The 51,732-nt window shown below is 38.4% G+C and carries 38 protein-coding genes and 2 pseudogenes; 16 read left to right on the top strand and 24 right to left on the bottom strand.

Annotation, left to right across the window (positions count from 1 at the left end; genetic code table 11):
• Window positions 1–10 precede the first annotated feature (10 nt).
• The 7 genes from A9Y75_RS24390 to dnaX all read right to left on the bottom strand — a co-directional run bounded on the left by A9Y75_RS24390 (window position 11) and on the right by dnaX (window position 6,291).
• Window positions 11–355 carry a hypothetical protein gene (locus A9Y75_RS24390; RefSeq protein ID WP_071192252.1) on the bottom strand — a complete coding sequence of 115 codons (345 nt, stop codon included), beginning with the start codon at window positions 353–355 and terminating at the stop codon, window positions 11–13.
• Between the two features lie 87 nt (window positions 356–442).
• Window positions 443–1,765, bottom strand: a complete 1,323-nt coding sequence (locus tag A9Y75_RS24385) for an AAA family ATPase (protein ID WP_083389739.1) — start codon at window positions 1,763–1,765, stop codon at window positions 443–445.
• A gap of 270 nt (window positions 1,766–2,035) precedes the next feature.
• On the bottom strand, window positions 2,036–2,365 hold the full coding sequence (locus tag A9Y75_RS24380) for a hypothetical protein (protein WP_071192248.1): 330 nt from the start codon (window positions 2,363–2,365) through the stop codon (window positions 2,036–2,038).
• A 55-nt stretch (window positions 2,366–2,420) separates the two neighbouring features.
• Window positions 2,421–2,873: a hypothetical protein gene (locus tag A9Y75_RS24375; RefSeq protein ID WP_071192246.1), complete on the bottom strand. Its 453-nt coding sequence runs from the start codon at window positions 2,871–2,873 to the stop codon at window positions 2,421–2,423.
• A gap of 17 nt (window positions 2,874–2,890) precedes the next feature.
• Window positions 2,891–3,346: a hypothetical protein gene (locus A9Y75_RS24370; protein WP_071192244.1), complete on the bottom strand. Its 456-nt coding sequence runs from the start codon at window positions 3,344–3,346 to the stop codon at window positions 2,891–2,893.
• Between the two features lie 435 nt (window positions 3,347–3,781).
• Window positions 3,782–4,777 carry a DNA polymerase III subunit delta gene (holA, locus tag A9Y75_RS24365; protein ID WP_071192242.1) on the bottom strand — a complete coding sequence of 332 codons (996 nt, stop codon included), beginning with the start codon at window positions 4,775–4,777 and terminating at the stop codon, window positions 3,782–3,784.
• The gene (dnaX, locus tag A9Y75_RS24360; protein WP_071192240.1) at window positions 4,774–6,291 is read right to left on the bottom strand and encodes a DNA polymerase III subunit gamma/tau; all 1,518 of its coding nucleotides are present in this window, start codon (window positions 6,289–6,291) and stop codon (window positions 4,774–4,776) included. Before dnaX ends, holA begins: the two co-directional genes overlap by 4 nt.
• A 569-nt stretch (window positions 6,292–6,860) precedes the next feature.
• On the opposite strand from dnaX, the gene A9Y75_RS24355 reads away from it, so the two are divergent.
• Together A9Y75_RS24355 and A9Y75_RS24345 are read left to right on the top strand one after the other, a co-directional pair.
• Window positions 6,861–7,085 carry a helix-turn-helix transcriptional regulator gene (locus A9Y75_RS24355; RefSeq protein WP_071192238.1) on the top strand — a complete coding sequence of 75 codons (225 nt, stop codon included), beginning with the start codon at window positions 6,861–6,863 and terminating at the stop codon, window positions 7,083–7,085.
• Between the two features lie 248 nt (window positions 7,086–7,333).
• Window positions 7,334–8,203 carry a hypothetical protein gene (locus A9Y75_RS24345; RefSeq protein WP_071192234.1) on the top strand — a complete coding sequence of 290 codons (870 nt, stop codon included), beginning with the start codon at window positions 7,334–7,336 and terminating at the stop codon, window positions 8,201–8,203.
• A gap of 17 nt (window positions 8,204–8,220) precedes the next feature.
• Here the strand turns inward: A9Y75_RS24345 and dnaN are convergent, their stop codons facing one another.
• The gene (dnaN, locus tag A9Y75_RS24340; protein WP_236721519.1) at window positions 8,221–9,726 is read right to left on the bottom strand and encodes a DNA polymerase III subunit beta; all 1,506 of its coding nucleotides are present in this window, start codon (window positions 9,724–9,726) and stop codon (window positions 8,221–8,223) included.
• 431 nt (window positions 9,727–10,157) lie between these two features.
• Complete coding sequence (locus A9Y75_RS24335; protein ID WP_236721518.1) at window positions 10,158–11,624, bottom strand: AAA family ATPase; 1,467 nt, start codon at window positions 11,622–11,624, stop codon at window positions 10,158–10,160.
• A gap of 86 nt (window positions 11,625–11,710) precedes the next feature.
• Between A9Y75_RS24335 and A9Y75_RS24330 the strand changes: the two genes are divergently transcribed.
• Both A9Y75_RS24330 and A9Y75_RS24325 read left to right on the top strand, forming a co-directional pair.
• The gene (locus A9Y75_RS24330; RefSeq protein ID WP_071192227.1) at window positions 11,711–12,001 is read left to right on the top strand and encodes an HNH endonuclease; all 291 of its coding nucleotides are present in this window, start codon (window positions 11,711–11,713) and stop codon (window positions 11,999–12,001) included.
• Between the two features lie 417 nt (window positions 12,002–12,418).
• A complete protein-coding gene (locus A9Y75_RS24325; protein WP_071192225.1) occupies window positions 12,419–13,285 on the top strand; it encodes a tyrosine-type recombinase/integrase in 867 nt (288 codons plus the stop codon).
• 133 nt (window positions 13,286–13,418) lie between these two features.
• On the opposite strand, the gene A9Y75_RS24320 is transcribed toward A9Y75_RS24325, so the two are convergent.
• Window positions 13,419–13,697: a hypothetical protein gene (locus tag A9Y75_RS24320; RefSeq protein WP_071192223.1), complete on the bottom strand. Its 279-nt coding sequence runs from the start codon at window positions 13,695–13,697 to the stop codon at window positions 13,419–13,421.
• Between the two features lie 665 nt (window positions 13,698–14,362).
• Here A9Y75_RS24320 and A9Y75_RS29930 point away from each other — a divergent pair.
• The 4 genes from A9Y75_RS29930 to A9Y75_RS24300 all read left to right on the top strand — a co-directional run bounded on the left by A9Y75_RS29930 (window position 14,363) and on the right by A9Y75_RS24300 (window position 28,612).
• Entirely contained in the window at window positions 14,363–18,571 is a 4,209-nt protein-coding gene (locus A9Y75_RS29930) for a hypothetical protein (RefSeq protein WP_071192221.1), read from the top strand.
• A gap of 14 nt (window positions 18,572–18,585) precedes the next feature.
• Window positions 18,586–22,104 carry a caspase family protein gene (locus A9Y75_RS24310; protein WP_071192219.1) on the top strand — a complete coding sequence of 1,173 codons (3,519 nt, stop codon included), beginning with the start codon at window positions 18,586–18,588 and terminating at the stop codon, window positions 22,102–22,104.
• Window positions 22,105–22,555: 451 nt separating this feature from the next.
• Window positions 22,556–24,169 carry an AAA-like domain-containing protein gene (locus A9Y75_RS24305; protein ID WP_236721517.1) on the top strand — a complete coding sequence of 538 codons (1,614 nt, stop codon included), beginning with the start codon at window positions 22,556–22,558 and terminating at the stop codon, window positions 24,167–24,169.
• A 3-nt stretch (window positions 24,170–24,172) separates the two neighbouring features.
• Window positions 24,173–28,612, top strand: a complete 4,440-nt coding sequence (locus A9Y75_RS24300) for an AAA-like domain-containing protein (RefSeq protein ID WP_071192214.1) — start codon at window positions 24,173–24,175, stop codon at window positions 28,610–28,612.
• Between the two features lie 644 nt (window positions 28,613–29,256).
• Here A9Y75_RS24300 and A9Y75_RS28000 read toward each other — a convergent pair.
• On the bottom strand, window positions 29,257–30,441 hold the full coding sequence (locus A9Y75_RS28000; protein WP_143046498.1) for a CHAT domain-containing protein: 1,185 nt from the start codon (window positions 30,439–30,441) through the stop codon (window positions 29,257–29,259).
• A 335-nt stretch (window positions 30,442–30,776) separates the two neighbouring features.
• On the opposite strand from A9Y75_RS28000, the gene A9Y75_RS30430 reads away from it, so the two are divergent.
• On the top strand, window positions 30,777–31,415 hold the full coding sequence (locus A9Y75_RS30430) for a hypothetical protein (protein WP_071192212.1): 639 nt from the start codon (window positions 30,777–30,779) through the stop codon (window positions 31,413–31,415).
• 575 nt (window positions 31,416–31,990) lie between these two features.
• Here A9Y75_RS30430 and A9Y75_RS24285 read toward each other — a convergent pair.
• Both A9Y75_RS24285 and A9Y75_RS24280 read right to left on the bottom strand, forming a co-directional pair.
• The gene (locus tag A9Y75_RS24285) at window positions 31,991–32,641 is read right to left on the bottom strand and encodes a site-specific integrase (RefSeq protein WP_071192210.1); all 651 of its coding nucleotides are present in this window, start codon (window positions 32,639–32,641) and stop codon (window positions 31,991–31,993) included.
• 49 nt (window positions 32,642–32,690) lie between these two features.
• Entirely contained in the window at window positions 32,691–33,245 is a 555-nt protein-coding gene (locus A9Y75_RS24280) for a hypothetical protein (protein WP_071192208.1), read from the bottom strand.
• Between the two features lie 493 nt (window positions 33,246–33,738).
• Between A9Y75_RS24280 and A9Y75_RS24275 the strand changes: the two genes are divergently transcribed.
• Both A9Y75_RS24275 and A9Y75_RS24270 read left to right on the top strand, forming a co-directional pair.
• Window positions 33,739–34,965, top strand: coding sequence for an FAD-dependent monooxygenase (locus A9Y75_RS24275; protein WP_071192367.1), 1,227 nt, complete (start codon window positions 33,739–33,741; stop codon window positions 34,963–34,965).
• Between the two features lie 121 nt (window positions 34,966–35,086).
• Window positions 35,087–35,545, top strand: a complete 459-nt coding sequence (locus A9Y75_RS24270; RefSeq protein WP_071192206.1) for a DUF6636 domain-containing protein — start codon at window positions 35,087–35,089, stop codon at window positions 35,543–35,545.
• A 57-nt stretch (window positions 35,546–35,602) separates the two neighbouring features.
• On the opposite strand, the gene A9Y75_RS24265 is transcribed toward A9Y75_RS24270, so the two are convergent.
• Both A9Y75_RS24265 and A9Y75_RS24260 read right to left on the bottom strand, forming a co-directional pair.
• A complete protein-coding gene (locus A9Y75_RS24265) occupies window positions 35,603–36,088 on the bottom strand; it encodes a hypothetical protein (protein WP_071192204.1) in 486 nt (161 codons plus the stop codon).
• Between the two features lie 474 nt (window positions 36,089–36,562).
• Window positions 36,563–38,140 carry a hypothetical protein gene (locus tag A9Y75_RS24260; protein WP_177176287.1) on the bottom strand — a complete coding sequence of 526 codons (1,578 nt, stop codon included), beginning with the start codon at window positions 38,138–38,140 and terminating at the stop codon, window positions 36,563–36,565.
• Here A9Y75_RS24260 and A9Y75_RS24255 point away from each other — a divergent pair.
• From A9Y75_RS24255 to A9Y75_RS24245, 3 genes and pseudogenes are all read left to right on the top strand, one after another.
• Window positions 38,056–38,485, top strand: a pseudogene (locus A9Y75_RS24255) (chaperonin family protein RbcX). The gene A9Y75_RS24260 and the pseudogene A9Y75_RS24255 overlap by 85 nt on opposite strands.
• A 46-nt stretch (window positions 38,486–38,531) precedes the next feature.
• Window positions 38,532–38,771 (top strand): annotated as a pseudogene (locus A9Y75_RS24250) (ribulose bisphosphate carboxylase small subunit); the annotation flags it as partial.
• Between the two features lie 321 nt (window positions 38,772–39,092).
• On the top strand, window positions 39,093–40,064 hold the full coding sequence (locus A9Y75_RS24245; RefSeq protein ID WP_236721516.1) for an ISAs1 family transposase: 972 nt from the start codon (window positions 39,093–39,095) through the stop codon (window positions 40,062–40,064).
• 122 nt (window positions 40,065–40,186) lie between these two features.
• Here A9Y75_RS24245 and A9Y75_RS24240 read toward each other — a convergent pair whose 3' ends face one another.
• Together A9Y75_RS24240 and A9Y75_RS24235 are read right to left on the bottom strand one after the other, a co-directional pair.
• The gene (locus A9Y75_RS24240) at window positions 40,187–40,717 is read right to left on the bottom strand and encodes a restriction endonuclease (protein WP_071192200.1); all 531 of its coding nucleotides are present in this window, start codon (window positions 40,715–40,717) and stop codon (window positions 40,187–40,189) included.
• Window positions 40,718–40,762: 45 nt separating this feature from the next.
• Window positions 40,763–41,125 carry a hypothetical protein gene (locus A9Y75_RS24235; protein WP_071192198.1) on the bottom strand — a complete coding sequence of 121 codons (363 nt, stop codon included), beginning with the start codon at window positions 41,123–41,125 and terminating at the stop codon, window positions 40,763–40,765.
• 174 nt (window positions 41,126–41,299) lie between these two features.
• On the opposite strand from A9Y75_RS24235, the gene A9Y75_RS24230 reads away from it, so the two are divergent.
• A complete protein-coding gene (locus tag A9Y75_RS24230) occupies window positions 41,300–41,566 on the top strand; it encodes a hypothetical protein (RefSeq protein ID WP_071192196.1) in 267 nt (88 codons plus the stop codon).
• On the top strand, window positions 41,559–41,981 hold the full coding sequence (locus tag A9Y75_RS24225; RefSeq protein ID WP_053540963.1) for a PIN domain-containing protein: 423 nt from the start codon (window positions 41,559–41,561) through the stop codon (window positions 41,979–41,981). Before A9Y75_RS24230 ends, A9Y75_RS24225 begins: the two co-directional genes overlap by 8 nt.
• Before the next feature lie 124 nt (window positions 41,982–42,105).
• Here A9Y75_RS24225 and A9Y75_RS24220 read toward each other — a convergent pair whose 3' ends face one another.
• From A9Y75_RS24220 to A9Y75_RS24190, 7 genes are all read right to left on the bottom strand, one after another.
• Window positions 42,106–42,639, bottom strand: a complete 534-nt coding sequence (locus A9Y75_RS24220; RefSeq protein ID WP_071192194.1) for a hypothetical protein — start codon at window positions 42,637–42,639, stop codon at window positions 42,106–42,108.
• Complete coding sequence (locus A9Y75_RS24215; RefSeq protein WP_071192192.1) at window positions 42,639–43,208, bottom strand: GNAT family N-acetyltransferase; 570 nt, start codon at window positions 43,206–43,208, stop codon at window positions 42,639–42,641. Before A9Y75_RS24215 ends, A9Y75_RS24220 begins: the two co-directional genes overlap by 1 nt.
• A 124-nt stretch (window positions 43,209–43,332) precedes the next feature.
• A complete protein-coding gene (locus A9Y75_RS24210; protein WP_071192190.1) occupies window positions 43,333–46,704 on the bottom strand; it encodes a hypothetical protein in 3,372 nt (1,123 codons plus the stop codon).
• A gap of 517 nt (window positions 46,705–47,221) precedes the next feature.
• Window positions 47,222–48,448, bottom strand: a complete 1,227-nt coding sequence (locus tag A9Y75_RS24205; RefSeq protein WP_071192189.1) for a PQQ-dependent sugar dehydrogenase — start codon at window positions 48,446–48,448, stop codon at window positions 47,222–47,224.
• 48 nt (window positions 48,449–48,496) lie between these two features.
• Window positions 48,497–48,877: a hypothetical protein gene (locus tag A9Y75_RS24200; protein ID WP_071192187.1), complete on the bottom strand. Its 381-nt coding sequence runs from the start codon at window positions 48,875–48,877 to the stop codon at window positions 48,497–48,499.
• Between the two features lie 137 nt (window positions 48,878–49,014).
• On the bottom strand, window positions 49,015–49,455 hold the full coding sequence (locus A9Y75_RS24195) for a hypothetical protein (RefSeq protein ID WP_236721515.1): 441 nt from the start codon (window positions 49,453–49,455) through the stop codon (window positions 49,015–49,017).
• A gap of 336 nt (window positions 49,456–49,791) precedes the next feature.
• Window positions 49,792–51,432 carry a reverse transcriptase domain-containing protein gene (locus tag A9Y75_RS24190; protein WP_071192183.1) on the bottom strand — a complete coding sequence of 547 codons (1,641 nt, stop codon included), beginning with the start codon at window positions 51,430–51,432 and terminating at the stop codon, window positions 49,792–49,794.
• Window positions 51,433–51,732: the final 300 nt, after the last annotated feature.

Raw genomic sequence — 51,732 nt, 5'->3', positions numbered from 1 at the left:
AATTCCCCTGTCAACAGGATTTGAGACGCGCTAACCCTGTGGCTGTAGGGGAGGTGAGGATGAAACTTTTACCTTTTCTAATTGCTTGTAAGGCTTTGATTTGATGGGAGTAAAGTTGGGTGATACCTAATGATTGTAGGGCGTTGATTAATTGTTTTGGTAGGTCTTGGGGGATGGTTTTGAGGTTGGGTTCGGTGGCGGGAATTGTTTGTTGATAGAGTATTTCTTCTGCTAGAAATTCGGCGATTTCTGTTGGTTCTGGGGGATGGTGATTTGAGGGGGAATTTTCGGCAATGGGTGTGGTAGGTGGTGTCCAAAGGCTTTGTAGTAATAAGCTGTAGTTGGGCGTGTTCATGGTGGTGTTTTTTGAACTTTGCCCTCATAAATCCCCCATTGGGGGAAGATGTTAAATTATAATAAAATCTGAGAGTGACTATAAAATTTAAACTCCATTGCTGACAGTTAGGTTTGACTTGATTTTTTCTTCTAGAAATCGCTTTCTTTCTGGATCTAAGGAGTTTTTATTTTCATACTGTTGCTGCAATTCTTGTTTTTGCTCTTTCAATCGTCTAAAAGATGTGTCAAAGTCTGAGAACTTTACAAAATCTCTATTTTCAGAAATAGCATGGATTAGCGAATACAAAATAGCATTTTTTATCTCTCTTCCTGAGAAACCATCTGAAATTTCCACTAAGGTTTGAATATCTTCATTCTGAAGAGGGATACTATTTTTAAAAGGTACATTCAATGGGATTGATTTTAAAAGAATTTTTGTTCTATTTTCAGAATTAGGAAGATCAAATTTTAAGTGTTTAAATATACGCGATTCAAAAGCACGATCATAGTTTTTTATTAAATTTGTGGCAAAAATAACAACTCCTTCAAAATTATCTAATAGGATTAGCATTTGACTTCGTAAGGAGTTAATAGCTTGATCTGAACCAGAAGATACATTAGTAATTCTTTTACCCAAAAAAGAGTCAGCCTCATCAAAGAAAAGTAACGCTTTTTCTTTTGATGCTGTTTCAAAAGCCCGAACAAGATTTTTGGGAGCATCGCCAACAAATTTTGATTCTACTTCAGCATAATTTAAGGCTAATATTTTGCAATTCAACTCATTGGCTATAGCATGAGCCGTCATAGTTTTACCTGTTCCAGGTTCACCATAAAAGTTTATGATGGCTCTCGGCTCTGGATCAATCTTATTAAAGCCCCATTGTTCATAAATTAGGTGTTTGTGTTTTAGTATGAGCAGAGTTGTATTGATTTCAGATAACAAATCTTCATTCAGAATTACTTGTTCCATTCTATATTTAGGCTCGATAGGATAAAAAAAGGCTAAACCCTCTTCATTTTTTTCTTCTTTCAAACCTTTAATATCTATTTCGTCAATACTTTTGTTATAAACAATAACAAAATTTAATCTCTCTATGCCACTTTGTGGAAAAAACTTATATTTTTTTAGTAATAAATCTAGATTAGCCCGAAAAACAGAATTTTTTAAATCCTGCTGTTCTGAAACAAGCTTTGGATAATAGGTAAAGCAATATAGTTTGTCATTATAAACTATAGGATTAGAGATTGTAAGTTTTTTATTATAAATCAATGCAACTGCAATATTTTCTATTCCACCATTTGGAATAAAATCATAGCTTTGAAGTAATGACTCCAACTCAGAAATAAACTTTTCATTTTCTTGCTGTTGCTCGCTAGAAACAAGTTTGGGGAAATTAAAAAGCTTCATATCCAATTTTTTGCTCTTCATAAGTTATATTATTTGTTAGTAAAAACAGTTCTTTCTTACTGGTTATGCCAAACTATTAAATATCAGAAGTTCTTTGAAAGATAAAGTCAAAAAACAAAACCATTGAGCCTAAAATATGAATAAATAACTCAGTTTTTTATTGTGTGTGAAGAGTTTAATATTTCAGTATTTCACTTCTGATGAACAATATTTAGCATAACAAGTAACGGACAAACAGCTTTCGCTTGTCTTGATTTACTTCATCTGATGAAAGCAAGCTATCACAAAATTTTATGTGAGTTTTATCATGTCTTTATCATTAAATTGTTGTTTAGTATTCGCATCTAGTTCCTCAGTTTCAATAATTAGAGTCTCATTTTCAATGATAGAATCACTATCTTGATCATAGAGACAATTAATAACATTGAAATTTCCATTTTCTAAGTTTTCTTTTATAGCAACAGCTATTATGGAATTATTCTCTTCTATCTTTTTAAGACGTTCTGGTTCTTGAAACCACGATCTTATGTTTCTAATAAAATTTAAGATTTTCACGAAAATTCGCTTAATAAAATCCCATACTTCTTTTAAAGCTTGTTTAATCGAATCAATTAAGTTCATTTATCTACCTCCAATGATAAACTGTTTACTTTTTTTGAGCTATTGCTACCAGCTTTTAACGAGAAAAAGGCAAAATAAGCATACCTTTAGCATCAAATTTGTTTTCTAAATCTTGAGACACCCTAACTGTTTTAACAATTAGCTGAGGATAATCACTGTTTAATAATGGTTGGTTATTAGCATCAAGAAAACAATGTGTTAATTTTAATCTGCTATCAGATAATTCTTCCTTTAGTAAACATCCCTTAACCTTTTCAAAAGATTTTTTGGAAGTGGATTTTTTGGATTGGAACCATTTGATTGATTCTTCCAAAGAGTAAATTTCATAATCCCTTTCCTCCGTTGCTGCAATCACCTTTTTTTTATTCTTGATGAAAGCAAAAACTGTCAAGAATATAATTATAATTACCGTTCCCAATAAAAAATTAAGGAACATTGGAGATGCAAAGATTTCTTTCATCGTGGTAACTGCTTGTGTATCATTTTTAGCAGTATTAGCAAGTAACATTTTTTACCATCCTTGTTTTATCTAAAAACTAACATACTCTTATTAGCAAACTGGTCTTGTAAAGCTTTGTCCATTTTTAAAGTATAAACAATTCGGTGTGGATAATTACCATCTAACAGTGGAGTATTATCCTGACGAGCAATAAAGCACTGGTGTAATACATAAGCATTTCCTTGATGTTGTTTTAATAAACATCCTTCCGCAATAATTTGATTTGGAAGATTTATTTTAAACCATTTAATGGCCTCTTCAAGAGAATATTCTGCACAGTGTTTTTCCTCATAATTCCAGGCATATTTAATTGCTGTCCGAATGTTCTCAGGTTCACTATAAATAGCCATCCTATTATTCACATAACTGATTATTTCTTCTAAATTAATCTCCGCAACATCTTTTGTTCCCTTAATAATACTGTCTATAATCTCTTTAAGATAGGGTTTAATTTGTTCTATGGTGCTTTCTATATCGTTCATGATTGACAGCCTCCTTATTTTTGATTGATTAAATAAACGTTTATACACATTCAAATTCTAATTACGTCTATACTAACTACCATGACTATCTGATACAAGTCAAGCAAAAATTATATAATTTTTTCTTATATATACAATAGAAGTTACAAACTGTACAAATATACCATGATGTGAATGAATGAAATTCCGTTTTTTCAGGCTTTTGGTGATAAACTGGAGTTTAGTATATAGTTAGGTATATTTTATACTCAAACTTTAGTAACTTTAAATAAAATAGTGACCGTCAAAACATCCTTAAAAAATCATGTTTGAATGCCTAAAACCCAGAAGTGTTTAATGTTAAAATTTTCACAAATTAACCAACTGAATTTGGATTTTAGACAGACATTAAACATCCAATCCAAAATCCAAAATTCTCCCTCAACTTCCTCCTAATTAAACCACCTGAAACAACCTACAAACACCAAGAATCACCACCAATAAATCCCTACCATCAGCACCCCTCTTAATAGACATCTCTACATCCAAAATCATAGTCACCGCTTGAGCCAAAGCATTGATACTTGTATTCGCTACCTCCTGACGCAAATAGTAAATACGATGAGGATTACTGATATTACAAAGTTGAGCTAATTCACTATCCTTCTTCACCCCAGAAACCATCGCAGATTTCACCCATAACCAAGTTCTAAACTGCGTTAAAAGAGTGCTGACAATCACCATTAAAGGTTGAGAACGAGACAGTAAATCATCCAACAACTGCAAAACTTGATGGCTTTTTCCTTCACGCATAGCCGCAGCCAATTGTAGGCTATTCTGAGTTTGACATGGAACTAACTCCTGTACCTCCGCAAGCTCTAACTTTCTCCCCTGAGCATAGATATCCAGTTTGCGTAACTCAGAAGCAGCACGGGTCATATCATTACCAATAGCCTGTGCTAAATATGCCACCGCCTCCTCTGACAGCAGCAGTTTAATTTTCTTAGCTGTAACAGCATTATCTGTAGTGTTCGTGTAGAGTTTTGCAGCCAGCGAAACTATCGCCTGTTCAATCAAATCATACCGCCAAGGTGGTATCAACGAAAACTCAAACAACTTGCCATACTTGACCAGATGCTTGTAAACCTTTAACCGCTTATCTACATTATTAGCCACAAACACCAAAATAGTCGAATTAGGCACTTGCACCAACTGTTGCAAAGTCTCCAACTCCGTATCACCCCACTGCTTGAGGTGGCAATTTTCCACAATTACCAGTTTTTTACCACCAGTCAGGGAACGAGTACGAGCCACACTCAAAGCTTTGTCAAGCTGAACAGCCGGAAATCGGTGATAGCATAGAGTCAGCCATTGAGCATCAATCTCTGCCTTGTACTGGTTTAGCTGTTCTTGAATCGCGTATTCATCATCCCCCGTGAGCAAGACAATCATCCTCTTACCCTCCCATTATTACTGAGATTGGCAGTTTTAATCAACACAGTTAGGGGTTTTGGACTTTGGGTAGCTCGTTGCAGCATTTTAGCGATCGCCTCCTTGCTATTCTCAAACTTTTGCAGGTAAGCTGGTGTTACCTCTAAAATTGCCTTCGACCCTTGCAATTTCACCAGATTTGCATGAGCCAATAGCTTTTGATGGTTGGGTTTCGCCTTATCCATCACCTGCTGCCAAATTTGCGCTAAATTAGCAGTATTAGAAGCATTAGCGGTATTGGTTGCAACTGCTGGTAACAAGCTATCTTTACCTGGATCATCCACAGGTTTATCAGTTACCTTGTTGATGGTGTACGTGCCATAATTTGGTAACAATTTGCCATCATGCCCAGGTTTCACATTTATCGTCTTCGTTGCACCCCCAGGCAATAAAGCAGGCAGCAAATTGAGTAAACAAACCTCTAGCCACACCGCCGCATTGACCGTATATCGCAGATAATTTTCAGCTTTTTGTAACTCTGCTAAAGACAAATTCAGTGTCTCGAAATTCCAGTGTTTGGCAAAAGCTTTGAGTTGAGTATAACTAACACAACCAGTTAGTAAAGCTTGTTCCTGCGGTGCAGACTTGATAATCAGCAAATCTCGGTATGTTTGCAGTAAATTTGAGATAATCAATTTGGGCGTTTTCCCAGAGTCTACCAAAACTCTAGCGACTTGCAGCAAATTAAAAGTGTTGTTGGTAGAGATAGCCTGTAAAATAGCGATTAGCTCTGCTTCTGTGACACCACCAACGATTTCCATGACATGATGGGCAGTGATATCTACATCTAAAAGACTGGCTTGACCGAGTAATTGTAGCGCATCCCGTAAACCACCATCACTCAGTCGAGCGATCGCACTTAATCCCTCATCATCAACAGAAATAGATTCCGCATCTGCTATAATACGGAGATGCTGCACAATTGTTTGAATTGATAAAGTACGGAAATTAAACACCTGACAACGACTGACAATCGTAGGTAAAACCTTGTGCTGTTCTGTGGTGCAGAGAATGAAAACCACATGAGGTGGTGGTTCTTCAATACACTTGAGTAAAGCATTGAAGGCATTGCCGGTTAAACAGTGACATTCATCAAGAATAAAAATTCGATAACGTCCGGCTATTGGTGCTAAAGTACAGCGTTCAATTAAAGCACGGGCATCATCCACACCATTATTAGAAGCAGCATCAATTTCACTCACATCTAAACTATTGCTACTTTCAATTGAACGACAAGATTGACAAATTCCACAAGGTTTATCAGTTGGTTTTTTAGTATTGAGGCAATTCAGAGATTTTGCAAATATGCGTGCAGTTGAAGTTTTACCTGTACCTCTAGAACCTGTTAATAAATAAGCTGGGGCAATTTGCAGGTGTTTGATAGCATTAGTTAGAGCAGTTTTAATGTACGGTTGTCCAACCAATTCGGCTAAAGTTTGGGGGCGATATTTTTGATGTAGAGCGACTGTAGACATAGGATTTATTCATCTTAATTCGTCGCTCTTGCCCCTGTTAAGGGGGTGAAATTTTAGTTAAAATTTATAGATTATTTTAGATTGATGAGGTACAGCAAAAAAAAGTTACAAAGTTGTTTTGTCAACTAATATAATTTAACATATTTTTGTTATAAATCAACAAACATTCAAATCTTACATAAGATTTTAGCTGACAGAATAGTAAAAATAACTTGTACAAAATTGATACGATCAGAAACAGATAACTATTAACATAAAACAGATTAAATGTCTTTTACCATAAATCTTTGTTAATAAAATTTGTTCCTCATTTACCTCAAATATGCTGTATTATTTAAACCTTATTAAACTTAGTCAACTGTACTGATGAAGAAGTTTAACAAAGAATTTGACAATTTAATTTAGTTTTCTCTTTTCAACTTTCTTTATCCCCTATAGCCTTAATATACAGTCCTTCTTACTCCTAACATGATAGTAAGGTGTTTATGGCTGCTTCTTGTATCCTGCTTGGTGGTGTTAACTATCTAGCGTTAAAAAATTCCTGCTATACTAATAACATCAATTAATTCATGCAAAAAATTTACATTTCAAAAGTCGCTCAACTGCGAAAACAAAAAAATCTGACTCAGCGCCAACTAGCTGATTTAGTTGGTGTTGACCCCTCAACTGTTCGTAACTGGGAGCGAGATCGAGGAGGGATAGAAACCTTCGTGAAACTAGCCAAACTATGTAAAACACTAGATTGCACTATTGAAGATTTGTTTGAAGCGCAAAGGGTCAAGGAGGATGATTAACTTTTTACCTGTTAATTTTATTACTTGTATCATTGCTTATCAACTAGAGCGATTGTCCTTCCTACAGTTCTGGAGGCGATGCTTGCGGCGTACCCCTTCGGGGAAGCAAGCTACGCGGAGCGTCTCGTTCGCGAAGCGTCTCGAAGAGAATAGAGCGAAGCTATCGCTTGTGATCACCTTTAAAAGAGTTCCGGGGGGAATCGCCAAACCCCTGAATATGCACAGGTTATGGCATTTTACTAGGGTATATGAAAGATAACCCTAGTAAAAATAGGGAACAGTTAGAGATATCCCCTAGTAAAAATCGCCGACGAAAGGGCGATGGCAATGGGTTTATTTATTGGCGCACCATCACCAAAAAAGGTAAAGATTACCAACAGGCTTATTATCACTGGAAAGAAAACGGTCAAAAAAAGACTAGATACATACCCAAAAAATTACTGGGGGATATTCAAGAAGCTGAGGCTGCTAAACTTCCAGTCCAAGAAATTCTGCTTCTTTTAGGCATTTCTGTAACTCCTAGTAATCAAAGCCCTAGCAATTTACTAGGGGATATCCAGTTAAGCCCTAGTAATTCCGATATCTCCCCTAGTAATAACAGCCCTAGTAATTTACTAGGGGATATCCAGTTAAGCCCTAGTAATTCTGGTATCTCCCCTAGTAATAACAGCCCTAGTAATTTACTAGGGGATATCCAGTTAAGCCCTAGTAATTCTGGTATCTCCCCTAGTAATAACAGCCCTAGTAATTTACTAGGGGATATCCCATTAAGCTCTAGTAATTCTGATATCTCCCCTAGTAATAACAGCCCTAGTAATTTACTAGGGGATATCCAGTTAAGCCCTAGTAATTCTGGTATCTCCCCTAGTAATAACAGCCCTAGTAAAATGCGACGGCATAAAGGAGAAGGTAGCGGTAACATCCACTGGCGCACAATTACCAAAAAAGGCAAGGATTATCCACAGGCTTATTATCATTTTGAGTTTTGGACTCAAGGCGATCGCTTAGTAAAATCTTCCAAGTACATTCCTAAGCGGTTAATACATCGAGTTGAACAGTTAGAGCAAGAAAAAGCACCCGTTAAAGAAATTTTGCAAGTCTTGGGTGTAGAATTGTAAGCATTCAGCCGTTAACCTTAACCATTTGGAATATAAAGTGGCAGCAAGACATGACGCATGGACATTTCCACTTCTAGATTTGCTCTATCTCCATCAGGAACTAACATAGCCGGATGATCCGATTGCTGTAAGTGCATTTTGATACTTGAACTAGGAATAGCTTTAGCAGCTTCTATCAAATACTTGAGATTAAACTGGATATTCAACATCATTTCTGTTGGTAAATTAGCAACAATCACCTGATCACCTTTGCCAAATTCTCGTTCAATAGATAACCGTAACTGCTGTAAACTGCCATCAAACTGCAAATAAATTCCTTTCTCTTTCTTATCTGTTAACACAGATAACCGTTCCAGTGCTTTAACTAACGGTGCTTTTTCTAAAATTACTTCTTTCTCAAAGCTGAATTTAGTTAATAACTGCTCACAATCAGGATAAATTCCTTCCAGAACTTGACAGCTAAGAACGACATCTTGCCAAGCAAAACCCAAGCGATTACTTTGGGCATCATACAGCAGATTAATAGATTCCACATTATCATTTAAATTACGGGCTATTTCTCTCACCACACGACCAGGCAGAGTAAATTGCATAATTTCCGCAGATGGCACTTGTTGAGATTGAACTTGTTGACATGAAACTTGTTGACGAGGTTTTCTGCCAATTCGGTGAGTGAAAAGTTCAGTAATAGCAACTCGATGACCATCAGTACCAATAAACTTTAATTTCTCCTGTGCCAGTTGGAGATGAACTCCAGTCAAGATATATTTATTTTCATCAGTGCTGACTGCATAAATCACACCTTTCAAACCATCTTTGAAAATTGTTGTTGCTAAAGACACAGGAGTAGCATCAATTATGTTAGTAGGTGGGAATTCTTCAGCACTAATGCCTCTAATTTCATACTTACCATCAGCATCAGATAAGCATAGAGAGCAGATTTTTGTTTGTTGCTTATCATCATCACTAGATTGAGTAATTTGAGTAATTTGAGTAATTTGAGTTTGACTATTCAGAGAAATAGTACCATTAGGGCAATGCTTAACTATCTCCAATAAAATTTGCACTGGTACAGTAATTTCACCCTTTAATAACACTTGGGCTGCAAAACTTGCTTGAATTGTTAATGCTATATCTGTGACAGTTAGATGTATCTGTTGTGTTTCCACATCTGCAATTATGAGAACATTGGCAAGAATAGGATGACTAGGTTTAGCTGGGGTAGCACAATTCACTAAAAAGAGGGCATCGTAAAATTTAGCTTGTTCACATATTACCTCCATGCCTAATTCTCTGGGTATTGGAGGGTTTAACTTTGATTTAGACTTTTTTTGCTTATTCCGCTTCTTTTCGATGGGTTCAGTTGGAGTATCAGGGTTTGCAGATGTAGATTTCTTATTTTTAACTTCAGGTATTTTTGTGATATTTGTTGATACTTCATTGTCTATTTCAGGATTAGCAACACTTGTTTGTTTTGTCTGCTTTGCAGTCTTTATCTTTTGTCTTGGTGCTGTTTGAGTCATAATCATTTATCTCTGTTTGCGTCATTACTAAAAAGGTGACTGCGGTAGCAGAAATAAAAGTTGTGAATGTGTGAATCAATTTTATTGTTGAACCCCTTTATTGTTGAACCCCTTGATTTATCCTTGAAAATAGGAAAAGTGTAAACACTTACTAATGATAAAAAAATGGATATAGCGGTAGTTGCTCATTGAAAAATTGATGCTGCTTATGCAACAAGACTTTTAGAGGATATTTTTGTACCTGATGGCATACCGCTATAATATTTTTATTGTCTGATTGAAAAATGCAGACAATTATCATCCAGTTTCAAGGATTTCCGGTTCTACCGTTCCCCTGGAGATCAAACATCCTTTTGATATATCCAAAACCATTGGTTTACATGAGTTTAATCTAAATTCTATTTAAGTTGAGCTAATTAGCCGCTTATAGATTACCGGATTACCAAAATTCTTTGTCTAGCCCGTGAACTAGACACATAATACAACCGATTAAACTCCTTAATTTTAGCTAGGACTGCTTTACTATCATCTCCGCGTTCTCGATTCAGTCGCTTACTCAAATCTTGACCATCAATACCCGCTTCCAAGAAAGTGCTACCTTGACTATTGTGAACAGTTAATGCAAAACAGTTTCTGATATTAGCAAACTGCTCTAAATGTTTATAGTATTGCTTCCAGAGAAAGGGATTACGCTTGGCACTTTTAAGTAAACGTTGCGTTTCTTGTTTAAATCGTTTCTCTTCATCTTTGTGTAAAACGTAGATTTGACGCACAATTCCCTCATCTGTTTCTACCTTTAACCTCCAAGTATCATAGTTGTTATAACGGTCTCCAAACACATCTAAAACAGTAAATTCTGTAGATGTGGAAAGAATGGCAGTTTTCCCATCAGGAGCCATGATTGGGTCTTTAGTAATTAATCGTTCTCCAGAGACAAATCTATTGGCATTTCCACCATATAAACATCTACGAATCTGCTGATTATAAAAATCAACTTGAGCATTCGTCCAAGACAAAATGCGGAAACTATCTGGATTATGAGCAAATTGTTGAGATATCTTTTTGTAGGCATAGCGCAGTAAAGTTTGCCGTTTAACCATCAGCGCACCGTTACTTTTATCAGGTAGATATTTAGAAAATGGTGCAAATGGCAGTTTACTTTTAGTCACTGCATAACGAGAAGCCGTGACAAACTCCAGCAACGGACTATCAATTCCTTGGCGGACAACTTGAGTTAATACTGCTTTATTTGCTACTTGAAAACTAGGGGATTTTCCTTCATTAACTGGATTTAATTGGGCAGGATCGCCCATGAGAATAATTTTGATTTTTGTCCAGGTAGATGATTGATTAGCCACATTTTCAATCCAGCACCACAGTTGTTTACCAATCATGGAACATTCATCAATAAAGACAACATCAAATAAGTTGATGTAACAGGGTCCTATTTGGTCAAGTATTTTCTCTTTACCTCTAGTCACCATTCCTAGTCCTAGTAATTGGTGAATTGTAAAGAACTCTACGCCAGTTACTCCGTTTTCTGCCGCCATTCGTTGCAGGACACCTACAGCTTTATTCGTAGGTGCAGTCAAGACAACTCGTTTACCTGTAGCCACGAGAACTTTAACGAGTTGGAAAACTATTGTTGATTTACCGGTGCCGGCATATCCTACTAACAGAAATAAAGCAGCCGTGACAGTTGGTTGTACAAAAGTCCACATTTTATCTAAGGCTTTTTGCTGCTGTTGGGTAAATTGAAATGGAAAAGGATTTGTGGTCAGAAAAGTAGGAAGAGTTTGGAGCATAATCGCGGCATTAATTCCATTAATTGATCCATTCAATGCAGCGGTAGCTGTTGGTTTTGGTTCACCACAAAACCACACTCCTTTTAGTATCAAAAACCTGTGGAAGCGGTGGAAAATAATTATTTGTCAAAATTCATGATTTTCTGAGATAATATTATCGTCCGGCTTCAATAGTTATCATGAGTGACTACCCCAAGCATTGGAAAGAACTAGCCAAAACCATCAAGGAAAAATCCGGTTGGTGTTGTCAAAAATGCGGTCGTGTTTGCTTACGTCCTGGTGAGAAACCTCACACTACTAAACCACGGGCATATAATTTACAGGTTCACCACTGGAATAGAGACCCTGCTGATAATAGACCTGAAAACTTGATACCTTTATGTACTGCGTGTCACCTTAGTTACCATAGAGGTGGCAAGGGTAATGTTTCTGTGGGGCAGTTGACGTTGTTTGATATTTCCAAATTTTAGCGATGATCAAACGTTGTAGGTAGGTAGATGTTTGATAAAACCTGACTGAGCTTGCTTATGCCGCTCATAAGCGAAATGTAAAATTACACTTACGTAACTATTGTTAAAATTAAATGTGCTGTATCAAGACTAATAACATTATATATATTTTATACAGCATCATATACTTTTATTCGGCAATGTTGCATGACACATAGCGTATATACTAAAATTAAAGCAGTTTAATAAAACATTTACTCTATAGCTAACATATATAAATCCTATTTAACAGGATATATACATAATTAGACATTTATCAAATTTGTCAATACTAGACAAGACGCTAGAAAAAGATTATGCTGAAAATCCGCCAGTTTGACATAACGTCAATTATGTCAATCTCAAATTCCTAGGAAATAGAACAAAGGTACTAGCAAGATGGACGCTTTAACTGTTGCACAACCAAATGAAATTAACCAGTATGCAAATAAATCTATTGATGTATTACTTAATATGTGGCTACATGGCAAGAGTCAAGCTACTCAGGACAGTTATAAGCGTATTGCTAACAAATTTTTAATAGCGATAGATAAGCCACTGGTTAATGTTGGCTTAGATGATTTACAGCAGTGGGTAGATTCTTTAAGTTCTAATGACAATACTAAAAAAACTTATAGCCATATTATTAAGAGTTTAATTAGCTTTATATATGAGTTAGGGTTGATTAAGTATAACGTTGGTAAACCCCTAAAAACTCCTAAACCTAAAGACGCTTTAACAGAACGGATACTAACGGAACAGGAAATTACTATCCTGATTCACAGTGAGAACAATACCAGGAATAAACTGATATTAAAGATGTTGTACTACTGCGGGTTACGTGCTACTGAGTTAAGCGGGTTAACTTGGGGGGATTTATCAGAACGTGGTGATGAGAACGGTCAAGCCACTATATATGGTAAAGGTTCTAAAACCCGTGTGGTGATTATTCCCAGTAACTTATATAAGGAATTGGAACAGTTACGGGGTGATGCTGGTAAAGCCGAGCCAGTGTTTAAAAGTAGACAGGGTAACGGTTTTTTGACCCGTGCTATGGTGTGGGAGATAGTCAAAAAAGCTGCTAAGAGGATTGGACTTGACAATCCTAGTCCCCACTGGTTACGTCACGGACACGCTTCACACTCATTAGATAGAGGCGCACCTATTCACCTGGTTTCACAAAGCTTAGGTCACGCTTCTGTTGCTACTACTTCACGGTATTTACACGCTAAACCTAGTGATTGTAGTAGTTTGTATTTGGGGTAAGCTTTGAGAGGCAATAGTTGTAAAGTTTTGTAAACGTAACCTCTACAACTATTGCCCCATTTTGCACATACCCTGGTTGCACCCCTTGTATTCGCACTAAACATTTATCTCTATCTCTCTAGAAAATTAAAACTCATCGAAAGAGTTTATGTGCCAATTCCCTTAGAAACCTTGGAGTATCTCCATAGCCTTTGCCGCAGGTTTCTTTACCTTTTCTGTATTCCCAAACAACACCAGGAAAATTTGTTTGGGGATTGTCGTTGTAATCTCCAAAATAATATTTCTTGTCAGTACCAGGCACTCGAAAGAATATCCCAGAAGGTTGCATACAATCAAGAAGACTCAAACCTCCAGTAATAAAAGATGCTTCTTCAGGTGATATATCCGCTAAGAGTGGTTTTAAATCTTTCATAACCTTATCCTTGATTTATTTAAGTTATAAAATTACATATTAAATACAGAAATTTATATAATCTCTATCAGGAGTTATATTTAAGCAAATAAAATATTTTGGTATGGATGTAAATCTAGCCAGTTGTATTTGAAGCGGTGAAAGAGTGTTGATAATTAGCTTTTTAGGGGGGGTATGCTATAGCACTCTATTGGCAACTGGCGAGGGAGTGGGAAAATTATCGTTGAAGTTCTGTCCCGTTATCCCTGTTGATGTTTTTATTAAACCGTTAATAGTAAAAACTTGGTTGCCAAATTGCCGATTTTTGAACAGCTTACTGATAAAAAAATTAAAAACCAATAGCAGAAACCTTGATTTCGTTGACTACAGGGGTGAAAGGTTGTGTTTGCGTGATGGTTTCCATCAGAGAGGAAGGCATTTTTCTTCAACTTATCATTCGCCCCACGACAGAATCAGGCTTTTGGGCTTTTTCATAATTTCTGCTTATATTAGTAAGTTTGTTTTACTTATACACTTATTTCTATACTCAGGTCTATACTGTTGTAAGTAGCACAGGATGGTATTCTCGTGAAGACTATTACATAAGCTTTTGCTCTTCCACTTATCTCTGAAGAAGCATTATTAAGGATTAATGAGGTTAAAATAGTAAAAATGTTTTCAGCCTCTTGCCAGTAAAAATTCCAAATCAGGATTACAAATGGAAGCGGTTTTGGTATCCCCGTTCGCAGTCAGATAGCATCAACCTGGCCTGTGGTGGTTATTTGTGTGACCCGGAAGCTGAGTGGGGACGTTTTTATAATCCACATCTAGTAACGTTTGAAGCTATATCAGATTTTCCTTGTTTAGCACTCTTGGGGGAGCCAGGAATTGGCAAAAGCCGTGTTTTAGAAACATCTATCAGTAAAATTCAACAGCAAGGTAGTCAAGTACTTTATCTAGATCTTCGTTCTTTTGGAGATGAAAACAGATTAGTTCAAGAATTATTTAATAGTCAAAAATTTAATCAATGGTTGAAAGGCACTCATAAATTACATATTTTTTTGGATAGTTTTGATGAATGCTTACTACGTATAGATACATTAGCAACTCTCTTGGTTGATAAATTTAAAGATTATCGTAATAAAATCCAGCGTTTAAATTTGCGTATTGCCTGCCGAGCAGCAGTTTGGCCAGTCGTTTTGGAGAAAGGGTTAAAGGATATTTGGGGTGAAGATAATGTAGAAATTTATAAACTTGCTTCGCTTCGCTCTATAGATGTTAGTCAGGCAGCAAGAATTGAAGGTATCAACGATATTGAAAATTTTCTACAAGAAATTAAGAATAGGAATCTTGTGCTTTTAGCAATTCAGCCCATTACACTAAAATTTCTGTTTCATACCTATCATAACTACAACAATCAATTTCCTTCTGAGGAAAGGCTACATAAACTTTATTTTGAAGGATGTCGCTGGCTCTGTGATGAATGGAATCCAAATCGTATTTCATCAAAAAAATTAAAAGGAACTCTTACTTCAAAAGAACGGTTAATTATTGCAGCCAGACTTGCAGCTATAACCATTTTTTGTAATAAATTTGTTATCTCGGTTGGTTTTCGGAGTGATGTTACAGATGATGCTCTACTTATTGAGGAGATATGCCAGGGAACAGAAAGCATTGATGGTAGAGAGATCGAAATCAAACAAGAAACTATCGAAGAGGTTTTAGGCACTAGTTTATTCTCATCTCGTGATGGGTTAAGTCGTATAGGATGGGCGCACCAAACTTATGCTGAATTTTTGGCTGCATGGTATTTGGTTCATCATGAAATACCTTTACATCAAGCCATGAAATTAATTTTTGTACCTGAAGATGCTGAAAATAAGTTAACACCAAAACTTCATGAGACAGCATCATGGTTAGCCAGTATGAGAAATGATGTTCTCCAGGAAATTATAAAAACAGATCCTGATGTGTTGTTGCGAAGTGACATACCCACAGACGAACATATTCGAGAAGCAATAGTTGATAACTTGCTCAAACAATATGAACAGGAAAAGCTGATCGATTTAGATGGCGACAACTACCAAAGATATGAGAAGCTTAAGCATTCTAATTTATCTAGGCAATTACGCCCATATATTCAGGATTCTAGTAAGTCAATTCATGCTAGAGATGTAGCGATAGATATTGCTGAAGTTTGTGATGTACATGAACTTCAAGAGGAGTTAGTCAACCTGGTACTTGATTTCTCTCAACCAATTTATCTTAGAGTTAGCGCAGCAAAAGCAATTAGTAAACTTGGTAATGCAAGTACAAGATTACAGTTAAAGCCGCTAGTATTTAAGCAACTTTTAGAAGATGAGTATGATCAACTGAAAGGTTATGTTTTGAGAGGACTTTGGCCAGACAATTTGACAGCCGAGGAATTGTTTAATAACATAACTACACCTAAGAAGAGCAACTTTACAGGAGCTTACCGAATATTTCTTGACTATGAACTTGTACTAAAACTCCAGTCAAGGAATTTAGTAGTTGCTCTCAATTGGGTTGCAAAGCAAGGTTTAAGATGCACTGGACACCCATTTGAAAGGCTTGCAAATGAGATACTCTTAAAAGCTTGCCAACATTGGGAATTGCCTAACATAGTAGAAAATTTTACTAAGATAGCTCTAATACAATGGAGAGAATATCAAAAAGTAATTACTATTGATAATGAACTGAAAAACCAATTTAAAATATCAATTATTAATGATGTTCATAGCCGTCATAAACTAATCAAGCAGGCAGTTCAGATAGTTGCAAAATCAAACATAGACCCCTACTTTTTAGTAAGTTGTCTAAAAAAAGAAAATATTTTTCTAAAAGAAGATATTTTCTGGATGCTGAATGAATATTGCTCATCTATATCACAGGCACTTAGAAAAACATGGGTAATATTAATTGATTGGAATTATAATCGTAATAACAAAGAAGAAAAAAAAGCAATTATTAAGATTGCTAAAAATGACGATTTTTTTCGTAACCATATAAAATCATATACATTAAAAACTAAAATAATATTTTTAAATAGATATTTGCTCAATTTATACATAAAAATACAAAATTTATTTAAAAATACATTTAAATATTTCATAAAAATTCTTGATTTACCAAGAAAGAAAATTCTTGCATTACTGAAGCAGGTAGAATCAGAAGAAATATTAGCTTGGTGGCAAATCATTCAAGAAATGCATTTTAATTCAGATAGTCAATCCTATGAGCAAGATTTTGAATCAGATTTGACTAAACTTTTCGGATGGCAGAAAGCTAATACAAAAACTCGTGAAAGAATTATTAATGCTGCTAAAAAATACATTGAATTATACAACCAATTAAACAATATTTTCATAAATACAGGCATATTTCAATACCCTGAATCATCAGGTTTTAAAGCTTTGTTATTGCTTTTAATAGAAAATCCAGAAAAATTAAAAACTCTACCATCTGATGTTTGGCAAAGATGGACACCTGTTATTGTTTGTTATCCTTACAATAGCGAAAAGGAACAATACTATACGAAGTTAGCGAAGTGGGCATATATGAAAGCTCCCAGTGAAACCTTAAATACATTGCTGTCTATTATTAATAGAGAGAATAATAAAGACAACCCCATACTCACTTTTAATAGGTTTCAGGAATGCTGGGATGAGCGTTTCAAAGCTACTGTTTTGGATAAAGCTAAGGATACAGCAATTAAACCGCAATGTTTGAGTCAGTTACTTGAAGAACTGTTAAAGCATGAATCGAATGAGGCTAGAAAGTTTGCTCAATCACTTATTTCTATTCCCCTGCCTATAGAAGAAAAAGAATATCAGAAAGCAATCTTCGCCGCTAAGGAATTAGTCGGATGTACAGAACCTGTTAGTTGGGAGATTGTTTGGTCAGCTATTCAGCAAGATACAAACTTTGGGCGGGAAGTATTTGAAGAAGTTGCTAACCGCTACTCGCATGGTGTCTATTTGCCCATAACAGAAAAGCATCTGGCTGACCTATATATCTGGCTAGTACAACAATATCCTCATGCTGAAGATATTGATCACAGCAATGAAGTTATTGCTCACTTTGTAGGAGTTAGAGAAAGCATTGCTGGTTTTAGAGATAGCGTATTAACACAACTTAGAGAAACTGGTACATCTCAGGCGTGTATGGAGATTGAGCGGATCACTGAACAGTTCCCCTCTTTAACGTGGCTTAAAAGAACGTTATTGAGTGCCAAAAAAGTTATGCGACGCATAACTTGGCAACCACTTCAACCAGAACAGATTCTCCAGATTGTGAATAAAAAGGAGTTACATAAAACAATTCTAATCTTGGCTTCAAATTCAGTTAATAAGACAGAATTACGCCTTGATAAAGAGATGCGTGAAATTCAGGCCGCGTTACGTCGCTCTCAGAAGCAAAACCAGTTCAAACTAGAGCAGATATTGGCTGTTCGGACTAGTGATTTACGTCGTTCTTTATTAGATTTTAATCCACAAATAGTGCATTTTTGTGGACATGGGTCTGGCGATGAAGGACTGGTATTACAAGATGAGGATGGCCAACCAAAGTTAATAAGTACAGATGCTCTAGTGAATTTATTTAAAGAATGTGCTGAACACGTCGAATGTGTTATTTTCAATGCTTACTATTCTGAAGTACAAGCGAAGGAAATTGTTAAATATAGTGACTATGTGATTGGGATGAGTGATACATTGGCAGATAGTGCTGCAATAGAATTCGCTCAAGGATTTTATGACGCTCTTGGAGCAGGAAATTCTATTGAAAGTGCTTATAACATGGGATGTAATGCAATTCAGTTAAAGAACATTCCACAACATTTGACTCCAAAATTATTTAAGAAACAATCTAGCTAATGAGGTAAATATCTATGACTAAACAAATTTATGCTCTACTTGTTGGTATTGACAGCTACCATCCTGATTCAAGAGGAGTGAGTTCTTTAAAGGGTTGTCTTAATGATATCGAATCAATAGAAACTTATTTGCGTAAACGAATTGCTACTGAGTGGGAATGGGAATTAGTTGAAACCTCAGAAGTTCCTTGGAAACTGACAAACGAATTAGCAACACGTCAGGCAATTATTGACGGGTTTCAGAAACACCTATGCAATGCTGACAGTGAAGATGTAGTATTGTTTTATTATGCTGGTCATGGTTCTTATGAATCAGCACCGGAAGTATTTTGGGCTATAGAATCAGACCGGAAAATTGAAACCTTAGTTTGCTATGATAGCCGTACTGAAGGAGGTCAAGACTTAGCAGATAAGGAATTAAACTACTTGATTGAACAGGTAGCCAAGAAGAATCCACATATCCTTATTATTTTGGATTGTTGTCACTCTGGCACAGCTACTAGAAACCCAGAAGTAACTGAACGTCAAACGTCTGCGAATGGACGAGTAAGAGACTTAAAAGATTTTATTTTTCCTCAAGATTGGCTGAATTATCGCTTAAGTAATAATTATAAGTTACCAAGACATATTGCGATCGCTGCTTGTCGTTCCCATCAAACTGCAAAAGAGTACACAGGTGAAAATGGTAAACGACGTGGGGTTTTTTCTTACTTTCTAACTCAGGCATTACAGCGCAATAATAGCAGTTTATCCTATGCAGATTTAGTCCAAGATATTAATGCCTTGATAACTGGTAAAGTTAATGAGCAATCACCACAAATAGAAGCACCACCAGAAGATTTAAGACAAAGTTTTTTGGCTGGGGCTGTAGGTGAACGCGCAAATTACTTTACCCTAACTTATGACAGCGAAACATATCATAGTTGGGTCATTAACGCTGGTGTTTTACATGGTATTCGCCAAACTTCTGAAGGGGAAACTTTATTGGCAGTTTTCCAGCAGGGAAGTACACCAGAGGAGTTACGTCAAATTTCAAATGCAATTTGTCGAGCTAATGTTACTCAGGTATTGACAGAAGTTAGTAAAGTTGAATTAAGCGGTGATAATACTAATTTATCTGAAGAAGTACCTTATTGGGCAGTTGTAACAGATGTACCATTACCAAAGTTAAAAGTATATTTTCAAGGTGATGAGGCAGGGATAGAACTTGCTCGTCAAGCACTTTTAACAACTGATCCAAATAAACCTTCTTTGTTTGTTCGGGAAGTAGAATCATCTCAGGATACAAATTATTATTTAGAAGCTACTAATGGTCAATACTGGATTAGACAAGTTGCTGATCAATGTCCATTAGTTGCACAAGTTCCAGAAATACCAGATACACAAGGATACACTCGACAAAACGCAAACATAATTATTAAGCGTTTAGAACATATTGCGCGTTGGACGAATATTTTAGAATTGAAAACTCCACCTACCAGTCAAATTAAAGCTGGGGATGTGGAGATGGAAGTTATTGTTACTTCTGGAGATAAAGAATATTCCTCAAAACAAGAAACTTCAGAGCTACGTGGGGAATACACTTTTAAAAATAACAAGTGGGATTCACCATGGATAGAAATAAAAGTTACAAATAATAGCGAACAATACCTTTATTTTCAGGTAGTAGAACTTGCGGGAGATTACGCAATAGATATTCCTGAATTTTTTATAGAAAGAGGCAGTTTACGTTTACCGCCAAGAGGCAGTGAAGGTGCAAATGTTGAAGGTAGAAGATTAAAACTAGTAATTCCGAGAGATTATTTAAATAAGGGGATTACTGAATACAATACTATTTTCAAGTTAATTATTAGCACTAGAGATTTCAATGCAAGTTTGCTCCAGCAACCAGGACTTGATTATCCACCTTCTATCAATCGTTCTGGAAGATTATCAGGCGCTCTCAACCGTTTAATGAATAACGTATATACTCGTCAAACGGAGCCAGATGAAGACGAATATATTGATAACTGGATGACTCAAGAAGTTAAAATCACCCTAGTAAAACCACCTGGTGGAATAGAAATAAAGGAGTCTGAGTCTATCACTTTATTCACTGGTGTTGAACTCCAAGGGCATTCAGATTTAAAGGGAAAATTTAGTTTGACCCCCTTACCTCCAATTAGTAGGGATGTTAACAGTAATTTAATCCCACCTATTTTTTTACAAAGCCAAACTCTTGTTCAAAGAAACGGCGGCAGAAATCTGACTGAACCATACAATTTTAACATAACTCGCAGCCCTGGTTTGTTTAACATCTTGGAAATTGTTGATTTGCAAAACCACGAAAGTGTCACACCAAACAATCCCATTAAATTGGTAGTTGATAAATCACTAGCATCAGACGAACATATATTACCAATTGCTTATGATGGTGAGTTTTTCATACCTGTGGGTAAAGCTAAGGAAGTAAATGGAAAGACAGAAATTACATTAGAACGCTTACCTGAACCAACAATAGATAGTCGCAGTTTACAAGGTTCAATTAAGATACTATTCCAAAAACTACTGTCCCCAATATTTAAAAAAGAATTTACCTATCCACTTGTGAGAATTGCTGAAGTATCATCAAATGGGCGTGTGTATTATCAAGACAATAAACAATTCATTAAAAGCAAAGTTGATGAATCCAAGAAAATTTTACTCTTTATTCATGGCATCATAGGTGATACCGAAAGTTTAGTAACTAGTGTCCAAGAGGCAACATTTACAGAAAATGGACAACAGAAAACTCTACGAGATAAATATGATTTAGTTCTCACCTGCGACTATGAAAATCTGCATACGACAATCGAAGAAAACGCTAGATTACTTAGACAAAGATTAGAAGAGATTGGTTTAGGAGCAAACCACGGTAAACAACTACATATTGTTGCCCATTCTATGGGTGGCTTAGTATCTCGTACTTTTATTGAAAGGGAGGGCGGAAATCAAATTGCCCAACACTTAGTGATGTTAGGTACACCCAATGCTGGTTCTCCCTGGCCTTCTATCCAAGATTGGGCATTTACAGCCCTTGGTATTGGATTGAATCAAATGTCTTCTCTGGCTTGGCCTACAATAGTTATTGCTGGATTGGTCTCTTTTCTGGAAGCAAGTGATAACGCTTTAGACCAAATGAACCCGCAAAGTTCTTTTATTCAAAGCATAGCCACAAATCCTGACCCCAATGTGCAGTATACAATCATTGCTGGCGATCGCTCAATTCGTCCAGAAGCATTAGAAACTGAACCTGGAAAACAATCCAGTCAGATACAGCGACTTATGCAGAAACTGTTTGGCTCATCTGTAGATCGCGTAGTGGATATGGTATTTTTAAAACAACCCAACGATATAGCTGTGACACTGGAAAGTATTAAAAGTGTAAATGCAAACCGCACTCCTGAGCCAATTATGTTACCAGATGCCGCTTGTGATCATCTCACCTACTTTACCAGCAAACCTGGTTTAGATGCATTGATAAAAGCACTCTGTGTGACTTTGACCATAAGTTGACTGGAGCGATCACATTGCAACCCATTTCGTAAGCATCTTCATACGACAACCAGCCCCGAATGCGTCATAAAAGCAAACTAAAAATTTAATGTTGCTGCCTCGGTTGGCATAGAGCTTATTAAGTGTTGAGCAATTATAGTTAATCTATTTATAACAGAGGAGGCATAATCTTAGATTAATTCCCTGATTGGGTTGTTTGCATAACCGCTCGAAAAGGGGGATTAAGAGTTTAATGGCTAAAAAGTAGCATATATGTCTCATTACTCCTTAGACTTTGAGAGAATTGCATTTTGAGACATAAAAAGAGACATAATAAAGGTCTGTCTCAGAAAGTAGACTTTTTGAGACTAGTTATATGGATGCTATTATCCATCTGTTTACCAAGTTATGAGTCTACATTTTCCCTATTCCCCCTTTTTGAGGGTTTATATACCTGATTTGAATGCAGATTGTGAGCAATGTCAAAAAAATCCTACTTTTAGCGGCAAATCCCCAAAATACAGCACGGCTACGTCTGGATAAGGAAGTAGAAGAAATTCGTACAACACTACAGCTATCCGCAAATCGAGATCGCTTTGTAATTGAGGTTAGAGGTGCTGTACGTCCTGATGATTTACAGCAGTATATGTACAATCTCAAGCCGCAGATCGTGCATTTTTCGGGGCATGGGGGTGGTGAGTATGGATTAGCTTTTGAGGATGAAAGCGGGGCGGAGCAGCCAGTCAGTACTGATGCTTTGGCGAAGTTGTTTCAGATGTTTGCGAGTGAAATTACGTGTGTGGTACTGAATGCCTGCTACGCATCGGTACAGGCTGAGGCGATTGCCCAGTATATCCCCTACGTGGTGGGGATGAATCAGGCAATCGGTGATGAAGCAGCACGACAGTTTGCTCAGGGTTTTTATAGGGCGATTTGGGATGATCGCTCAATTGATGATGCCTTTGCATCGGGGGTGAATGCCATCGCCTTAGATGGCATTCCAGAAGAATTGACCCCTGTATTGCTGAGGCGATCGGACTTGGTGCCAACACAATCAGCAGCCAGCAGTGTAAGTTTAGAATCTCCTGATGGGCAGGTGAGGGTTGATTCCAGTTTTTATATCCATTCTTCCTATGAGGAACGCTGCTACGCAGAAGTTAATAAGCCTGGATCATTGATTCGGATTAAATCGCCCCACAATATGGGCAAATCTTCGCTGATGGTACGGGTGCTTGCTTATGCTAATCAGTTGGGATATCGCACAGTGACTTTGAATTTGGAGCAGGCAAACCAGAAATTCTTTAATGATCTTGACAAATATATGCAGTGGTTTTGCGCTTCTGTAGGCAAGCCGTTAGGGATCAGAATCAAGATTGAGGAATATTGGGATGATATTTTTGGCGCAAATGACAACAGTACGGATTACTTCGAGAAATATTTGTTAGATGATACGGAACCACCCTTGGTGGTGGCAATCGATAATTTCGATCGCGTGTTTAAATATCCTGATATTGAAACAGATTTTTGTGGTTTGTTACGCGGTTGGCACGAGCGATCGCGCAGTAATCAATTATGGGGTAAACTTCGCTTCGTGATTGTCTACTCCCAGGAACCATACTTGCAAAAGGATATTAACCAATCACCCTTTAATGTGGGTTTGCCAATTGAGTTGGGGGAGTTTACCGCCGCCCAGGTGCAGGAGTTGGTGAAGTTGCACGGACTGGATTGGTCTGAGCAATTTGTCAAGCAGTTCATGGATCTGATTGGTGGGCATCCTTATTTAGTGCGAACGGCACTGTATCACATAGCAGCGGGTGATCTGACTTTAGAGGAGTTTTTGAGAACTGCACCAACGGAAGCTGGCATTTACAGCGACTATCTGCTGGGACATCTCAAGTCGCTAGAAGACTATCCTACATTAGGAGCAGCGATGAAAACCGTTGTCACGTCAGATGTTCCCGTGCGCCTACGCTCTGAGGAAGCCTTCAAATTGGATAGCATGGGTTTGGTCGTGCGGGTAGAGAATAATGTCCAGCCCCGATGCCAATTGTATCGTCAATATTTTCGCGATCGCTTAGGAGTTTAGCGGATGACTACCCCACCTGAACCGCAACCCGCCAATCATAGCGCCCAATTTAGCTACCAAGTGGGCGGCAGTTTGCCCATTGATAACCCTGCCTATGTAGAGCGACAGGCAGATCGGGAACTGTATGAACGTTTAAAAGCAGGTGAGTATTGTTTTGTGTTTAACTCGCGACAGATGGGCAAGTCAAGTTTGCGAGTACGGGCGATGCAAAAGTTGCAGCAGGATGGGGTTGCCTGTGCGGTGATCGATCCACAAACGCGGGGTACGACTTTGCGCGAGGATCAATGGTATGCAGGGACTATCAAGCGGTTGATTGGCGACCTCCACCTAGAAGATAAGATAAATTTTCCGGGGTGGTGGAAAGAACTAGATGCTCAATCGATTTCTGTGGTTGAGCGTTTTTATGAGTTCATCGACCAGATTTTGCTACCACAAACCACCCATAGCATCGTTATTTTTGTGGAAGAGGTTGATAATCTCCTCAGCCTCAAGTTTGATACCGATGGATTTTTCATTCTGATTCGTTCGTTATATGAAAGGCGGGCAGAAAAGCCAGATTATAAACGCCTGACGTTTGCTTTCTTGGGCGTAGCAACACCTTCTGACCTCATTCGCAGTAGGCGGAGTTCTTCGTTTAATATCGGTCATGCAGTGGAAATGAGCGGGTTTCAAGTGGCTGAGACGGAACCGCTACAACAAGGTTTACTAGGTAGGGTCAGCGATCCGCAGGCAGTAATGCAGTCTGTGTTGATATGGACAGGAGGACAACCATTTTTGACCCAGAAGGTTTTGAATTTGGTTGCCCAGCAAATCAATTCGTCGCTGTCGCCGCAGGAGTTGGTAGAGCAAGTTGTCTGTGCCAAAGTTATCGACAATTGGGAAACCCAGGATGTACCGCCACACCTCAAGACAATTCGTGACAGAATTTTGCAAAGTGACGAACAGGGGCGAGGGCGTTTGCTGGGGCTATATCAGCAAGTTTTAGATCAAGGAGGCATTGCTGCTGATGAAAGTTATGAGCAAATGCAACTGCGCTTAACTGGCTTGGTAGTCAAACAGGACGGCAAGCTCAATGTCTACAATCCCATTTATGCGGCGGTATTTAACCAACAATGGGTAGATCGGGCATTGGCAGATTTGCGTCCGTCTTTTTATGCAGAAGCAATGAAAGCGTGGCAGGAATCCGATGAGCAAAAAGAGTCATTTCTACTGCGGGGACAGGCGCTAGAAGATGCCGAAGCCTGGGCAAAGGGTAAACGGCTCAGTGATGAAGATGATAGATTTTTGCGAGAAAGTCGGGAGGTAGAAAAGCAAGAAACCGACCGCAAACTAGAAGCGGAACGTCTAGCACGGGAGACAGCAGAACAGGCAAATCAGATCCTTTCTGAGGCGGAGCAGACAGCGAAGCGGAAAGTGAGAGTTGGTTCGATAATTTTGGCAGGGACACTAGTAGTTGCAGGGGTGGCAAGTGTCTGGGCAGGAATATCTGTGAGAAAGGCAAATGTTAAGGTTGCCAATACACAACAAAAAGCAAAAGAATTAACGGACAAGGCAAGTCAGAGCGTTAATGAGGCAAATATTAAGGTTGCTAATACAGAGGAAGAAGCAAAAAATCGAACGAAAAAGGCAAATGAGGATGTGCGACTAGCTCGTGAGAAGTTAGGGAAAATAACTAAACAGGCAAATACTGACAAGGAAACAGCCACAAAAAGTCTGATTGAGGCACAAGCCAAGCAGAAGGAAGCAAATAGGAAAGTTGAGGAAGCTAAAGAGGATCTGGCAGCAGCGAAGGCAGAGCTTAAAAATGTAGACCGACAGTCGCAAGAAAAGGTGGCAGCAGCACAGGCAAAAGTAGCGGATGCAGAAGCTAAGGTAGCACAAGCAATTCAACTGCGCGAAAAAGCTGAAAAAGAAGCTAGGGAAGCTCAAGACAATACGAGACTTGCACTGCAAGGTAATGCACTAGAGCAGTCAGGAATTGTTGGATTGCAACAGTTTGATTCTGAAGAATTGAACTCTTTAATAAAGTCCATGAGAAGTGCGAGAAATCTAGAAAATTTAGTTAAGAATGGCACCTCTTTAGAAAATTACCCAGCGTTTAGCCCCTTATTTGCATTACAAAAAATACTGGACAAAATTTTTGAAGTAAACCAACTTACAGGACATCAGGGTTGGGTTAGGGGCATTCGCTTTAGTCCAAATGGAAAGCTTATAGTCACTTCTGGTTCGGATGGTACAGTCCGGATTTGGGATTATTTAGGGAAACAGAAAACCGAATTTAAGGCTCACCGGGGTAGTATTTTAAGTGTAAACTTTAGTCCAGATAGTCAACTGATTGCAACAGGATCAGATGATGGAATGGTTCGGATTTGGAATTTATTAGGAGAGATGTTATCTGAATATAAACATCAAAATGTTATTCGTGATGTTGTTTTTAGTCCTGATAGTAAATTCATTGTTACTGGAGGTGAGGATGGTGATATTAATTTGTGGAGTTTGCAAAAAAAGCAAAAGATAAAAAAATGGAGGGGAGAACAGCGTGCGATTTATAGTCTAAGTATTAGTTCAGATGGTCAATACATCGCTACAGCAGGAGAGGATGGGACCGCTAAACTTTGGAATTTAGCAGGACAAAATGTGTCTGGATTTAAAAGTCCCAATGGTAGCTTTCGTAGTATAAGCTTTAGTCCCGACGGAAAGTTATTGGCTACAGCAGGCGATGATGGTAGAGGAAGACTGTGGAATCTATCCGGTGAACAACTTACAGAATTTAAAGGTCATGTAGGATGGATTAGAGATATAAGTTTTAGTCCCGATGGAAAGTTATTAGCTACAGCAGGTGATGATGGCAAGGTGAAACTTTTCCATCTATCAGGCGAGCAGTTAATAGAATTCAAGGGACATCAAGGAGGGGTATTAAGTGTAAGATTCAGCCCAAATAAAAAACTTCTGGCTACAACAGGTACAGATAGTAATGCTAAAGTTTGGAGTTTAGCAGGAAAGCAACTTAACCCAGATGTTCTTTATTCTACTAGACCATTTTTGAAAAATATAGAAGGTGAAAGTAGTAATCAATGTTTTTCTTTATATGCACCTGGATTATATCCAGAGCGAGTTTCTTCTTCACTTTTTGAAGATAATCAAGTTGGAAGAATATCATTTGAGAATCGAACAAATAGACTTATTAAAGTTAAGCTCTACCATCCAGATACTCCTGGAATAGCATTTGGAGAATACCCTGTAGAAGCGAAAGCTACCTGGATTTTTCCTCCAGAAGGGGAAGATTATGGTTTTGGTAGCGATTGGGGTATTCAGGCAGATAATTCTAAAATCTGTATTCTTGGGCGAATTTCTAACTGGAATCTTTCTAGTAACAGCAATATTCCACATATCTTCAAAACTTCATCAAACAGATTTTCGTTAGGAGATTCTTTTGAAAATCAGAATATAGTTAGCAGTATATCTTTTAATCCAAGTGGTCAAATTCTGGCTACTGGTGAACTCAATGGTTGGGCAAGGCTCTGGGATATTTCAAGAAAAGAATTAATTCGATGGAAAGCGAATAATTATGGTGGGATGCTCAACATAACTTTTAGTCCAGACGGAAAGTATGTTGCTACAGCAATACCAGGTGGTGGTAGAGCTATAATTTGGAATTTATCAGGTAAGCAGATTTTTCAGTATAACAATACATATTACATAAGCTTTAGTCCTGATAATCGCTATTTTGCTACAGTAGTTCCAGCCAGTAATACCGAACTTAGTAAAGTGCAGATTTGGAATTGGCAGAATTCATCTCAAAAACAGCCGCTAAAAGAATGGCCGCTATCTCAATCAAAAGATGGAGATATTGGAGTTTATAGCATGAACTTCAGCCAAGATGGGCAGAAAATACTTGTTGCGGGTACTTTGCAGGTAAATCGATACAGTATTGTGGATAGCCCAGTTCAACTTAGAGATATTTCAGGTAAGATGCTGGCTGAATTTAAGGGACATCGGGGGGGAGTACTCAGTGCTAACTTTAGTCCTGATCAAAAACAGGTTTTGACGGGAGGAATGGATGGTACAGTTAGGCTTTGGAATTTATCAGGTGTTCAACAGAGTCAGTGGAAAGCTCATAAGGGATGGGTGAGAAGTGTCATCTTTATTGATAACCAACGTATTGCTACAGTAGGAGATGATGGACTGGTAAAACTGTGGAGTCGTTCAGGACAACAATTAGCTGAGTTTGCTGGTCATAAGGGAAAAATCAGTAGCATCACCTTCAGAGCAGTTGATCAGACCCTTGTTACAGCAGGTTATGACGGTACAGTAAGAATTTGGCATATTGACAACCTAAGCGAACTACTAAAGAAGGGTTGCGACTGGCTGCATGACTATCTCTCCACCCATCCTAATATTACAGAGAGCGATCGCAAAATATGCCCTAATGTGAAGCGTTAAAAGTTGCTCCATTACTTACAAAGAAAATCCCTGACTTTGTGTTCTTTCCTGCTGCCTTTCCTCCTTGGGGTCAAGCCTAGTATGTTAATTCTGTGTATTTTTGGAGGGATTGTCCAGAAAATTATTGGTGTTACCGTAGTTTATACCGAAAACATCTGTTCCAGGCACTTTCTCATAAAAATAGGGCGGCACATTTTGTGCATGAAGTCTTATGGGATAAGAGATTCAGAATTAACACACTAGGTCAAGCCGGGATAAAGGTAAAATGGGACACGATGTAAAGTTTTGTAAACGCAATGCTCAAAACTATTGATTTTTCGTTCTTTACTCATTGCTTTAATACTTTCCCAATTTGAAAGTATCACTAAAAATAATCATTAACGGAAAATTTTAATCTAGGGGAGGTATAAAAAGTAGATTTTGCTCTGCAAAATTTCAATTGCTCCTCTATCATTTATGGAGAAATTAGTAAATTAATAAAGCACATTCTAAAACATTTATTTACATCGTGTCCCATTTTACCTTTATCCCGGCTTGACCCCCAATTGACCTCTCAAGAATATTGAATGGGTGTAATTTTAAGTTTTCAGTCATTCTGAGGAAAATGAAATTTTTGGTGAGGGGGCTAAAATTTGCTTCTAGCATCAAAATGACAATTGCTGCCAGTTTTCTAACATCAGTACCCTAGCATCAGATCGCCGCGTTGGTAGTGGATTATCAATTGGATATTGTCTCACTGAAAAAACCTGCGATGGCTTGCTATCGTAATACGCTGGGTCCCATATTTCCATAAGGGTTTCTCCCTGCATCGACTCCGCGTAGAAGATACCATAAAGAACTGGAACGTTTCCAAAGGCTATTAATAACGTTGAAGAAATGCTCTGCCATACCAATTGCAGATTATCTATTAGCTTCTGTATGAAATCAACACATTTTTTCCCTAGCCACTTAATCAGGTCATCAAAAAGTTCACCTAAAAATGTAAAAAGACCATCCAATCGAACACTTTGAACAGTTATACCTAGAACTTCTTTTAGCTTTCCAGCCTTAAAGAGAAACTTGAGACGTTTAAATCCATTTTTAGAGCCTTTTAAGATTAGCTTTACACTTCCAGCCTTAACTTCTTGCAAAGTTAAAGATATATCACCTGAAACTTGACTTAAATGGGCAACAATTGCTTCTACAAGTGGCTTATTAATTTCATCAATCGTAGCACTCAAGATAAGAACATACTTAGTTGATTTAGAATTTTTCTCTATAAAATTATTCTTTTTAATATGAAAAATTGGAGTTAAGTGTTCTGAGATGGTAGCTAATTGCATTTCAACACAGGCTATTTTGAAAGAATCTTCAAATGAGCGCCCTGCACCTAGAGCTTTATAAAAACCTGACGCAAATGTGATTGCAGCTTCATCTCCGATAGCTTGATTCATACCAATCACAAAAGAAATGTGTTCAACAATTGCTTTCGCTTGAACTTCTGAGTAGCATGCATTCAAAAATACGCAGTTTACTTGTTCAGCTACTAACTCAAATAAACTTGCGAGTGCATTGGGTTGTACTGGCTGATTTTTTCCTGAAATATCCTCAAAGCAAAGTTCTCCAGTGCTTTTACCATGCCCAGAGAAATGAATAATCTGTGGCTCAACATCAAAAATTGCCTGAGAGATATCTCCTGGTCGCACAGATTCACGAGATTCTAGTAAAAAGCGATCCCGATATTTAGAGCGTTGTAACGTTTCCCGAATATCTCGTAATTCTTTCCCTAATTGTAACTTAACAAAATCACTAGGATTAGCTGCTAGAAACAAAATCTTGATTTTATCCATTGGTTAGTCTACTCAAAGTTTAGTTTCTTCCGAATATAGTGGATTTTTATGTCAATTTTTCAAGATAAGCTGTTACGCATTTACTTTTTTTGCCCGAAAGCCTTACGGTAAGGACTCTAGGCTACGAAATATCAGATTTAGCTGCGTAACAGCTTAAGATATTTTTTCACTTTTTTTATTAGTGAAAGTCAGCAGCCCTCTAAATTGTCAGAGCAAGATGCTGTTTAGTATAATACCAAGTTTGCCAGAGTTTTGAAGTTGAAACCTTTCTCAGAAACTGAAAAGTCAACGAAAGTGCCATTTCGTTGACTGAATCCTCGAAATCCATCCAGACAATGGCATCAATCTTCATCCTCCAACCATCTCCGCCCAGCCTGAAGCGCGGCAGTCTAGGGAGAGGAGAATTACAACAAATTTTGTATGAAGCATTGCCACCAGAAATAGTACGTACTGGAATGACTTTTGAGAAATTTGAGGAAACCGAAGACGGTGTACGAGTGTACTTTCAAGACGGCAGTACAACAACTGGCGATATATTAGTAGGTGCAGATGGTCTTTATTCCCAAGTCCGTGCCAGTCTTGAGGGTAAAGAGCGACTAGAACAGCCAATCTACAGTGGTATGTGTTGTTGGAGAGGTTTTTTCAACGCTTCAACCGTTCCCTTAAATCAAGAATACAGTTGGATAGAATTTTGGGGTCAAGGAAATCGCTTTGGCTATTTTGATGTTGGCAAAGGGCAGTTCTCGTTTTATGGTTTCAGTAATACTGAACAGGGTGGGAATGATGACTCAGTTGGGGGTTCTTTAAATGCTTTAAAACAAATCTTTTCAGATTATGCTGAACCTGTACCTTCAATTCTCAAGGTTTTAGAAAACGAAAACATTTATCGAGATGATATTTTCGACCGTCAACCTTTAGATAATCGGCGGTGTAATAAATTTTCTGTTCACCAAAAATGCCCCCAGTGTAGCTGATCAACCGCAACTGCCAGCATTTTTCCGATGTGTAAAAAATTATAAGGATGCTGCCTGCTGCCTTTGAGTGTGCAGATAACTTCATGTATTTTGATATGAGGCATTTGGGCATGGGAGTAGCCTTTTTTGATATCACATTGTCCGACTCAGTATGGATGAGATGTCATTGAGATTTTATGAAATTCCTGATGAGAAGAGGAATTTGGTTGCTGAATGGTTTTCTGCTTGCGAACACAAACTGCGAGATAAAATTGTTGAATTAATTATTCCCGCTTAAATTTCCAGATTATTTGTAACTGCTTACCAACTGCTGGATCAAAATGTCTGGCGATCGCTACGCTCTCTATTCCTTCAGTCCCGTTAGGGATACGCCGAAGGCATCGCCATATCCCCACACGAGTCGGTGGTACTTCAAATTTAGGATCTGTAACTGTATACTTTGGATTCTAGTAAGGATGAGGGAGATGCCCCTAAAAGCTCAACAGCATCAAACCCAGGCTGACGGTCAAAACTGTTAATTTGCCTACTATCGTCCATAGATCGTCATATTCCTATTTACCGATCTAGGAGTCGCTCTATCCGTCAGTTTTCACCCTGTCACTGGTGCTACTTATGTCTAGCTTGGTATTACTCTCTGCTGCTACTGGGGTGAGCATGGACAAGGAGGCGATCGCTCCGCGAACTTGTGACGTTTCTACCTCAAGGTAGTTTTGCAATTGCTCCAAATTACGATGACCGGAAATTTCTTGAATTACCCGCAGAGGGATACCAGCGTTGCTCATCAATGTTAGAGCAGTGCGGCGGAAGCTGTGGGTACTTGCTCCTTCGATATCAACTTGCTGACAACCTTCTCTAAAGATAATACTGGCTGAGTCCGAGTGCAGATGTCCCCGTCCCCAGCGACCGGGAAACAGAAAACCGTCACTGGTAGTTGGAGGATTATACTGTTCTAGGAAGTGCCTTAAGTCATCTAGAACGGGAATAGTGCGGGTAGCTAGTTTCCCCTTAGTGTTACCTTTGCGGAGGATGAGTTCTGGGCGAATTCTGCCTTTTTTGTCGTAGACATCGGTAATTTTCAAGGTGACAGCTTCGTTGACACGGCAACCTGTGTAGAGCATGACAGCACAAAGGGTGCGATCTCTAGCAGTGGTTAATCCTTCTGTAAATAATCGCTGTATTTCTGGTTGGGTAAGAACTTTGGCTTTGCCGTGTCTGTCAATTTTCACATTGGCTGTTTACCCCCGATGGTTGATCATCGTAGCACTTTTTATTCCTCTACTGCCTCACTGGATAATACAAGCCATCTTGAAATTTCCATCCTAAACTACTGGGATCTCGGTTTCTGGACCAACTGATAAATTCCTGCTCAGTTTTGGTTTCCCGTTCCGTAATTAAACTCTGCGGTGTTACCCCCAATCGTTGCGCTAAGTTCTCAGGAGCAAATTCTTTGATTTCTACTGGTTGTTGTTGATACTGGTAGGGATACCCTGAGCGCCGGGGTCTAGAATTACCACCACCGTATTTGCCAGAAGCGATTGCTTTTTCAATTTTCTCTAACTGTTTACCAAGGACTTCCAATTTAGTGGACACCAGTTGATCTTGTTGGCAAAGGTGCGTTTCCAGTTCTCCGAGTTTTTCGTCAACTTGCTGTAATTCCGTGGTTGCTTCCAGTTCCACGCTGCTATCAAACCTTGTTATCAATTCCTGTAAGTCTTGTAATAACTCAGTTGTATGACCGTTGCGGTGGATTTTGGCTAAATGTCGTACTATAGGAATTAGTACAGTCGGCACGCGAATCATTTCGCTGGGTGGGGTCTTGTTGGTAGGCATGATATCTGGGGTTGATATCGAATATTGTAACTGAAACCGGAAATCTTCCCGCTTGTGTTTTGTCGGTTCGCAGACAAAGTGAAAATGTCGCAGACTAAATGAAATTTTGTTGCGGACTAATTGAAAATATGCTTGTGTAACCCTTATTCTTTCGTACCCTAAGAGCGATTCCTACGGAGCGCTTCGCTATCACTACTTACAGAAGTATTACTCCAAAGCCTTATACTGGAATGAGTTGCGCCCTTTTATTCCCATTTGGTGGAAAATTTCAATTAGTCCGCGAATTTGGTAGGAATTTTTCATCTACTCCGTGACAGATTTTCACTTTGTCTGCGACAAGGTAAGTTAGAACCTGATTATTCCGTTGAAAATTTTTCAATTAGTCTACGAACCGACAGTTTTTAGATAAGATGCAAGTTAAACACCCAATAAATGCTGTGTATAATACTATAAAAAATAATAAAATTACATAGGGATACATTTAAAATCAATGATGCGAACATCAGAGAAAACAAGTAAGTCCTCAGTGTCGAAGGTAATTGTGATTGGGGGTGGAATTGGTGGGTTAACTTTAGCCCGTGCTTGCCTAGATGCAAATATTGAAGTGGAATTGTACGAGAAACGTCAACTGGATGCAATGCTTTCTGGTTCAGGAGGTATATTTATTCAGCGAAATGCAGTTCGAGTTTATCAACTTCTGTGGTTAGGAAAAATTTATCAACGTTTTTATTTAGAAGGTGGCCAAATTATCAAGGGTGGTTTTTTTAGTAAAGATGGAACTCCACTGTACATTAATTCCCCAGAATTTGCTGGAGAAGAAAACTTAGGTGTATGTCTAGGGAGAGGAGAATTACAACAAATTTTGTATGAAGCATTGCCACCAGAAATAGTACGTACTGGAATGACTTTTGAGAAATTTGAGGAAACCGAAGACGGTGTACGAGTGTACTTTCAAGACGGCAGTACAACAACTGGCGATATATTAGTAGGTGCAGATGGTCTTTATTCCCAAGTCCGTGCCAGTCTTGAGGGTAAAGAGCGACTAGAACAGCCAATCTACAGTGGTATGTGTTGTTGGAGAGGTTTTTTCAACGCTTCAACCGTTCCCTTAAATCAAGAATACAGTTGGATAGAATTTTGGGGTCAAGGAAATCGCTTTGGCTATTTTGATGTTGGCAAAGGGCAGTTCTCGTTTTATGGTTTCAGTAATACTGAACAGGGTGGGAATGATGACTCAGTTGGGGGTTCTTTAAATGCTTTAAAACAAATCTTTTCAGATTATGCTGAACCTGTACCTTCAATTCTCAAGGTTTTAGAAAACGAAAACATTTATCGAGATGATATTTTCGACCGTCAACCTTTAGATAATTGTTGGGGTCAAGGAAGAGTAACTTTAATTGGAGATGCAGCACATCCTGTGCAACCAAATCTTGGTCAAGGGGGTTGTATGGCCATAGAAGATGCCTTTGAACTGGTCAAGTTGCTTAGTCATCAGGCTAGTTCAGAACAGGTGACATTACTTTTACGTCAATTTGAAAGTAGCCGTAGCAGCCGGGTAACTCGTGTATTTACTACTTCTCGGCAAGTTGGTCAGCTTGGGCAAACTAAATCTGCAATAGGGTGTTTTCTCCGCAATTGGATTTACAAACTCACTCCTACTTGGTTAGCTGACTTGCAGTTTAGATGGTTGTTCGATTACCAACCTACTTGGGAAAAATAGCCCCAATTGCTGGCGAGCGCGGCGGGGCGTAGCCCATCGCCTGAAAAGATTTGGTTTATTTTTTAACGGCTAATCAACTTTACATAGTAGGATATGGGTTAATAATAAGCAAGTTTTGAATATGTATAAACAATTCAATAAACTGAGTGTTTTAGCGGTTACAGTTACAATAGTGAGTTTATCAATACCACAGGTAAGTATTGCCGCGCCCAAAGGATTTAAGACCCCCAGTGGTAATATTTTCTGTGAGCTACTTGAAGGTAGTGATACTACTACAAACAGTTTACGCTGTGAAATTGCTAGTTCACTCAAACCCAAACCTCCACAACCCTACCCCGAATATTGCGGATTTGACTGGGGACGTGGTTTGATGTTACCAGCCACAAGTAAACCGGAAGTTCTTTGTATCAGTGATACTATCTCTGACCCTAACAAATCTGTCCTTGCTTACGGTCAAACTTGGAATAATGGCGGGTTTAAATGCATTTCACAAAAAACCGGACTGACTTGCACTAATAGTAATGGTATTGGTTTCTTCCTTAGTCGGGAAAAATGGCGGGTATTGGGTATCTCAAAATGAAGCTGTTTTATCAAGCGATGTTTGCGGGGGGCGAAGCTATCACAGTAAACATTGCTCTTAATTTAGATTAACTGCCTCTAGTTTTTGCAGTATTGCATTATTTATCCGTTGGGCTTCTTCACTGGAAGTTGGCTTAACTACAAAAAACTGATTGACTCTATCTTGAATTTCTTGGGGTAAAGATTGGAATTTCTCCGCATTACCAATGACCAGCCGACGACCGGGGTAAGGTACAAAGTCTTCAAATAATTCCATGCCAAAACTAATCAGCAGCCCTGATAATTCGCTGATGGGGTGGGGTTTATGATTGTCTTGGGTGCAGTTAATTTCTGATGCTAAATAACCGCAGAACCAAGATAGGGTGTCAAGGTCTGTTTGCAGTGCCGCAATGACTTTTAAGAAAATCTGCTGATTGAATGCCGGGGGCTGATTATCAAAGATATTGTCCAAAGCTTCTGGATGGCGTTTTTGACAATGCAGAATAGCTGACTCTGCTAATATGTCCAGTTTTGATTTCTTCGGGTTGCTAAATCCTTGACCCATAACATTACCTCTGTCTCTAGGGGCATTTTACCAGAATGTTTGTACCATTGCTTCGTTCTTAGGGGATAGGGCGTGGGGTGCGATCGCTTGAATGAATTATCAGAGGACTAAGGTATAATCTAGTGCTTTGATTTCAAAGATGCAGGTTTCCAACTAATCCGAAATAACTTAATCAGTAGATTCATGTTGCTTGCTGTGACGTTATCAATTGGGATGGTGAGTTTCCAATAATTCCGATTTGAGGTAATCGGTAAAGAGTTCGTCTAGCAGCCTTTGCCCAGTAAGGGTTTCAGCCGCCAAATCGACGCACCTCTAAAAAACATCATACACATTGTCCAGAATTTAGTAAAACACATACCTGAAATCCTCTCCCAGTAAGTAATCGACACCACTCAACGAAAAATATAGGGTTTTGGGGATTCTGTGAGTGGTGTCGAAAGGTGCAGATCCTGAATCTTCTTGTTCATGAATGATTTAGATGATAGACTCTGCTATTTGTTGCAACTTAGTCTGCAATTTATTGTAAATTCCAGTTTCTTTAGAAAGTCCAAATAATTTTAATGCTTTCAAAAGTGGTGATTTCACATTTTGTACATAAGCTCTATGAACTTCATTAATTAACAGTTCATCTTTATTGTTTGACTGCTGAGTTGAAGCTGAAAATATGTTAATTATATCATCACTATAACCCAAAATATAATTAATTACTTCCGGTTTTTTTACACCCAATAAGTTGTGTAATAATTGATTACGCAGGTCATCTTCTCTGTCTCTCTTATATTGACAAGACCAAGATAAATTTGCCCAAGGTTTAAAATCCGGTTTAAGTTCACATAGCCATTTAAATTGTCTACTATTATTAAGTTTCAAACTGTTATTACGTTCTCGTTGATATTTTTCCCAATGGTAGAAATCAAAATCCCCAGATACAGGAGGAGGAAAGCTTAAACTCTTTAAAAAAGCTGTAATATTTTGCATATTGTTAAATTTATTTAGGTGATTTTCAGACTCAAGAAATAATCCACTTCTATTCCAATCCACCACACTAGATATCTGGAAAATAGAGTCATCAATTTTCCTTTTTTGAGAAAAGATAGCAGCTTTCAAAAATGTTTCTTGCGTGGCACTTAAAAGTGCTATTCCCTGGATATAATTTTCTTGAATAAAAAAGATCTCAATTAAATCAAGAGAAATCAAAATTCTGTCAACTGCTGATTTAACTTCAAACTCTTGACCTTTGATAAAAGAGTTTTTAAGATTAAAAAAATCAGCAACTTCATTTATTTCTGTAAACATTTCATCATCAACTATACCGAGCAAAACTTCTTTAGCAGCAGCAGGTAATCCTTTATTTATTAACTGCTTGGCTTTTTGAATTTGTATACCTCGCTGATAACGAGAACTTTCAATAACTTGAGATTTAGATTTGAGATCATAATTTTCGTCGAAATACTCATTACTGACTAAAAACTGAACTTTTTTAAACCTGCCGATAGTCACAAACTGCACAGCAGAAGATATAGCTGGTGTTCCCGCTTGATGACTGACATAAACTTCCTGATTGACATCAATATTTAAATCTGTTAATTTTGCCTCCACGAGCGATAAAGTAGCATCCCAGTTATCAACACCTGGAGAATTTTGATCAGGAATTAGATATTCAAATTCTGGGTGACAGGTAAAATTTGAATTTTGAAAATACCATTGCAATAGAGGTTTAATAGTAGAAGTATCTTTCCAATAGGGTGATTTTTGGTGTAGTCTTTGTTCTTCACTACTAAATATTTGAGACTGGTCTGTTAGCAGAACAATTATTCTATCAATCTTAACATTTTTATCTGTAAAATATCCCTCATATGTATCAAGAAGAGGAAACTTTAAATCTGCTTTATAGCATTCTTCTGATTGATTTGCATAAACTAAACCTAATACCCTAGCTGGTACTGTATATCCAGCATTTTTATAGCATGGATCTAAAGCAAATTGCGAAAGACACAGCCAAAACTCTTCAAAGCTACCTGACTTATCAGGCGCTAAGGACGGTATTGGCACAGCTAGGCGAAACAAATCCTCCTTTAGCACATTGGTTGCAAAACTTTTCCGCTGGCAAAATCCAAGACGGAGAAGCGTATATTGAGGAACTGTTTCTGGAAAAGTCAGATTTGGCTTTGCGGATTATGACTGTCAGGGAACACATAGCGGCGGAAGTGGCAGATTTCTTACCAGAAATGGTTTGTACTGGCATTCAGCAAGCCAATATGGAACAGCGTCGCCAGCATCTCGAACGCATTACGCAACTAAATTTATCAAGTCCCAGCCCGGAAACACCAAAGACAGACAATATCTGATAGCCTGCGTGGCGTAGCCATTCCTAATTTGGATAATTTATCCAGTTAGTTCAGTCAAAGAAATAGTAAAAAATCTCCCCCACTTATCAAAAGCTATGCAAACTTTACCAAAAGAGCGTCGTTACGAAACCCTTTCTTATCTTCCCCCTCTGTCTGACGCGCAAATTGCCAAGCAAGTTCAGTACATTATCACACAAGGTTTTATTCCTGCAATTGAATTCAACGAAACTTCTGAACCTACAGAACTTTATTGGACAATGTGGAAGTTGCCTTTGTTCGGCGCTAAAACTGCTCAAGAAGTATTGAGCGAAGTTCAAGGTTGCCGTTCTCAGTATAGTCCCATGACTAAACCTCTCTTAAGTGAAATTGCCTGATGATGAATCTTTACCGTCTTTAGGTAAAGGTATCAGACTAAAAAAAAGACAATTGCAGCAAACCAGCTTTATACACTGGAATGCAACGGTTTTTCAGGCAAAAATTCCTCAGACGGCTTGTAAAGCCAAAAAGTTGATCTTGAATTAAGTGGGTTTAGTAGGGTATGCAAACTCAAGATGAAAAGATTTTGTATTCCTGGGACGAAAAATAACAGCGTCAAATAGTGCGTCTGAAAAATATGGTAAAAAATTTGTTGCGGTAAATTGCTACTGTAACCAGGTTTGTGCAGCAGTAATACTGCCACCATCGAGCCGTATACATTTAGAAGAGTATTTGAGAGGATAAACCCCAAAGAATTTGAGCAATGTTTTCGGAATTGGGTGCAATCATTAGTGGAGAAATTGGGTGTAGAAGTAGTTGCTATAGATGGTAAAACTCATCGCGGGTCATATGACCGAGAATCGAAACTAAAAGCTTTACATACAGTGAGTGCATGGGCTTGTGAGAATAGGTTGATTCTAGGACAAACAAAGGTCAATTGTAAATCAAATGAAATCACCGCGATTCCAGCACTGTTAGAGACTCTGGACTTGTCTGGCTGTATTATCACTATTGATGCAATGGGTACGCAAAAATCAATTGCCGAACAAATCATAGCTGGAAATGCTGATTATATTTTCAGCCTAAAAGATAATCATCCGACGCTACATCAACAAGTGAAAAATTGGTTTGAAATAGCACAATCTCTAGACTTTAAAGGTGTTGATGTCAGTATTAGTCAACGGGTCGAAAAAGGACATCACCGCATCGAAAATCGCACCTGTTATACTGTTCCCGTATCACAACTACCCGCACTTCATGAACAAAACCAATGGGCAGGATTAACAACAGTAGTCATGGTAGTTCGCAAGGTTCAGCATTGGAATAAAACTACCCATGAAGTGCAATTTTATCTTACTAGTCTTGATAGTGATGCTAACAAAATTGGTAGTGCGATTCGACAGCATTGGGGGATTGAAAACTCTGTTCATTGGACATTAGATGTCACTTTCCATGAAGATGAATGTCGGATTCATTCCATGCACAGTCCACAAAACTTTGCTTTATTACGTCGCATTGCTCTCAATGCCTTAGACCGAGAACCAACTTTTCGTCGTAGTATTCGACAAAAATCACGGCGAGCTGCTATGAATGATCAATACATGGTTTCTGTGTTAGCAGCATCCATAGCAAACTATTCTCCTCTACTGTAATTCCCCTGTCAACAGGATTTGAGACGCGCTAACCCTGCTATGAAGCCCTATACGATTGTATTTTATTCGACCGCATCAAGAACCGTCAACACATAGACATTTAGTATAAACTTTTATAGTGCTTATCCTAGAGGATGCTTAGTATATGATGAATATAGTTTAGCAGCACTTATAGTACCAAATTCTTCAGTAAATACAGCAACAGCCTGATTATTTTCAGGAAAACGAATAACAAAGTTTTTGTCTGTTGAATTATAGTCTAATTGCAATAATTCTATACCTTCATATTTTGCTACTTTACTAGCCCCTTCTTGTAATCCTTGTGTAGTTACAACTATTCCTCTACTTGCTCCCACATCTTTAATTATATAAGCAAATGCAGCTATTATATTTTGTTCTAATGCTGCACCTTTTTCGGTTTTTTTGCGTTTGTAGTGTTTACATTCAACTAAAATACGCTGTTCATTGATGTCATCACCATAAGCGTCTACTTGCCAATTTGTACCAGATTTACCAGGCAATTTTTCTTTAGGTTGAATTTTAAAATCTTTTAAGCTCAGGTGTTTTTCTAAATATTTTTTAACTACTTCATCGTTAAGAATACTACTTGTATATTCTTCATATTTTCGCCAGCTTGTTTGTTTTTTCAACATAAAAATTTGGACTTCAAATATTAGGATTTAAGTGTGATTGCTCTGCTATTGTGATAGATGCTTTAAATAAAGTGGTAAATTAACAGGAATAGGAACTACATCAGGAAACCTTTCTGCAACTAAAGGTTTAAGTGTATATCCAAGATAATTTTCAATACCATTTTGGAGTTTCGGTTCAACAATAGTCCAAGTTACAAACAATTCACCAAATTCTTTATAAGACATAATCTCTTGAGTATGCCGATGCACTGATAAACGGTCTACAATTATACCTTGTCCAACACGCACTACTTTTACCTGTATAGCTTGATACCAAATGATATAAACACCTGAAAGACGACACTTTAACAATTCAGAAAGATTCACTCCTTCTAATAATTGCCTTGATTCCCATTCAACAGAAAGCATTATTTAATCCTTGATCACAGTGTATTTATTTTACCATAGTATTAATAATTCTATTTGCACATTTATGACAACTACTAAATTTCCTCAGTATCATTGTATGATTATCCTACCCCCAATTCCCAAAGAGCGATACATTTGCTAAAATTACAATCATCACAACACCAATTAATCACTATGTACTCCACCAATCCACACCAAGAACTCTTACAAGCGATCGCTAACCTTAGTGATCAACAAATCCCACTTGTCTTACAATTTATCTCATCCCTAGAAACACCTATTAACAATTATCCAACTTCAGCTAAAACAGTTTTAGAACGAATGGGTGGTTATCCCAAATTTTTACTAGAAGGATCAGGAGATTTGTCAGATAGAGATGTACGCAAAAAAGCAATCGCTGACAGAATTCAAGCAAGACATCAAACAAGAACTCATGAATAATTATCCCCTGATTTTAATTGATACTGGAATTCTTGTTGCCTTCTATGACCGTAAAGACAAGTATCACCAACAAGTTGTTAACTTTTTTAGCACCTGTACCAGTCAACTCATCACAACAATTGCCTGTGTTACAGAAGTGATGTGGTTACTTGCTCCAAATACAAAAGTGCAGAACGAATTCTTATCTGCCTTATCAATAAGAGTTTTCTTATGCGAACATTTACTACCATCAGACTATCAAAGAATCCAAGAACTTAACACAATTTATCAAGATTTACCCGCAGATTTTACCGATTTATCGCTTATTGCCATTTCCGAAAGATTAAACATTTCTGCTATTGCCACTCTAGACAAAGACTTTAATATTTATCGCCGCTATCGCAAGCAACCATTTAATCGCATATTTTTACCTTAATTAGACGAGCAAAATTAAACTTGTATTGCTTTGAGATAAAGGGCGATAGGGCAATGGCTGACTTGTCAATTCATTTTTTAATTTGTGATAACGGAGTGCGCCACTTGCAATTCTTTTACCTCTACTATACCGAAATTCTCTCAACCAAAACCTGTTGCATAATTTGCTGTTTCAACGAATCCGCTGCAACTGAAGCAATCATTTCCCAATCTTTTTCTGTCAACATTACCCCAAGCAGTTCGCGCAACACCTGATGATTAGAAATAAACTCTTCACCAAAAAGTTCATCCCTCTGCAACACAGTTTGAATATATTCTTTAACATTAGGTGTAGGTAGCCTGAATCTTTCCAGCAACTTCTCTCTTGCGGTAGCAGATGCTATAGAAGTAGCAGTTCCTAAATTCCAATCTTTGAGCAACAAACGCACTTCTCGATTCAACGAAATCCGCAAAGTTTTTAAGCGATAAAACAATTCAGGATTAAGCAACAGTTGACTAAAACCAGAACCCCAATCTAAACCAGCACCAATATTACCCCCTACTTCTTCCTCAGCTTTGATGCTTTTTCTCAACCATTCTTCGTTCAGCAATAAATCCATCGGGTTTGCTAATTCTTGGTTAGAGGCGAACGGAATATAATTAGATTCTTGCTGACTCATTACTTACCTTCACTGCTTTTGTTATAAGAACGCCATACACCGTACTCAAAATAAACCAAATCATCGTAATCTTCATCTTGCCCTAAATCTAGCATTCCTTGATTATCGTAGAATTTTTCCGTTCCTGGTAAAGAATGCAAGCCTACCCTACCTTCATAACCTAGCTCGAAACTGCGGGTTCGGGCAAATACCAGAAATACACTCCCAACACCTTTGTATCGTGGTGGGCGTTGGACATCCTGGCGATTCCAAGGTGCTGTAGCAATTCCATCAATATATACTAAGCGTTTACCCTCTGTGATGCGTGAGCCGTGCATCTGAGTTTCCATCAGCATCAATCCTTGGGTTTCACCTTCGCACTCAATGGCATAACCTTCACGGTTTGAACTGCTGGCAATAAATCTCAGTTTAAACTCCCAGTCCCAAAATTTATCAGCTTGTACGTATAAATTTAGTCGGCTTTTCCACAGCGATAGATAATCATCAACGTGCTTTTGTGCCAGTTCCACTAAATACGCATTTACAAAAGTGCTATCCTCACCACGAATTAGCTGAACTTGCAGTTGCACTCGTTACTCCTTGTTGGTGAAAATGACTGTGGTAACAAACTAAAATACTATCATTAATAGCTGAGTTTCCTGAGTGCAGCAGACAAGATTTACTACTACCTCTGTACAACCTTCACCAACTTTATCAGTTCAATTCTATATTTTGACTTCGACTCTGGCTTCTATTATTTGATATTTCCTGTTTATTATTTAGCGATGCCTCGGTTGAGTATAGCGACTTCCCAGAGGATATATTTGCTGATAATCGATCCCTTTCTAAAATCATCTCCTGTAACTCACTTGCGGCTGCTTCTGAAAGCGGAAATATCTCTTCTCCTGTGTGAATATTCCCTCTACAAATCGTTCGCTTATTCTCATTCCGCACAATAAAATCACCACTAGACTGAACATAAGCCATCCACTGTCCACCAATTTTGAATTGCTCAATTTCCTTACTTTCAGATTGATTGGCTTGTCGCTGTTCGTAGGTAATACCAATTGCTTCTACCAAATTATCAAACATTTCCTTTCGCCAAAATTCCCGGTGAATAGCTTGCAATTCCCCAGCATTATCTAACATTGGTTCTGATTCCGCTAATGTCACATCTGGTAACTCTATCGAATCAGCATTAACCTTGAGGATAATACTAGAACCTTCTGGTTTTAATGTGGCTGCAAATGTAGTTCCCACAGGCAACTTAGGACTATCAGGTGCAAAAGTTCCTAAATTCTGACCATCAATTTGTAATATTGGTGTCCCGTTATAACGATAAAAATCTGGGTGTGATTCAGGTAATTCAAAAACTCCTACTTCTAGAATCACACTCCGCTTTCTCCATTGCTGACTGGCAAAGTTTTCATCAGCAAAATCATTGTATTTAATCCCCAACACTTTCATTTCTGCAAACTGAAAATCCTGAAGCTGTTGACATACTTCCTCAGTAAATAAATTATATGCCAAAGCCCCCACACCCGCATCCTGACGTGATGTTGCCCAACTATGATCTACGGGAGGAATGATGCGTAAATCTTTAGGAATATTCAATTCATCTAAATCGTGAATATTGTCACCAAATTTAGCTGCTAATTTCTCAACTAATTTGGGAGATAAATCTTTAAAAGCAAATTCAATCACAGGTAATTGCGGATGAATAGTGGCATCAAATTCAATTCCTTTTTGTTCTAAAGATTCCTTCCATTTAATCGCATCTTTCCCAAACGGAACAGTCAATACATAAGTATCTTGTGGTAATGCTGCACTAGGCATTTCATAATTATGCTCAAAGGAAAACGTGATTTCCATCTGTGCTGCCAACTGTAAACATTCCTTACGATGTCGGTCTAATTCTGGACGGGTGTGTTGGGTGTGCCACAGTGCTGCTGCACCCTCAAATCTATCCTCTGAAGTGGTGAATAATTCATCAATTTCGGCTCTGTAACTATCGTAAAGTTTGCCCAATTCTTCATTAAAAGCTTCCCTATCATCTCCCACCCGTTCTTTAATTTCATCTCTCGATTGTTGAAACCTAGTTTTTAATTCTTCTGCCCATTCCAAAGCATCTACAGATAATGTTTCTTTGGGAAACAAATAACGAAATTCATGTCTATCTCTACTGCGAATCCGTGTTGGTTCCCACAAGGGATTTACTACTTCTCTGGCAATCACATTTATTGCTCCTGGGGCATCTGCTGGCATAGCAAAGGAACGATAAAGCCGGTCATCTTTTTTAAAGTCAAAGAAGTAACTGGGATGGGATTCTGACCATTTTTTAGCATCTGCTAATAAGTTCGCACCATCAATTTCTTGAATGTCCTCCAATCTTTCGGCACTTTTGGGTGAATCTACTTCTACTTGCAGTGCTTGAAAAAGACGATTTAGCAGCTTCCTTTGTCGTCTGGTAAATCGTTCGCTATTTTCACCTTCACGCGGCGTTGAGGACTGGACACGCCCAATGTTTGTTGCTACCAATCCTACTTTATTTTGACTGCTGGCAGCGGCAATTTGTGATAAATCACGGTATTTTAAATTGCCTTCTTCATCTGTAATTTCTGTATATGCCAGTTTAGGACGTTGTTTAACTGGTTTAAAATGTCCAGGTTCACCTGCGCGGAGTGTTTCTTTGGCAATATTCGGCAGTTTATTAGCAGAACTAACCATTAATTGGTCGCCGTCAAAATCAGCTTGGTGATATTCCTCAGCATCTTTGGGGTGAATCCAAACTACGTTGCGAGTTTTCTTTAGTTCTGGATCATGAACGTTACTGTAAAGGCGGATATTGTCTGAGTTGACAATGGGGTAACGGGTAAGAATCACATCTCCTTCTGGTAGATGGGGAACACAAATTGTCCCTCGTGGTAAGGTGTCGCATGGCATGGCCATACCTGAATTATGGCTGTATCCACTTTTAATCGCTAGGTCACGCCATTGATTGGCGATATAATCAGTAGCAAATTTGCGGAATTTGGGTGTTTCAATTAATTGACCATATTTATCGCTGCGAAGTAAAGAAATCCAGCGAGATTCCTGTGCCTGATTGTTAGTATTATCATCTATTTCGTTAACAGTTTCTTCTGTTTGTTCTTGTTGGGATTGCTGTTTATCATATTGTTGAATAATGTATTTTGCCAAGGTCAAGGGATTACTTTGTAACTGTGCCAATTCCTGAGCTTTTTTCTCAGTTGGTTGACTTAAATCTTGTTGAACTGCTGCTTCTGAATACCAGATGGTAAACTGCCAACTATTATCGTAACTGGTGGCTTTGGCATTACCTCGATTACCTATTACTGCTTGGGGAAGTTGATATTCACCACAAGGGATTAAATCTTGAAATTGAGATTTTTTGATCCCTTTAATTGAGGAACGATCCATGATAATATCGTAACCCTCGGCATCTGTTAATTTGGCATCTGGTAAAAAAGTTCCTTTGGCTAAAAAGCTGGTTTTTGGAGCTTGAGAATTATCACTTTCAGCCCAAGATTTCATCCACGCAAATCGAAATTGCAGTGGACAATTACGTTCTCCTCCCAGTTGTTTGGCTAGTCGCGGTGAAATCTTGCCGTGACAGTCTCCGGTTTTGTAATCAGCATATTGTGGGTCTGTAAAGTCTACGATTTTGACTCGTAAGTTTGTAAATGTTTCTGAACCTTTATAGCAATTACTAACTAATAATGAACCATAACGACAAGCGGTATCTGGTTCTGTGGCAAATAACCGTTTAATTTTTTTCCGCAGTGCATCGTCAGCGAAGTAATAATTATCGCCTGAACTAAAGGCTAATTTGCGTTTAATTCCGTCTGTAAATGTTCTTTGTCTTAAATGGTTGGCATCTGGATTTTTACTGTCAATTTTCACCAGGAGGAGAGATGGCAATTCTGATGGCTCAAATATTTGTGCTAATAGGGAATTTTTAATGATTTCTGGTTCAGATAGATATCTCCCCTTGCCATTGTTGTACGACCCATCAAAGATAGGTATACTCAGTCCAGAACCTTCTATAAGCCTAGTAGTTAAATCCATTACCAGTAATCTATTAGATAGCTGATCTAGCAAGCATCAGATTCTAATATTCATCTTGGCATGGATTTACACCCAGTGAAATCATCCAAGTGGATATTTTGCTAGTGTCAAAAGATAACTTGGCAAGTGGGAAACGAACGAGTTATAGCTAGTGCTGTGTTATTAACCACTAACACAGACACAAGTTTTATTTGCTGTTGCGATAACTGCGATCGCCGTACCCCTATGGAGAAGCAAGCTACGCGAAGCGTCTCGTAAAGAAAGCATCGCATTTCAAATACAACTTATTTACTATAACTAAATTCCATCACTATGACTTTAAAAAAATCAAAGTTTACTTTAGGTAGGGTGTAGAATCCAAAGAACCATCTCACATTCTTTGTGAATACTTATTGTATCCGCTCAATAAATGGGGGCGGACTAGCTGTTGGGGAACGATTTTACGCCATTTGAGGCTTGTCATGGAAGGATTTATCCCGGATTATTGAGCGGTTATTACTTATTTCTGTTAACTTTTTTATCGAGTAATGCGGAAAATTTTATCCCGCTGTGGAGGGCAATTTCCCCGTCCATCACAGTTACTGGTGGTGACATATAATTCACCATCTGGACTCATAATTGCCTCTCGCAGCCGTCCATATTGACCTTGCAAATACACCTCATGACGCTCAACTTGTTGGGGAGACTGGGGGTTGAAAACAACGCGCTGCAAATGTTGAGAACGAAGAGTGGCGATTATTAAGCTCCCTTTCCATTCAGAAATAGAATTTCCAGTATAAATTGCTGCTCCACCAGGAGGTAAAGCTTCACGCCAAACAATTGACGGAGTAATCATTCCTTTCTTTGATTCACAACGGTAGATAGTAGGCCAACCCAGATTGTCTCCTGCTTTTGCTAAACTGAGTTCATCGTGACCCCTTCTTCCCAAATCCCCACTAGGTCCGTGGTCTGTTACCCATAGTGTCGATTTATCCAGCCAATCAAACCCTTGAGTGTTGCGAATCCCAGTTATATAGACAGGATTTTTACTAAACGGATTGTCTTGGGGTACTTGTCCGTCAGGTGTCACACGCAGGATTTTACCAGCAAGGCTATTAACATCCTGGGAACTTTGCGGTTCTCTGGCATCACCTGTGCCAATGTAAAGCATTCCATCTGGTCCAAAGCGAATGCGACCACCATTATGAAATTGTGCTACGGGAATATTGTCAACAATTACTTTATCCGGGGAAGCACTGAGTCCATTCTCAGATAGTCGCCATCTTTCCACACGATTAACCTGTGATCCATTTCGATCAGCAGTGTAGTAAATGTAAAAAAATCGGTTGTTAGCAAAGTTAGGATGAGTGGCAATACCCAATAAACCATCTTCACCGCTTTCTGTGACATTGATTGTAGCTACTGGTTGAGAAATCAGTTTACCATTCCGCACGAGGCGGACTCGTCCCGGTCGTTCGGTAACTAACATATCTGTATTTGGCAGAAAAGCTATTCCCCAAGGAACTTCTAAACCTGTTACGACTTCTTCTACCCGCAGTTTTACCTGTCCTTGGGAACCGAAGCCATTTTCTACTAAGGTACAGGCTTGCTTGTTAGTAGCAGTTTGTTGGCTGACTTGTTGGGCTGTTTCTGTTTGTTGATTATTAGTGTTTGCGGACTCAGTTGTTGCTAAGTTGCAAGCTGAAATTCCTACTAAAACCATGCCGAAAAGTAATTTTGCTGCCAGAGTTTTTGTCTGTTTCATGATTTGTTTTGTCTACAAAATTGCTACCTGCAACGAAACAATTGTCAATTAATCAAAGATTTCTGGTCTTTCAATAATGAACCATTCATGATACAAAATTGCTAGAAAGAAGTTTTCATTTCTGAGGCGGTCACAAACTGTCATAAAGCCAGAAAAGAAGGGATCATCTTCATAGGTGGTATCCGATAAAAATAGTGTGAGTGATTTTTTATCTTCAGCCCAAATAGAACGGATTATGGAAATATTGGGGTGATGAGATTTATCTATAGGTAATAATACTGGATATCCATCAATTTCCATAAATTCTGGTTCCCCATATTGCAAAACAGATGACCAATCTTCAGGTCCTTCATGTTTTTCAATAATCCTATCCCACCTTACCGATTTGATTTTTTCTAAAGTTTCTGGTGATAAATCTGATAATTTCATATTTTTTCCCAAACTAAAAACTGAAACTTATCGCTGTCACACAAAAATGTCTGGAAATCAATCAACTGCTCAATCAGATATGATAAGTGTATCTCTGATGAGCAGTAAGATTCACCAATAGAAATAATTTCAGCAAATTATTTTTTCTCAGCGCAACCTGTTCGCACTGTCCTACCCAAAATTAAAGTTGCTGTGTAGGGATATTTTTTATCTGACATACCATCGCTACAGAAGCCATTAGCTTTCTGAATCATCAGCATATTATCTGCTCCACCACGTAAGCGATAAACTCTAAGCACATCTAAAGGCCGTCCGTCTGCTGCTTGGGGATTTACATAAGGAAAGGTTTGTTTTCTAATTTTATCTGCCACCCAGGAATAAACGATACCTTTTTGGCTAACATTTATATTCCAAAATGGTTCATTACCTACTACGTTAAATTCTTCTACTCGGCTGCTGGCAATATGATTTTGTGCCGATTTAATTGCAACATTTGCTGTTGCGCTGGCAGTAGCTGGGGTTAGGGATATACTGGCTAATCCCATACATAATATTTTTAAACACAAAAGCTTGTTCATGAATTTTCTACCTGGATTGGGTATCTACAACACGATTAACTAATATATTGAGCGCGATAAGTAATACACCTATTTAGGTGTCAAATAATTAAACAAAAAGAGATCCCTAATTTCCTAATACAACAGAAAAAAAGTCAATGATGTATAATTTGCTAACTTTAACATTTATGATTCTGGAAAAAAGTCTAGTAGTCTGTCAAGTTTATGAGGATATTGTTTTTGAGGAATTAGTATAAATCGCTAGTATTTCTAAGCTGTTACGCAGCCAAGAGAACTCCACAAAAAAGATGAACTGCTTGCAGCAGCGCTAGTTCCCGGTTGAGTCGAGGGGGAATATTATTTCCCGCCCCTCTCAGTTAGATCCGTGCGTACCCGTTTCCGTGTACACGGCTCCTGATGTTCTTGGCTTGCGCCTTTGCTCATGTGTACGTAATCGTGGCAGCTTTCATGAATGGCTAGAAGGTTTTTAGGTTTACCATTCTTATGGTTTCCATCTAAGTGATGTAAGTGTACCTTCTCATCACTGAGCATTTTTAATCCACAATGTCCACATCTATGGTTTTGCCGTTTGAGGGCTTTAGAGGTATGGTTGTCATAGAGCTTGCTGTTACGCTCGCTCCAATAACTCAAATCTCCGTCGTAGGGTGATTTCTCTCCTTTGACATTGATGTGTTTGTTTTCGGAGTAGGGAACTGATGGAAACGCTTTATCCAGTAATTGTTTACAGGTATGGCGATTCTGTTTAGCTTCTTTGTTAAATACCTTGAATGCTCTGTGATTGATGTGCCATAAGGAAAACTTCGACCCGTCCATCTTGCAGAAGCGGTGGTAATTCCTCCAGCCTCTAACTACAGGGGCTAATTTCTCAGCCTTTGTGGTAGCACCATAATTCGAGTTATTGACGATGAGTTTTACTTTCTTACGAAAAGTTTTATAATTGTCCACTGATGGAACGCATCTAAACTTCCCGTTTTTCTGGACTTTAAAGTTCCAGCCGAGGAAATCAAACCCATCTGTCGTGGCGGTTAGCTTGGTCTTTTTCTCACTGACTTTCATTCCCCGTTCTGCTAGGAACTGACTGATTTTGTCAAGTATTTCTATGGCATCGTCTTGGGGTCGGAGTATTATTACCATGTCATCCGCATAACGGATTGTTGGCTCAATAATCCTATCCTTTGGGGTTTTGTTTGTAATTCTTTGCTTAGAATTAGCGTTGTATCTATGAATACTTTCAATCCCATTTAAGGCGATGTTGGCTAATAGTGGACTCACCACCCCGCCTTGAGGTGTTCCTTGTTCAGGAAACTCTGGATTAACTCCGGCTTTGAGACATCGGAAGATTCCTTGTCTTATGCTATAAGGAGCTATGAGTTTATCCATAATGGCAGTGTGGTTTATCCTGTCAAAGCATTTTTCAATATCGAGTTCTATAACTCGTTTATCTATTCCATTGCTTTTGGAGCTTAGGCTAAGGAACAGGGTTTTCTGAGCGTCATGCGCTGAACGTCCTGTCCGAAAACCGTAACTCTTCGCATGAAAGGTTGCTTCGTGCGCTGGTTCTAATGCGTATTTGATAAGACATTGGTATGCCCTGTCCGCAATAGTAGGGACTTTGAGAATTCGGGTTTTACCGTCCTTTTTAGGGATGGGTATTTCGCGTAATCCCTGGTGTTTCCAGTTATTACATTCGGTTCTGAGTTTTTCATTCAGTTCAAACCTTTGCTCGAATGAGAGTGCGGTTTTCCCGTCAATTCCCGCTGTCTTTTTCCCAGCATTTAGCTGTGTTACTTGACGGATAGCCAGTAATCTTGCTGCGGTTGATTTCAGAATCAGCTTTTGTAGGGACTTTGCTTTGCGCTTGTCGCCAACTTGAACCGCTTTGTACACTCGTTTTTGTAGGCGGAATAAGTTACGGCGGAATTTCTTCCAAGGCAACGTTTTCCAGGATTCACTAGAGTTATCTCTGTGTCTAATCATGCTCTGCGACCATTTGTGTATTCTGAACACCTCAGACCAATTACGGTCTGTCCTACCCGGATTGAGGGAGTTCCGCTGCTCGTCCAGCCTACTTAGGGTTCGACCGCCCTTAGACCCTCAATCCGTTTTTATTCGTTCCCTCGGTTGATTGTTCGTTCCGTTAGGTGGGTAGAGTCGAAGGCGGGTATGATCCCGCGCTCCTCTCTGTTAGATCCGTGCGTACCCGTTTCCGTGTACACGGCTCCCGATGTTCTTAGCTTGCGCTTTTACTCATGTGCTTGTATTCATGACAACTCTCGT

This window comes from Trichormus sp. NMC-1, from assembly GCF_001858025.1.
Lineage (GTDB): Bacteria > Cyanobacteriota > Cyanobacteriia > Cyanobacteriales > Nostocaceae > Anabaena.
The sequence above is the reverse complement of the archived record's forward strand: the minus strand, read 5'-3'. Positions and strand labels throughout refer to the sequence as shown.

Coding starts and splice junctions, on each gene's coding strand:
- A9Y75_RS24195 (WP_236721515.1), bottom strand. CDS start 49,455: ATGAACAAGCTTTTGTGTTTAAAAATATTATGTATGGGATTAGCCAGT.
- A9Y75_RS24280 (WP_071192208.1), bottom strand. CDS start 33,245: ATGCCTACCAACAAGACCCCACCCAGCGAAATGATTCGCGTGCCGACT.
- A9Y75_RS24235 (WP_071192198.1), bottom strand. CDS start 41,125: ATGCTTTCTGTTGAATGGGAATCAAGGCAATTATTAGAAGGAGTGAAT.
- dnaX (WP_071192240.1), bottom strand. CDS start 6,291: ATGTCTACAGTCGCTCTACATCAAAAATATCGCCCCCAAACTTTAGCC.
- A9Y75_RS24240 (WP_071192200.1), bottom strand. CDS start 40,717: ATGTTGAAAAAACAAACAAGCTGGCGAAAATATGAAGAATATACAAGT.
- A9Y75_RS24275 (WP_071192367.1), top strand. CDS start 33,739: ATGCGAACATCAGAGAAAACAAGTAAGTCCTCAGTGTCGAAGGTAATT.
- A9Y75_RS24345 (WP_071192234.1), top strand. CDS start 7,334: ATGAAAGATAACCCTAGTAAAAATAGGGAACAGTTAGAGATATCCCCT.
- A9Y75_RS24310 (WP_071192219.1), top strand. CDS start 18,586: ATGACTAAACAAATTTATGCTCTACTTGTTGGTATTGACAGCTACCAT.
- A9Y75_RS24325 (WP_071192225.1), top strand. CDS start 12,419: ATGGACGCTTTAACTGTTGCACAACCAAATGAAATTAACCAGTATGCA.
- A9Y75_RS24230 (WP_071192196.1), top strand. CDS start 41,300: ATGTACTCCACCAATCCACACCAAGAACTCTTACAAGCGATCGCTAAC.
- A9Y75_RS24370 (WP_071192244.1), bottom strand. CDS start 3,346: ATGAACGATATAGAAAGCACCATAGAACAAATTAAACCCTATCTTAAA.
- A9Y75_RS24205 (WP_071192189.1), bottom strand. CDS start 48,448: ATGAAACAGACAAAAACTCTGGCAGCAAAATTACTTTTCGGCATGGTT.
- A9Y75_RS24220 (WP_071192194.1), bottom strand. CDS start 42,639: ATGAGTCAGCAAGAATCTAATTATATTCCGTTCGCCTCTAACCAAGAA.
- dnaN (WP_236721519.1), bottom strand. CDS start 9,726: ATGACTCAAACAGCACCAAGACAAAAGATAAAGACTGCAAAGCAGACA.
- A9Y75_RS24200 (WP_071192187.1), bottom strand. CDS start 48,877: ATGAAATTATCAGATTTATCACCAGAAACTTTAGAAAAAATCAAATCG.
- A9Y75_RS24375 (WP_071192246.1), bottom strand. CDS start 2,873: ATGTTACTTGCTAATACTGCTAAAAATGATACACAAGCAGTTACCACG.
- A9Y75_RS24355 (WP_071192238.1), top strand. CDS start 6,861: ATGCAAAAAATTTACATTTCAAAAGTCGCTCAACTGCGAAAACAAAAA.
- holA (WP_071192242.1), bottom strand. CDS start 4,777: ATGATTGTCTTGCTCACGGGGGATGATGAATACGCGATTCAAGAACAG.
- A9Y75_RS24330 (WP_071192227.1), top strand. CDS start 11,711: ATGAGTGACTACCCCAAGCATTGGAAAGAACTAGCCAAAACCATCAAG.
- A9Y75_RS24380 (WP_071192248.1), bottom strand. CDS start 2,365: ATGAACTTAATTGATTCGATTAAACAAGCTTTAAAAGAAGTATGGGAT.
- A9Y75_RS24320 (WP_071192223.1), bottom strand. CDS start 13,697: ATGAAAGATTTAAAACCACTCTTAGCGGATATATCACCTGAAGAAGCA.
- A9Y75_RS24190 (WP_071192183.1), bottom strand. CDS start 51,432: ATGATTAGACACAGAGATAACTCTAGTGAATCCTGGAAAACGTTGCCT.
- A9Y75_RS24300 (WP_071192214.1), top strand. CDS start 24,173: ATGACTACCCCACCTGAACCGCAACCCGCCAATCATAGCGCCCAATTT.
- A9Y75_RS24390 (WP_071192252.1), bottom strand. CDS start 355: ATGAACACGCCCAACTACAGCTTATTACTACAAAGCCTTTGGACACCA.
- A9Y75_RS28000 (WP_143046498.1), bottom strand. CDS start 30,441: ATGGATAAAATCAAGATTTTGTTTCTAGCAGCTAATCCTAGTGATTTT.
- A9Y75_RS24210 (WP_071192190.1), bottom strand. CDS start 46,704: ATGGATTTAACTACTAGGCTTATAGAAGGTTCTGGACTGAGTATACCT.
- A9Y75_RS30430 (WP_071192212.1), top strand. CDS start 30,777: ATGGCATCAATCTTCATCCTCCAACCATCTCCGCCCAGCCTGAAGCGC.
- A9Y75_RS24225 (WP_053540963.1), top strand. CDS start 41,559: ATGAATAATTATCCCCTGATTTTAATTGATACTGGAATTCTTGTTGCC.
- A9Y75_RS24265 (WP_071192204.1), bottom strand. CDS start 36,088: ATGGGTCAAGGATTTAGCAACCCGAAGAAATCAAAACTGGACATATTA.
- A9Y75_RS24385 (WP_083389739.1), bottom strand. CDS start 1,765: ATGAAGAGCAAAAAATTGGATATGAAGCTTTTTAATTTCCCCAAACTT.
- A9Y75_RS24270 (WP_071192206.1), top strand. CDS start 35,087: ATGTATAAACAATTCAATAAACTGAGTGTTTTAGCGGTTACAGTTACA.